The 57,671-nt window shown below is 38.4% G+C and carries 42 protein-coding genes, 1 tRNA gene and 1 pseudogene (1 of these 44 running past the window's edge); 30 read left to right on the top strand and 14 right to left on the bottom strand.

The window, feature by feature from the left end; translation table 11 throughout:
• The 5 genes from IE056_RS10120 to IE056_RS10100 form a co-directional block, all read left to right on the top strand.
• Nucleotides 1–388, top strand: the 3' portion of a protein-coding gene (locus tag IE056_RS10120) for a SusC/RagA family TonB-linked outer membrane protein (RefSeq protein ID WP_189604599.1). 2,672 nt of this gene lie to the left of the window's left edge; 388 of the gene's 3,060 nt are visible here — the last part of the coding sequence; its start codon lies off the left edge, out of view; it ends in the stop codon at nucleotides 386–388.
• Nucleotides 389–400: 12 nt separating this feature from the next.
• Nucleotides 401–1,900 (top strand): SusD/RagB family nutrient-binding outer membrane lipoprotein, encoded by a 1,500-nt coding sequence (locus tag IE056_RS10115; RefSeq protein ID WP_189604598.1) that lies wholly within the window; start codon nucleotides 401–403, stop codon nucleotides 1,898–1,900.
• Between the two features lie 90 nt (nucleotides 1,901–1,990).
• Nucleotides 1,991–3,442, top strand: a complete 1,452-nt coding sequence (locus tag IE056_RS10110) for a sodium:solute symporter (RefSeq protein WP_189604597.1) — start codon at nucleotides 1,991–1,993, stop codon at nucleotides 3,440–3,442.
• A gap of 42 nt (nucleotides 3,443–3,484) precedes the next feature.
• Nucleotides 3,485–4,504, top strand: coding sequence for a dipeptide epimerase (locus tag IE056_RS10105; protein ID WP_189604596.1), 1,020 nt, complete (start codon nucleotides 3,485–3,487; stop codon nucleotides 4,502–4,504).
• Nucleotides 4,505–4,522: 18 nt separating this feature from the next.
• Nucleotides 4,523–5,752, top strand: a complete 1,230-nt coding sequence (locus IE056_RS10100; protein WP_189604595.1) for a C40 family peptidase — start codon at nucleotides 4,523–4,525, stop codon at nucleotides 5,750–5,752.
• Between the two features lie 204 nt (nucleotides 5,753–5,956).
• Here the strand turns inward: IE056_RS10100 and IE056_RS10095 are convergent, their stop codons facing one another.
• From IE056_RS10095 to IE056_RS10075, 5 genes are read right to left on the bottom strand one after another with little or no spacing between them, the layout of a single operon-like run.
• A complete protein-coding gene (locus tag IE056_RS10095) occupies nucleotides 5,957–7,795 on the bottom strand; it encodes an outer membrane protein assembly factor BamB family protein (RefSeq protein WP_189604594.1) in 1,839 nt (612 codons plus the stop codon).
• Nucleotides 7,796–7,813: 18 nt separating this feature from the next.
• Nucleotides 7,814–9,601, bottom strand: a complete 1,788-nt coding sequence (locus tag IE056_RS10090; RefSeq protein ID WP_189604593.1) for an exo-beta-N-acetylmuramidase NamZ domain-containing protein — start codon at nucleotides 9,599–9,601, stop codon at nucleotides 7,814–7,816.
• Nucleotides 9,602–9,616: 15 nt separating this feature from the next.
• The gene (locus IE056_RS10085) at nucleotides 9,617–10,555 is read right to left on the bottom strand and encodes an N-acetylmuramoyl-L-alanine amidase (RefSeq protein WP_189604592.1); all 939 of its coding nucleotides are present in this window, start codon (nucleotides 10,553–10,555) and stop codon (nucleotides 9,617–9,619) included.
• A gap of 12 nt (nucleotides 10,556–10,567) precedes the next feature.
• A complete protein-coding gene (gene nagB / locus IE056_RS10080; protein ID WP_189604591.1) occupies nucleotides 10,568–12,490 on the bottom strand; it encodes a glucosamine-6-phosphate deaminase in 1,923 nt (640 codons plus the stop codon).
• Nucleotides 12,491–12,535: 45 nt separating this feature from the next.
• Nucleotides 12,536–13,798, bottom strand: a complete 1,263-nt coding sequence (locus IE056_RS10075) for an ROK family transcriptional regulator (protein WP_189604590.1) — start codon at nucleotides 13,796–13,798, stop codon at nucleotides 12,536–12,538.
• Between the two features lie 223 nt (nucleotides 13,799–14,021).
• Here IE056_RS10075 and IE056_RS10070 point away from each other — a divergent pair, with 223 nt between their 5' ends.
• The 4 genes from IE056_RS10070 to dusB all read left to right on the top strand — a co-directional run bounded on the left by IE056_RS10070 (nucleotide 14,022) and on the right by dusB (nucleotide 22,063).
• Nucleotides 14,022–15,191, top strand: a complete 1,170-nt coding sequence (locus IE056_RS10070) for an acyltransferase family protein (RefSeq protein ID WP_189604589.1) — start codon at nucleotides 14,022–14,024, stop codon at nucleotides 15,189–15,191.
• A gap of 43 nt (nucleotides 15,192–15,234) precedes the next feature.
• Nucleotides 15,235–18,225, top strand: coding sequence for a serine hydrolase domain-containing protein (locus IE056_RS10065; RefSeq protein ID WP_189604588.1), 2,991 nt, complete (start codon nucleotides 15,235–15,237; stop codon nucleotides 18,223–18,225).
• A gap of 168 nt (nucleotides 18,226–18,393) precedes the next feature.
• Nucleotides 18,394–20,805, top strand: coding sequence for an outer membrane beta-barrel family protein (locus tag IE056_RS10060; RefSeq protein WP_189604587.1), 2,412 nt, complete (start codon nucleotides 18,394–18,396; stop codon nucleotides 20,803–20,805).
• Between the two features lie 265 nt (nucleotides 20,806–21,070).
• Nucleotides 21,071–22,063 (top strand): tRNA dihydrouridine synthase DusB, encoded by a 993-nt coding sequence (gene dusB, locus IE056_RS10055; RefSeq protein WP_189604586.1) that lies wholly within the window; start codon nucleotides 21,071–21,073, stop codon nucleotides 22,061–22,063.
• Here dusB and IE056_RS10050 read toward each other — a convergent pair.
• The gene (locus IE056_RS10050) at nucleotides 22,060–23,256 is read right to left on the bottom strand and encodes an ABC transporter permease (protein WP_189604585.1); all 1,197 of its coding nucleotides are present in this window, start codon (nucleotides 23,254–23,256) and stop codon (nucleotides 22,060–22,062) included. The two genes, dusB and IE056_RS10050, sit on opposite strands and share 4 nt — an antisense overlap.
• Before the next feature lie 3 nt (nucleotides 23,257–23,259).
• Nucleotides 23,260–23,655, bottom strand: coding sequence for a 30S ribosome-binding factor RbfA (gene rbfA / locus IE056_RS10045; RefSeq protein WP_189604584.1), 396 nt, complete (start codon nucleotides 23,653–23,655; stop codon nucleotides 23,260–23,262).
• A 154-nt stretch (nucleotides 23,656–23,809) separates the two neighbouring features.
• On the opposite strand from rbfA, the gene mce reads away from it, so the two are divergent.
• Both mce and IE056_RS10035 read left to right on the top strand, forming a co-directional pair.
• Nucleotides 23,810–24,214 carry a methylmalonyl-CoA epimerase gene (mce, locus tag IE056_RS10040; protein ID WP_189604583.1) on the top strand — a complete coding sequence of 135 codons (405 nt, stop codon included), beginning with the start codon at nucleotides 23,810–23,812 and terminating at the stop codon, nucleotides 24,212–24,214.
• Nucleotides 24,215–24,498: 284 nt separating this feature from the next.
• Nucleotides 24,499–24,572: transfer RNA gene (locus IE056_RS10035), tRNA-Ile, on the top strand.
• Between the two features lie 232 nt (nucleotides 24,573–24,804).
• Here IE056_RS10035 and IE056_RS10030 read toward each other — a convergent pair.
• From IE056_RS10030 to IE056_RS10020, 3 genes are read right to left on the bottom strand one after another with little or no spacing between them, the layout of a single operon-like run.
• Nucleotides 24,805–25,614 (bottom strand): hypothetical protein, encoded by an 810-nt coding sequence (locus IE056_RS10030; RefSeq protein ID WP_189604582.1) that lies wholly within the window; start codon nucleotides 25,612–25,614, stop codon nucleotides 24,805–24,807.
• Nucleotides 25,615–25,616: 2 nt separating this feature from the next.
• Complete coding sequence (locus tag IE056_RS10025; RefSeq protein WP_189604581.1) at nucleotides 25,617–26,750, bottom strand: AAA family ATPase; 1,134 nt, start codon at nucleotides 26,748–26,750, stop codon at nucleotides 25,617–25,619.
• Nucleotides 26,747–27,883 (bottom strand): DUF262 domain-containing protein, encoded by a 1,137-nt coding sequence (locus tag IE056_RS10020; RefSeq protein WP_189604580.1) that lies wholly within the window; start codon nucleotides 27,881–27,883, stop codon nucleotides 26,747–26,749. Before IE056_RS10020 ends, IE056_RS10025 begins: the two co-directional genes overlap by 4 nt.
• Before the next feature lie 473 nt (nucleotides 27,884–28,356).
• Here IE056_RS10020 and IE056_RS10015 point away from each other — a divergent pair, with 473 nt between their 5' ends.
• From IE056_RS10015 to IE056_RS09980, 8 genes are all read left to right on the top strand, one after another.
• Nucleotides 28,357–29,031 (top strand): hypothetical protein, encoded by a 675-nt coding sequence (locus tag IE056_RS10015; protein WP_189604579.1) that lies wholly within the window; start codon nucleotides 28,357–28,359, stop codon nucleotides 29,029–29,031.
• Nucleotides 29,032–29,154: 123 nt separating this feature from the next.
• A complete protein-coding gene (locus tag IE056_RS10010) occupies nucleotides 29,155–29,445 on the top strand; it encodes a helix-turn-helix transcriptional regulator (protein ID WP_189604578.1) in 291 nt (96 codons plus the stop codon).
• A 35-nt stretch (nucleotides 29,446–29,480) separates the two neighbouring features.
• Nucleotides 29,481–30,704 (top strand): primase-helicase family protein, encoded by a 1,224-nt coding sequence (locus IE056_RS10005; protein WP_189604577.1) that lies wholly within the window; start codon nucleotides 29,481–29,483, stop codon nucleotides 30,702–30,704.
• A gap of 253 nt (nucleotides 30,705–30,957) precedes the next feature.
• Nucleotides 30,958–31,848, top strand: a complete 891-nt coding sequence (locus IE056_RS10000; protein WP_189604576.1) for a DUF8464 domain-containing protein — start codon at nucleotides 30,958–30,960, stop codon at nucleotides 31,846–31,848.
• 110 nt (nucleotides 31,849–31,958) lie between these two features.
• Nucleotides 31,959–32,255 carry a mobilization protein MbpA gene (mbpA, locus tag IE056_RS09995; RefSeq protein WP_189604575.1) on the top strand — a complete coding sequence of 99 codons (297 nt, stop codon included), beginning with the start codon at nucleotides 31,959–31,961 and terminating at the stop codon, nucleotides 32,253–32,255.
• The gene (locus IE056_RS09990) at nucleotides 32,252–33,124 is read left to right on the top strand and encodes a relaxase/mobilization nuclease domain-containing protein (RefSeq protein ID WP_189604574.1); all 873 of its coding nucleotides are present in this window, start codon (nucleotides 32,252–32,254) and stop codon (nucleotides 33,122–33,124) included. Before mbpA ends, IE056_RS09990 begins: the two co-directional genes overlap by 4 nt.
• Nucleotides 33,125–33,136: 12 nt before the next feature.
• Nucleotides 33,137–33,586, top strand: coding sequence for a DUF6730 family protein (locus tag IE056_RS09985; RefSeq protein ID WP_189604573.1), 450 nt, complete (start codon nucleotides 33,137–33,139; stop codon nucleotides 33,584–33,586).
• A gap of 381 nt (nucleotides 33,587–33,967) precedes the next feature.
• A complete protein-coding gene (locus IE056_RS09980; protein ID WP_189604572.1) occupies nucleotides 33,968–35,083 on the top strand; it encodes a YbjQ family protein in 1,116 nt (371 codons plus the stop codon).
• 208 nt (nucleotides 35,084–35,291) lie between these two features.
• On the opposite strand, the gene IE056_RS09975 is transcribed toward IE056_RS09980, so the two are convergent.
• From IE056_RS09975 to IE056_RS09965, 3 genes are read right to left on the bottom strand one after another with little or no spacing between them, the layout of a single operon-like run.
• Nucleotides 35,292–36,389 carry a transposase gene (locus IE056_RS09975; protein ID WP_189604571.1) on the bottom strand — a complete coding sequence of 366 codons (1,098 nt, stop codon included), beginning with the start codon at nucleotides 36,387–36,389 and terminating at the stop codon, nucleotides 35,292–35,294.
• Between the two features lies 1 nt (nucleotide 36,390).
• Nucleotides 36,391–37,170 (bottom strand): RNA polymerase sigma factor, encoded by a 780-nt coding sequence (locus tag IE056_RS09970; protein WP_189604570.1) that lies wholly within the window; start codon nucleotides 37,168–37,170, stop codon nucleotides 36,391–36,393.
• Nucleotides 37,160–37,318, bottom strand: a complete 159-nt coding sequence (locus IE056_RS09965; protein WP_189604569.1) for a hypothetical protein — start codon at nucleotides 37,316–37,318, stop codon at nucleotides 37,160–37,162. The genes IE056_RS09970 and IE056_RS09965 overlap by 11 nt, the downstream gene beginning before the upstream one ends.
• A gap of 302 nt (nucleotides 37,319–37,620) precedes the next feature.
• Between IE056_RS09965 and IE056_RS09960 the strand changes: the two genes are divergently transcribed.
• The 11 genes from IE056_RS09960 (at nucleotide 37,621) to IE056_RS09905 (ending at nucleotide 57,203) form a co-directional block, all read left to right on the top strand.
• On the top strand, nucleotides 37,621–37,863 hold the full coding sequence (locus tag IE056_RS09960) for a helix-turn-helix domain-containing protein (RefSeq protein ID WP_189604568.1): 243 nt from the start codon (nucleotides 37,621–37,623) through the stop codon (nucleotides 37,861–37,863).
• 83 nt (nucleotides 37,864–37,946) lie between these two features.
• On the top strand, nucleotides 37,947–38,723 hold the full coding sequence (locus IE056_RS09955) for a hypothetical protein (RefSeq protein WP_189604567.1): 777 nt from the start codon (nucleotides 37,947–37,949) through the stop codon (nucleotides 38,721–38,723).
• 250 nt (nucleotides 38,724–38,973) lie between these two features.
• Entirely contained in the window at nucleotides 38,974–39,990 is a 1,017-nt protein-coding gene (locus tag IE056_RS09950; protein ID WP_229793727.1) for a type IV toxin-antitoxin system AbiEi family antitoxin, read from the top strand.
• Nucleotides 39,971–40,813 carry a nucleotidyl transferase AbiEii/AbiGii toxin family protein gene (locus tag IE056_RS09945; RefSeq protein WP_189604566.1) on the top strand — a complete coding sequence of 281 codons (843 nt, stop codon included), beginning with the start codon at nucleotides 39,971–39,973 and terminating at the stop codon, nucleotides 40,811–40,813. The genes IE056_RS09950 and IE056_RS09945 overlap by 20 nt, the downstream gene beginning before the upstream one ends.
• A 16-nt stretch (nucleotides 40,814–40,829) precedes the next feature.
• Entirely contained in the window at nucleotides 40,830–42,848 is a 2,019-nt protein-coding gene (gene mads2 / locus IE056_RS09940; RefSeq protein WP_189604565.1) for a methylation-associated defense system DNA methyltransferase MAD2, read from the top strand.
• Nucleotides 42,849–44,198 (top strand): methylation-associated defense system restriction endonuclease subunit S MAD5, encoded by a 1,350-nt coding sequence (gene mads5, locus IE056_RS09935; RefSeq protein WP_189604564.1) that lies wholly within the window; start codon nucleotides 42,849–42,851, stop codon nucleotides 44,196–44,198.
• Nucleotides 44,186–48,922: a methylation-associated defense system protein kinase MAD6 gene (gene mads6, locus IE056_RS09930; protein ID WP_229793726.1), complete on the top strand. Its 4,737-nt coding sequence runs from the start codon at nucleotides 44,186–44,188 to the stop codon at nucleotides 48,920–48,922. Before mads5 ends, mads6 begins: the two co-directional genes overlap by 13 nt.
• 2 nt (nucleotides 48,923–48,924) lie before the next feature.
• On the top strand, nucleotides 48,925–50,469 hold the full coding sequence (gene mads7 / locus IE056_RS09920) for a methylation-associated defense system protein MAD7 (protein WP_189604563.1): 1,545 nt from the start codon (nucleotides 48,925–48,927) through the stop codon (nucleotides 50,467–50,469).
• Between the two features lie 22 nt (nucleotides 50,470–50,491).
• Nucleotides 50,492–55,927: a methylation-associated defense system ATP-binding protein MAD8 gene (mads8, locus tag IE056_RS09915; RefSeq protein WP_229793725.1), complete on the top strand. Its 5,436-nt coding sequence runs from the start codon at nucleotides 50,492–50,494 to the stop codon at nucleotides 55,925–55,927.
• Nucleotides 55,924–56,634: a PP2C family protein-serine/threonine phosphatase gene (locus tag IE056_RS09910; RefSeq protein WP_189604561.1), complete on the top strand. Its 711-nt coding sequence runs from the start codon at nucleotides 55,924–55,926 to the stop codon at nucleotides 56,632–56,634. Before mads8 ends, IE056_RS09910 begins: the two co-directional genes overlap by 4 nt.
• A 404-nt stretch (nucleotides 56,635–57,038) precedes the next feature.
• Complete coding sequence (locus IE056_RS09905; protein ID WP_189604560.1) at nucleotides 57,039–57,203, top strand: hypothetical protein; 165 nt, start codon at nucleotides 57,039–57,041, stop codon at nucleotides 57,201–57,203.
• A gap of 34 nt (nucleotides 57,204–57,237) precedes the next feature.
• Here the strand turns inward: IE056_RS09905 and IE056_RS09900 are convergent.
• A pseudogene (locus IE056_RS09900) lies at nucleotides 57,238–57,441 on the bottom strand (transposase domain-containing protein); the annotation flags it as partial.
• Nucleotides 57,442–57,671: the final 230 nt, after the last annotated feature.

Raw genomic sequence — 57,671 nt, 5'->3', positions numbered from 1 at the left:
GGTGGATAGAGGTGAAACGATTGTAATTGAAGGTGTCGATGTTGATGGAAATCCTAATACAACTGAGGTATTAAAAGATCAATCTTACTACCAGAATTACTACTCAAGAAATGCGGAAAATTTTATTGAAGATGCATCTTTTGTGAGGCTAAGATATGTAACACTTAGTTATAATTTGCCTGAAAGTTTTCTGGAAAGTTTATCCATTCTTTCTGCACAGTTAAATATTACCGGAAGAAATTTATTTACCATTACAGATTACAGTGGTGTAGACCCTGAAGTAAATACTTTTGGTGCGGGCATTGCCGGAGCCGGATCCATGGGAATTGATAATTTAGGGACTCCTAACACAAAAGGAGTTGATATAGGATTAAGGTTTAAATTTTAAAAAATTATAAAGATGAAATTATTTAGATATCTACTTTCAGTTTTCATCATAGGTTCTGCGAGCTCTTGTAGTGATGATTATTTTGATGTCAATCAATCTGTAACTGCACCAACTACAACATCTTTAGCGCCTCAATATAGAATACAGGGAGCTATAGAGAATACAGTAGCCACTGCGCAATATCGTGGGGTGCGTGAGGTTTTAGGGGTAGTTCAATATGGTTCTCAGAATACTAGTGCATATTACTCTGAATCATGGAATACTTTTATGACCAATGGGCAATATTTTTTATGGCAGAACGCTTACGTCTATGCGCTTCCAAACACTGCAGATCTAATTTTTTTAGGTGAAAAACATGGAGCACCAAATTATGTTGCCGTTGGGAAGATATTGCGCGCCTATATTTTGGGAATGACTACAGATCAATATGGAGATATAGTTTTGGATGAAACTTATGATAGTGAGTCTTCCATGAATATCACACCTTCATTTCAAAGCCAGGAAGAAGTTTACGAACGGATTTTTGAGCTTTTGGACCAGGCTGTCGTTGAGCTGGATTTAGACAGTCCCATAGGACTTAATGATGAAGGAGGTGACGTTCTGTATGGAGGCGATCATGAGAAATGGAAAAAGTTTGCTTATTCTATAAAAGCAAGATACCTGAACCACTTAAGCAAAAAATCATCGGGGGAACATGCATATGATCCTCAGGCAATAGTGGATGCCGCTGAAAAAGGTTTTAGCTCTAATGAAGACAATGCCTTAATTAGCTATGGTGGAGGAGAAATGGAAAATGACAACCAACCTTTTAGTGAAAACGGTTATGGGTCATCAAGATTTGATTTCTTTTCAGACTTTTTTGTGGAGTTGATGAAAAATTCTCTTGATCTGGAAAATCCCTATGAAGATCCACGTCTGGAAGTTATTGTTCCAGAAGCAGTAAATGGTGGATACCAAGGGGTGGTCACTGGAAGAGGTTTAGACGGAAATTCACCTGATGATTACTCCTTAGGTAATGGTGGTTTCTATACTCAGCCCGATTCACCTACGTACATGATGACCTACAGTGAAGTGAAATTCATTGAAGCAGAAGCTAAACTAAGGAGTGGTGATGCTACAGGAGCTTATGATGCGTATATCACAGGAATACGTGCAGATATGCAGAAACTAAATATGCCCGGAGAAGAGATCGAGGATTACATTACACAAATAGAAACGAACATAGGTGTTTCTGGTTTAGGTCTGTCAGAAATAATGGTTCAAAAATATATCGCTAATATGTTGAATCCAGAGACATGGGTAGATATGAGAAGAATGGATTATAGTTCAGAAATTTATCCTGGTTTACAACGTCCGGAAAATGTAAATCTTGATATTTTCCCCAATGATGATGACTGGCTGGAGGCTATGATGTATGAATATAATGAAGAAGACCGTAATTATGAAAATATGCCAACCAATGATCCATATGTGAGATTAACCACTCCATTATGGTGGAATATGGAAGAATAAAATTTGATCTACAGCATTTAATAAAAGGGTTGTTTAAAGTTTTCAATATTTAATTGATGTGCTTTAAACAACCTTTTCTAATCCCAATTTATGACCCCTCTACTCGTTTTTAGCATCATTGCCGGATATTTTGCACTGCTTCTAGGCATAAGCTATTTCACTTCCCGTAAAGCCGATAATGCCACCTTTTTTACGGCAAACCGTGAATCTCCATGGTTTCTGGTGGCTTTCGGAATGGTGGGTGCTACCTTATCCGGGGTAACTTTTATTTCTGTCCCGGGGGAAGTCGGGAATTCCAACTGGACCTACCTTCAGTTTGTCATGGGAAATATGGTAGGTTATGCTGTGATTGCCCTGGTGCTCATTCCACTGTTTTACAAGCTGAAACTGGTGTCTATTTATGAATACCTCAATAACAGGTTTGGAAGGAGCTCTTATTTAACCGGCTCTTCCTTCTTTTTGATCTCACAAACCATTGGTGCTTCTTTCAGGTTGTTTTTGGCAGCTTTGGTGCTGCAAATCGCATTTTTTGATGCTTTTGGAATTCCGTTTTATGTCACTGTTTTCACCACTATTCTGTTAATTTGGCTGTATACCTTCCGTGGGGGAATAAAAACTATCGTATGGACAGACACGCTGCAAACTACTTTTTTATTGCTGGCAGTGATAATCAGTATGTTTATCGTGGTAGATCATTTAGACCTTACCATTCCGGGTTTGGTAAATACAGTGGCAGAAAGTGATATGTCCAACATTTTTGAATGGGACTGGCGTTCGGATCGTAACTTCTTTAAGACTTTCTTGGCCGGGATTTTCATCACTATTGCCATGAACGGACTCGACCAGAATGTGATGCAGAAAAACCTTACGATTAAGAAAACTTCAGATGCTCAGAAGAATATTTTCTGGTTTTCCATTACTTTCTTCTTTTCGACTGTATTGTTTCTGGCGTTAGGAGTGCTGCTGTACAAATTTGCTTTGGATCAGGGAATTTCAGTTCCCGAAAGTACCGATGATCTGTATCCTATGCTCGCTTTAAATCACTTCGGAACAGTTGCAGGAATCGTCTTCCTGCTGGGGATCGTGGCTGCTGCTTTTTCGAGTGCAGATTCCGCATTGACAGCCCTTACCACCTCTTTTTGTGTGGATATTCTCGATGTGCCGAAAAGAAAAGTAGAAGGGCAAAAGAGAACGAGACTTCTGGTGCATATAGGCTTTACCATCATCATGTTTTGTGTGATTATTATATTTAGCCAGATAAACGACAGTAGTGTGGTAAACGCTGTGTTCAAAGTGGCAGGTTTCACGTATGGTCCGCTTCTGGGATTATTTGCTTTCGGACTTTTATCAAAAAGGCAGGTAAAAGACAAACTGGTGCCGGTGGTATGTATTTTGTCGCCTATCATTTGCGTCCTTCTTGATGTGAATTCCACAGCCTGGTTCAACGGGTATAAATTCGGATTTGAAATCCTGCTTGTCAATGCTGCAATCACCTGCTTCGGATTATTTCTTCTGAAAAGACCAAAAGAGGCAAATAATTAATGAAATATCTGTAACATTTAAGCGGAAGAAAAAACGGAAGCAATGAAACTTAAAACCTACTCTTTTGACCTTGAATTAAAAGACACCTTCAGGATAAGCCATATCTCCCGGGATTTACAGCCTACGTTGATCGTGGAGCTAAGCGATGGGGAATTCACGGGTTACGGAGAGGCGGCTGCAACTTCGTATTATGGGGTAACCGTCGAGGGTATGAGTGAAGATATTAAATCGATTGCTCATATCATTGAGGCCAATATCCATAAAACACCTGAAGAATTATGGGAGATCACTAATCCGTATTTCAAAGGAAAGTCTTTTGCACAATGTGCACTGGATATTGCCATGCACGATCTGCACGGGAAGAGAAACGGACTGCCACTGTACAAATTATGGGGATTGGAATTAAAGAATCTGCCACTTTCTAATTACACGATCGGGATTGATTCCGTAGAAAAGATGGTACAGAAAATGCAGCAATTTCCGTGGCCGCTGTATAAGATCAAGCTGGGTACAGACGAAGATGTGGAGATCGTGAAGGAATTGAGAAAACACAGTGATGCAGTGTTTCGGGTAGATGCCAATTGTGCCTGGACGGCAGAAGAAACGATCGAGAATTCAAAACTTCTCAAAGACCTGAACGTGGAATTCCTGGAACAACCTCTACCAAAGGATGATAAAGAGGGAATGAAAAGAGTATATAATGAATCGGTTTTGCCTGTGATTGCAGATGAAAGCTGTATTACAGAAACCGATGTGAAAAAATGCTCCGGACTTTTTCATGGGGTGAATATCAAATTAACCAAGTGTGGCGGACTTACCCCTGCGCGACGTATGATTGCTGAAGCCCGGCAACTGGGAATGAAAGTAATGGTGGGTTGTATGACCGAATCGACCGTGGGAATCTCGGCAATCGGACATTTGTTACCTTTGCTGGATTATGTTGATATGGACGGCGGAATGCTGATTAAAAATGATATTGCCGACGGAGTGAAGGTGTACGACGAAAAAACACATTTTCCGGAGAGGAATGGAACAGGTGCAAAATTGACCAAATTTAAATAAGATTTTAAAAATAAGAATATGATTTCAATACAAAAACAGGGGTTCCTTGCAGTGTGTCTTTTGATGCTGCTGGGAGCGTGTAAATCTGAAAAAACAGAAGTTTCAGAAGCACCTCACGAAACAGATAAATACATTGCTGAAGTCCGGGAGGAATACGCACCCGATGGGCGGGTGGCGCTATTCGATGTAGAGAGCCGCAAATATGAGAACGGATATGTTCTTCGGGGGGAATCAAACCTTCCGGAGGCCGTTGCAAACCTGAAAGAGAAACTTGAGGTCGAAAACATTACTTACACCGATAGCATCCAATTGTTGCCTTCAGAAGAACTGGAAGGAAAAACTGAGGGAGTGATCAAGATCTCTGTGGCCAATTTACGTTCCAGGCCGTCTCATTCTGCAGAGCTTGTGACCCAGGCTACTTTGGGAATGCCTGTAAAAGTTTTAAAAAAGGATGGAAGCTGGTATTACATCCAGACACCCGATGGTTACCTGGCCTGGGTGGATTACGGAGGAGTTACCCCAATTTCAGAAGAAGACCTTGACACCTGGAGAGCAGCCGAAAAAGTTATTTTCCTGGAGCCTTTCGGATTTTCTTATGTAGAGGCTTCTGCTAATGGAGAGGTGGTTTCAGATCTTGTTGCCGGAAACATTTTAGAGGTGCTAGGAGAGACCAACGGCTTCTATGAGGTGAAATACCCTAATGATAAAAAAGCCTTTGTAGAGAAGTCTGCAGCGCAGCCATACAGGCAATGGGTCGCATCTCTGCAGCCTACAGGAGCATCTTTGATCAAGACCTCCAAATCCCTTAAAGGATTGCCATACCTGTGGGGTGGAACTTCACCGAAAGGAGTGGATTGCAGCGGATATACTAAAACCATCTTTTTCTTAAACGGAATGATTATCCCTCGGGACGCATCTCAGCAAATCCACACCGGAGTTGAGGTAGATTCTACCAGAAATTTTGAAAATCTTATTGCAGGAGACCTCCTTTTCTTCGGAAGAAAAGCCACCGATACTACTTCAGAAAGGGTGATCCATGTAGGAATGTGGATTGGTGATAACAAGTTCATCCATTCCATGGGAGATGTACACATAAGTACAATGGACACGACCGCAGCCGACTTTGACGAGTACAACTACAACCGATATTTACGTACCAAACGAGTCCTGGATCAGGACGATAACAAGATCATCCAGCTGGCGCAAAGTGATCTTTTTATTAACCCTGAAACAACTTCAGAAAAATAAAGGAAAACATCAATTTTTCAGAAGATTTTCCTCTGAAGAATAAGAAAGTAAAGAGACTTTAAAATATTAGTTATAACACAAAACTCCCGATGCTTCGGGAGTTTTGTGTTATTTATAAGTATGGGAAAGCAGGTCAATAAAATTTAGCAATTCAGTTTAAAAACTACTCTTTGTTCTGATTCCGAAGATATTTCAGGAAATTTATTATTCCGCAGAAAGAATCACCACTTTTCCGTCCATAGTGGCTGCCAACACCTTATTAGTTCCTATCAACCGAATAGTATTTACCATGGAATTATCAATTTTATGGGCCCAGTTGATTTTTTCAGTCTTGGGATCAATGCTGTAGACGATCCCATTCCTGGTTCCAAAGAGAATATTTTCGTTTTGTTCGTAGAGCATGGAAGGTACATGATCATATCCATAACCTACATCCATTTTCCAGGAGATTTCCGGAGTCGACTTAGTGGTTTTAAACGCCACAATGCTATCATTCATTGTCTTGGCAAAGATCTCGTTTTGATCTTGAGAGATACCAAGAGATTCCCTTACAACAGCCTCATTAGTCCTCCAAAGAGTTTCTCCGGTGGTTGCATCCAGAGCAGAAAGGTACCTGTCCGGTGCTACGATGTAAATCACTCCATCATGCGCAACAGGAGTGACCATGGCAGGGGAAAACATGCGGTTAGCAGAACCATTGGTCCATTTCCAGGAAAGGCTGCCACTTTCAATTTCCAAGGCATATAAGTGCTTGTCCCAGGCTCCAAAAATAATTTTACTGTCATAGATAAGTGGAGTGCCAACTACGGGGCCTTCAATTCCATCAAATGTCCATAGCGTTTTTCCGTTTTCAGCATTTATTGCCCTGAATTTTCCATCGCTTCCACCAATAAAGACAATTCCTTCCTCTATTACAGGTGACCCTAAAACGGAGGCCTCTGTAGTATTTTTCCAGGCGAGTTCCCCGGTAGCGGAATTAAGGGCATAAATAGATTTGTCACCAGATCCCATTATTATCAGGTTTTCATGAACAGCGGGGGAAGAGAAGATGCCACCATCGGTTTCAAAATGCCATTCTGTCGCCCCGCTTTCTTCAGAAAGAGCTTCGATAGTGCCGGTACTGTTTCCGAAAATTACTAATCCATTGGTATAGGCAGGTGTGGAAATTACATTGGCGTCTGAATGATAATCCAACAGTTTTTTTACCTCAGGAAATGAATCATTGACGGCATAAGAGGGACGTTCAAATTGTTGTTGAGTATCATATTCTTTGTTTCCAAGCTCTATTTCTCTCCATGGTTCTTTGGTGATTGTACCGGGAATTCTTTCTGAAAAAAGTGCCACATCATCATTTATTTCCACAATGTTATATCCTCCAATTTCTTCCCCTGCCCGCAGGTTAGATCTACCCATAGTCCCGGGAATCCCTTCAAAATCCATGGCTTTATTTTGATGTCCATGGCCACAAATGGAAAACTGGGTATTATATTCCTTCAAACGATCGGTGGCTTCATACCAGTTGTCAAGGCTGTTGTCCAGCGGATAATGATTCACAAAAATGATACGTTGATCTTTGGGTGTGGAAGCAAGAACTTCATCCAGCCAGACGATGGCATCCCGTGGAATATGACCGTCAGACATTCTAACGTAGGGTCCCGAAGCACATCCAATAATCTTATAGCCTTCATGTTCAAATGAAAACTTGTCGTAGCCAAATTCACGGATAAAATCCACTCCGCCCGATTCTGACCATCCGGAGTCGTGGTTTCCCGGAAGAACGTAATATGGAATTTGAAGATCTTCAATAATTTCCTTGGCCAGTTGCAGCTCTTCCAGCGTGCCCATTTCGGTAATATCTCCTGTTAAGAGAACGAAATCCAGCTCAGGAAGGTTGTTAATATCAGCTACCGTTCTTTTTAAATCTTCTTCGGAAGTAGAAGATCCTATATGGACATCGGTAACGAAAGCATACTTGAAATTCTGAGCCCTGGATACGTGAAATGAAATCAGGATTAGCAAAAATAAAACAACTGATTTTTTCATGACGGGGTAGGTTATAGGTTAATAAAGCAGGTAATTTGATCTTTTTCTTCTGAATTCTTCCAGGTCTTTGTCCCATTTACTGATAATTTCCTCCGGACTTTTTCCTTCATCCAGCTGCTCCCGAACTTCTGAAGTTCCCAATAATCCGTCGATTCTTCCTGTTCGCCATTCAAAATCCTCAGGATATAATTTCTTCAACGCATGCAGAATGTAAATTCCTGCAGCTGCAGATTTAAAAGAATCACGATCTGTAATGATCATTTCTACCCCGTTAACTTCTTCTCCAAGGAACTTTGGGGGATAAATCTGTATGCCATCCACAATGCTATCAGGAACAAAAGTCACCGGGGTGAATTCAACTCCTTTTAACTGGTAACTGTTCAGTTGTTCGCTTAATTGGGTATTGTCTATCCAGGGGGAACCAATTCGTTCAAAAGGGTATTCCGTTCCCCTGGCTTCAGAATAATCAGTGCCTTCCAGCAAGCAGGTTGCCGGGTATACGATGGCGGTTTGAAGGCTTAGCATGTTCGGGGAAGGCTTGATCCATGGAAGCCCAGTTTCATCATACCACTGCTCCCTGCTGTAATTCTGTAGGGGAATCACCGTCAAATCGGCTGTTGGTAGTTGTTGCTCTTCACGCTCTCCATTAAACATCATGGCCAGTTCCCCAACTGTCATTCCGTGGGTAACAGGAATATTTCCTGTACCTGACTCCGGAGCCAGGGCTTTTCCAACCGGTCCGTCAACATATGTGCCGGCGATGGGGTTTGGCCTGTCCAGTACTATAAAAGGGATTCCTGCTTCAGCCGCTGCTTCCTGTGCGTTGAGCATGGTTTTGATATAGGTGTAAAAACGTGCGCCTATATCCTGAATATCAAAAACAAGCACATCAACTTTTTGAAGCATTTTGGGAGTGGGTTTCCTGAGTTTTCCGTAGAGAGAGATTATTGGTAATCCAGTTTTTGGATCGGTTCCATTGGAGACGTGGGTATCTTCTTCTCCCCGAAGTCCGTGTTCAGGGCCAAAAAGCAGGGACAATTCCACATCGGGATGGTTGTGGAGTAGATCTATAAGGTGTTTCCCGTCCGGAAGTAATCCCGTGTGGTTGGTGACCAGTCCTACGCGTTTCCCTTTTACGAGCTGTTCGTATTCCGGTGAAAACAATTGCTCGGCCCCTATTGTAACACGCGGGTTTTCTATGCTTTCTATCTTTTCTCTTAATTGTGGTAGTAATTTATAAAGATCATCTCCCGGGCAGGATGTTTCTGCCTGGTCTTTATGGCTAGAAATTTTGTCTGCAGGAATCTTGTACTTTTCAGCGAGTACTGTGACCAGTTTTTCAAGCTGATTATACTGATTATCGGAGAATTCTTCTTTGTTGAAATTCCCTTCTACAACGACCAGTGCATGGCCGGTTAAATCGTAATCCGTGTTCGAATCGCCTTCGAAATGGATTTCTCTGCCTTCAGCAATGCTTCCATCTGCTGCGATGTAGTAATGATAAGGTACATCTCCCCATGGTTTTTTCGGAGTTATTCCGTCCCCCAGAACTCCTTCGGAATAAGAGAATTGTTGCAGGGCTTTGAGTTTTGCCTCGGTACTTCTTTCCAGGTTCTGATTGGTACCTGTATGGTGAATGGTAATAAATGTGGGAATATGCCGAACCATCTCTGCTGTTCTTGCCGGTTCTGCGTTCCATTGCTTACGGGATATAATTTCCAGATCTTTTATACTGGTTTGTCCAAAAGAGGTAAGACTTAAAAAATGGACAATCAAAAATGTCAAAGAGGAGAAGGTTGTACGCATGGTGGTAGGGTAGGGTTATAAATATTTCCTGTACAAATTATACAGGATCTTAAGATCTTCTTCGGTTAAAACTGCATTTACATCCTTCTGAATAAAATGTAGTTTAAATGCTTTAATGGCCGATTCCAAATCGCTTACATCATAGCCAATGATCCTTAAAGCTATTTCGGGATTAATGCTAAGGGAAAGGCTGTCGCTTTCACTGGCTGTTTCCGAAATCTCTGTTTCGGCTACCTGGAGTTCCCTGATCTCAGAATTATCCTGATTTTCAGTAGAAATACTGTCACCTACAATTTTTGGTGTTACGGCAATGTCATCATACCAGTGACCAAAGCCTTCTTCTGCCAGCCGCTTCCACGGAAAAGTGACATTTGGATCCACTTTTCGGCTGGGGGCAATATCAGAATGCCCAATGAAATTAGCGGTCGGGATTCCGTGCCGTTCCTTTAAAACCTTTAGAAGATCGATAAGGCTTGCTATTTGTTCTTCAGAAAAAGGTTCAAACCCATTGTTATCAAGTTCTATTCCTATGGAAGAAGAATTAAGGTCGGTGTCATTTCCCCATTTTCCCGAGCCTGCATGCCAGCCTCTGTAGTAATCGTTAAGCATCTGGTAGATCTCGCCGTTGTCGCCAATTACATAATGAGAACTCACGGAAGTCCTTTTTAAGGTGAAAGTCTCCAGCGTATGGTCTACCGAATTTTGTGCGGTATGATGTATAATCACAAAGTTGGGCTTTCTCAGGTTAAAATTGGTAGTGCCCACCCAATGCTCCCCGTATTTCAACGGTACTTCACCTTCAGCTTGTTTGGGAGGAAAAGTCCTTAGTTGCTTCGCATATTCTTTTGCCTGTTTTTTATGTTCCCTATTTGTTCTGGAGTAGGGGTTGGATCCGCAGGACATCGAGAGGAACAACAGGGCAAAAACGGAAACAACTAAGAGGACTTTATTCATTCTATTTTTAAATTATTCAAATTTCCATCTTACAAAAGCTTCCATGGCTTCGTAATTTGCCAATCCTAATTTGTCATAATTAACAGCGGTTTCCCTGTTTCTTTCCTGCGCACGTACCCAGAATTCTCTTTCATCATCTCCCGGAAATACAGGGCGATCCTTTTGGGACTGGTGCTGGAAAATGGCATTTTTCTTTCGTTCTACTTCCTGAGGGGAAAGAGGCACGGCCATTTCGATCTCGTGGGTGGCAAATTCATGCCATGCTCCCCTGTACATCCATAACCAGGTTTCCCGGGCCCATTCTTCGGTTTCCCGAAGTCTTTCCATGGCCGCCAGTACTATTTTAAAGCAAACCAGGTGAGTCCCGTGTGGATCTGCAAAATCTCCTGCAGCAAAAATCTGGTGTGGTTTTATCTTCTGAAGTAATTCCACGGTGAGATTAACATCTTTGTCTGTCACCGGGTTTTTCACTGTTTTTCCGGTTTCATAGAACGGAAGTGCCATAAAGTGAATGTTCTTATCTTGAAGCCCTGCAAACCTTGACCCTGCGATGGCTTCTGTTTTCCGGATAAAGGCTTTTACATTCCTTACTTCGGGTAAATCAATTTGATTTGGCTCTTTCTTCTCTATAAAGAGTCGCATCTCTTCATATGTTTTTTCCAACTTGGAAACATCTTCTCCAATACTCCTGTTGAAATCTATGGCGAATTCCACATACCTAAGCACATCGGTATCCCAGACTGCAGTATTTCCGGAAGTTTGGTAAGCCACGTGTACATCATGCCCCTGGTCAACCAGGCGTATGAAGGTACCTCCCATGGAGATCACGTCATCATCGGGGTGTGGGGAAAATATTAAAGATCTTTTATGAGCCGGTTCTTTTCTTTCCGGCCGTTGAGAATCGTCGGCATTGGGTTTACCTCCCGGCCAGCCGGTAATACTGTGCTGAAGTTTGTTAAAAACATCGATATTAATGTTGTAGGCAGGCCCTTTTTCTGTAGCCAGCTGCGCCATTCCGTTGTTGTTGTAATCTTCATCGGTAAGCTTCAGGATGGGTTTGTTCACAGCTCCCGATAGCCAGATCACCGCCTTTTTTATCAATTTATCATCCCACACGCAGTCTTTTACAAGCCATGGTGTGTCAAAACGGGTAAGTTCTGATGCGGCATCTTCATCTAAAACAAACTCGGTATTTTCAGATAGCTGAAGATAAGTGGCAGGAACTTCACTCGATATTTCCCCTTCCACTGCTTTTTTGATGATGGATGCTTTTTTGGTATTCCAGGCCATCAGGATAATTTCCCTGGCTTTGAAAATGGTACCAATTCCCATCGTAATTGCCTTGGTAGGTACATTTTCTTTTCCTCCAAAATCCCTTGAAGCATCGCGTCTTGTAAGATCGTCCAAGGTCACAAGCCTTGTACCTGAATTTGGTGCAGAACCAGGTTCGTTAAAACCAATGTGTCCTGTTCTACCTATCCCGAGTACCTGAAGGTCAAGTCCGCCAAGCGCGCCTATCTTGTTCTCGTAGGCTATACAATATTCAGCGATATCTTCTTTGTCCAGGGTTCCGTCGGGAATATGAATGTTCTCCTTTGGAATATCTATATGGTCAAAAAGGTTCTCATACATGAAGGTGACATAGCTTTGCCTGGAGGTAGGGTTCATTGGGTAATACTCATCCAGGTTGAAGGTGATCACATTTTTGAAGCTCAAACTTTCCTCTTTGTGCATTCTCACCAGTTCTTCATAAACCTCTACTGGAGTGGCTCCTGTAGCAAGTCCGAGAACGGCATTTTCTCCTTGTGCCTGTCTTCTTTTTATCAATGCAGCAATACGATCGGCTACTTTTTTAGAAGCGATATGCTGGTTTTCATAAACAGTTACCGGAACTTTTTCAAAACGTGTCTCTTCGAGAAGATTTAATCTGGCCATAATTTTAATTCAGATAATTTATTATTGATTTTTCCTGATTGGGATCTAAAGATTGTTAGCTAGTGTAATTTGTTTTTCAAAAATGTTCTCCATCACAGTGGCAACAGATCCCAGGAGTACCGAGTCATCTCCCAGCGTGGACAGGGAAATTTTTGTTTTCTCTCTAAGCTGCGCCATACAATAGGTATTCATGGACTGCTGAATTGGAGTGGTGATGAACTTATCTGCATCGGCAAATTTCCCTTCCAGAATAATAAGTTCGGGATTGAAAAGCTGAATTAGAATGGCAATTCCTTTTCCCAGGTTAATACCCACTTCAGATAATATGTTGATAGCAAACTGGTCTCCTTTATTCGCTGCTGCTATAATGGTCTCGGGCTGAAGTCGTTCAATATCTTTTTCAGAAAATTTACTCAATATAGAACTTTCTCCTGCCTTAATTCCTTCTTTCGCCATTCTTGCGAGGGCCATTCCCGAAGCAACGGTTTCCAGGCATCCGCGTTTTCCGCAGTGACAAAGCAAACCGTCATCCACAAGTGGAATATGCCCGAATTCTCCGGCAAAGCCCGAAGATCCCTGGTGCACTTTTCCTTCTATAATGATTCCTAAACCTATACCCCAGTCCATGGAGATCACCAGTACGTTCTTCCGCTGGTTAGCCAACCCAAAATTAAATTCGGCTAAACATGCACTTTTCGCATCATTTAAAATAAACACAGGTTTGCCAAACTTCTTTTTAAGTACCTGCTCAAGGGATTCAGAATCTTCTTCATTCAGGAAATACGTGAAATTCTTTCCTTCCCTGGAAGAAACCAGCCCCGGCATACTTATTCCAATACCCAAAAGATCACTGGAATCTATATCAGATTCTTTTACTAAACTATTCGTGGTTTCAAATAAATGATCCACGATACTTTTTTCCTCTTCTATTTGAAACGGAATATCTTCATATTCCAAAATTTTATTATTGTGGTTGTCAAAAATGGCCATCTTTATCTTGAATCGTTCAAGCTGGATTCCAACTACATAAAAACGTTTTTCCTGAAGCGTATATAAATCGGGCTTTCTTCCCCCGGCAGATTTACCCCGGCCGTCTTTCTTGATCCAGCCTTCTTCAATAAGCTGGTTTAGTAATCTTATAGACGTGGGTGAACTAATATTAAAATGATCACAGATTTCTGTATTTGTCTGTGCCCCCTGGAAATATAAATTCTGAAGGATTTTGATTTTCTGAAGGTGTTTTTTCCGCTCTACATTACTGGAATTCTCCAGCTGTTCTTGTTCAATTAATAATTCCAGGTTTCTCATATTTTTACAAAAAGTGTTGTTTAATATTTTCGAAAGGTAAAATATAAACTTTTTGAAGATTTAAAAATAGATAAAAAACTCTTCTTAAAAAAGACTTTAGTAAAAATTTTATAAAAGATGGTTTATTTAGTAAAAATTTATATTTTTATGCAGCTGTAAATACTGAAATGTTTCGCGATGTTGGGTGCTGCATAAAAATGCCCAGAATAAAATTTATATTAAAATGAGTGTAATTTCCCCTTCCGGAGACATATCAACAACCGGAAATGAAAAATTAACCCGCCAACGATACCTGGCGCTGGATGTTCTTAGAGGTCTAACTATTGCACTTATGATTTTGGTCAACACGCCCGGAAGTTGGAGCACCATTTATGCACCTTTCAAACATGCAGCATGGCATGGATTTACTATTACCGATCTTGTTTTTCCCACCTTTCTTTTTGTTGTAGGAAACGCCATGAGCTTTAGCATGAGGAAATTCAGGGAAAAAGGAGATGCTGTTTTTTTGAAAAAAGTATTCAAAAGAACATTTTTGATCTTCCTTATAGGATTATTTCTCAGTGCTTTTCCTTTTTTCTATAGATCTGGCGGGGAACTGTTGCTAAAGGATTTTTCATCCATGAGAATCATGGGGGTGCTGCAACGCATTGCGCTGTGTTATTTCTTTGCTTCCATAATCGTGAAATATTTCAGGTTGAAAGGCTCCATTATTGCAGGACTGGTTATTCTGTTCGGGTATTGGGGGATCATGTATTGGTTTGGAGATCCTGCGGCTCCCTACAGTCTGGAAGGGAACGCCGCCTTAAAATTTGATCTCTTGTTTATTTCCCCTGAAAATTTATATAAAGGCTTCGGAATTCCTTTCGATCCCGAAGGTTTGCTAAGTACTTTACCGGCCATTGTAAACGTTATTGCTGGGTATGTCGCCGGTGTTTTTATTCAGCGGTTGGGGAATAACCTGAACACGGTCTGGAAACTCGTAGCCGCCGGAATTATTTTTGTGATACTGGGAGAGGCCTGGGATCTTATTTTTCCAATCAACAAACCGATCTGGACAAGTTCCTATGTGTTGTTGACCATAGGTTGGGACCTTATTTTAATTGGTGCGATGATCTGGATTATTGAAGTGGCTTCTTTTAAAAAGTGGACTTACTTCTTTGAGGTCTTCGGGAAGAATCCGTTGTTCATCTTTGTAATGTCCGGGGTATTTGTGATGTTGATGAACATTATATTAATCGGGGATTCCACGATGAAAGGCTGGATTTATCAAAACCTTTATCTTAGCTGGCTAACAGATTATAATGCCTCCTTGTTATTTGCCATTACTTATGTTTTATTGTTGTGGTTGATGGGATACTGGATGGATAAGAAGAAAATATATATTAAAGTGTAACAGGAATACCACCGGGATCTATTTCCGGAAAAACAATTTGAATATGAAAAAAAGATCGTCCTTACTTTTATTACTGGCTGTGCTATTTGGTGTTTTGCCTTCACAGGCTCAGGAATTTTCTCCGGAAAAACCCCCTTTTCAGAAATACCAGAACAGTGCCTGGGTGGACTCAGTGATGACTACCCTGTCGCCCGATGAACGTATTGCCCAGCTCATCATGGTGGCGGCTTACTCCAATAGGGGAGCAGACCATAAAAAGGAGATTCTGAAACTTATTGAGGAACAAAAAATAGGCGGAGTCATATTCTTTCAGGGAGACCCTGCCACGCAGGTCAGGTTGATGAATGACTATCAGGAAGCTTCCAAAGTGCCGTTACTTGGAGCCATCGATGCCGAATGGGGACTGGGAATGCGCCTGGACAACACGATAAATTATCCTTTTCAAATGGCTTTAGGTGCGATTCAGGATAATGAATTACTATATAAAATGGGAGTGGAGGTCGCAAAGCAAATTAAACGTACCGGCCTTCATTTAAATTTTGCGCCGGTGGTTGATGTGAACAACAATCCAAACAATCCTGTGATCAACTACAGGTCTTTTGGAGAAGACAAATTCAATGTGGCCGATAAATCTATTGCCTACATGCGTGGGATGCAGGATGAGCATTTGTTGACCACAGCCAAGCATTTTCCCGGACACGGGGATACCGATACCGATTCTCACTATAGCCTGCCGCAAATAAACCATCCTTTGGTGCGGCTGGATTCGCTGGAATTATATCCATTCAAAAAAATTATGGAAGCAGGAATCGGCGGAGTCATGGTAGCACATCTGGATATCCCTGCGCTGGATACTACAGGAGTTCCTTCCACGCTGTCAAAGCCAATTATTTCAGGACTGCTAAAAGAAACCCTGGGGTTTGAAGGCCTTATCGTGACCGATGCGATGAACATGAAAGGGGTGACCAATGGAAATCTTCCCGGAGTAGTAGATAAAGACGCAATTCTTGCCGGAAATGATTTACTGGAATTTACAGAAGATGTTCCAAAAGCCATTTCGGAGATCAGGAAAGCGATAAACGCCGGATTAATCAGTCAGAAGGAAGTTGACCAACGGGTTAGAAAAATACTTGCTGTCAAGCAATGGGTGGGATTGAACGAGTATGAGCCTGTTTCACCAAAAGATATTATGGATGATGTCAACAATCCCGAAGCTGTGCTGCTCAACAGGAAACTGGTGGAAGCCTCCCTTACGGTTTTAAAGAATGAGAATAATATGCTTCCCATCAGGGAGCTGCATGAATTGAAAATTGCTTCCGTTTCTTTCGGAGCTAAGAAAAAAACAGCTTTTCAGGAAGCCCTGAGTCTGTATGCTGAGGTAAACCATTTCAGGCTTCCCGTAGATGCTTCCGAAGAACGAGTCCAGGAAGTGAGGGAAAAACTGGCTGGTTATGATCTCGTCATTGGAGGTATCCATGACCAGAGTAAATTCCCCCGGAATTCCCTGAAACTGTCTTCCGAAGCACAAGATTTGATTACGGAATTGTCCGGAAAAAAGAACAGCATTTTTACCTTTTTCAAGAATCCGTATGTACTGAATAAGATCGATGGCATAGAGAATTCCGAAGCTTTGATCGTTACCTATCAGGATACTGAAAATGCGCAGGAACTTGCCGCCCAGCTGATCTTTGGTGGCGTTAGTGCCAACGGAAAACTTCCGGTGAGTGTTGGCGATAAATTCAAATCTGGCGACGGACTCGAAGTGCAGGGCGGGATAAGGTTCAGTTACACGCTGCCCGAAGAAGTGGGAATGGATTCAAAGATGCTCAATCACCACATCGATTCTCTAATGAACCAGGCTATTACTGTGAAAGCCACGCCCGGTGGGCAGATATTGGTGGCAAAAGATCAAAAAGTGATCTTTCATAAAGCCTATGGCGAGCATGTATATCACGACACGATCAAGGTTAAAAAAGATGATTTGTACGACCTGGCCTCGGTGACAAAGATCTCTACTTCCATGGCGGCTTTGATGAAATTGTATGAAGAGGACAAATTCGAACTTGACGGCACGCTTGCAGATCATCTTCCGAAGTTTAAAAGATCCAATAAATCAGATATTCCTTTTACCGATATCCTTACGCACCAGGCAAGGTTTCAGCCATGGATCCCTTTCTGGAAAAATACCCTTAGAAAAAACGGGAGCTACCGCTGGTGGACCATCAAAAAAGACTCTTCGGCCAGGTATCCTATAAAGATCACAGAAAATATGTACCTGCACCGCAATTATCCCAACAAGATCGTAAAGGCCATTCGCAAGTCGCCTTTACGGGAAGAGAAGGAGTACGTGTATTCCGATTTTTTTTTCATCCTGGCGCCACGGGTAGTGGAAAGCAGAACGGAGGAAGATTTTCCAACATTTTTAGAAAATAGTTTCTACGGACCACTCGGTGCTACGACCATGGGTTTTAATCCGGAGTATCCAAAAAATAAAATAGTTCCTACAGAGCATGATTATGCATTTCGGCATGAGCCTATCCATGGAACCGTACATGATGAAGGTGCTATTATGCTGGGCGGAGTTTCGGGACATGCAGGGCTTTTTGCCAATGCAAATGATCTTGCCAAACTCCTGCAGATGTATCTGAACATGGGAGAATATGGCGGAAAAAGATATCTCAAGGAAGAAACTTTAAAGAAATTCACAAAACGTCAGTTTCCGGATTCCGATAATTACCGTGCACTGGGATTCGATAAACGCCGGCCAAACAGCAAGGGTGTGGTGAATAACACAGCTCCCGATGCCAGCCAGGCCAGCTTTGGCCATACAGGCTTCACCGGAATAATGGTGTGGATGGATCCCGAAGTAGATCTGTTGTACATTTTTCTATCAAACCGGGTTTCCCCAACCCGTGAAAACCACCGGCTATACCAGCTCGATACCCGTACGGAGATCCAGCAGGTTTTATATGATGCTATGAAAAAGAATGTTCAAAAAACTGATAAAGAAGAAATCGAGGTAAAAGAAGGCTAAGAAAAGCTCCTGTATGGATCCTCTTATGTGAGGATCATTATGTTACCTATCCTTTTTCCTCCCGCAAAAATACGGAGAGGCAGGGCTTCTTTTATATTTTGCCGTTTTGGTAGAAATGTTATATTTGTTTGATTTTGTACCTATTATCAAGCCAACAACCATTTTTACATGACCAATTATTGCCAGCCCCTTCTGTTTACCCTACTCTTTTTATCTTCTGCAGCAGCCATCTCCCAACATAAAGTTCAGGGGAAAGTCCTTGACAAAGCCAGTAATCCTGTGCCTTATGCAAATATAATCCTTCTAAATGCAGATGATTCCACTTCGGTGGTAAAAGGGGCCGTTTCTGAAGAATCTGGTACATTTCATTTCGAAAATATAGCCGCGAATGAGTATCTGGTAAAAGTTTCTTTTGTGGGTTTTGAAGAAATGCTTCGGAAGATTAACGTTTCCAAAGACGAAAATCTGGGGGAATTTATTTTATCTGAAAGTGTTTCTAATCTTGATGAAGTCGCCATCAATGTTAAAAATCCGACAGTCCGGAGAGAAATAGACCGACTCGTTTTTAATGTGGCCAATACCAGCCTTTCCAGCGGAAACACCTGGGATATTCTTCGGCGTACTCCGGGAGTACTGGTGGCAAACGGAAATCTACAGGTGCGCAACCAGGGCGTGCAGGTATACATCAATGACCGGAAAGTCCATTTAACCGCTTCGGAATTGAGGGATCTGCTGGAGAGTTATTCCGCAGAAAATATTCAGTCTATAGAAGTAATTACAAATCCGCCGGCACGTTATGATGCCGAAGGTGGTTCTATTCTAAATATCGTTACTTCAAAAGGGATCACCATTGGGTATAAAGGTAGCGTGAATGCTGCTTTGACACAGGCAATTTTTCCGAAGTACACTTTCGGGACCAGCCATTATTATAAAGCTGACAAACTGAATGTGTTTGCGAATTACAGTTTTAATCCGCGGAAAGAATTTAAAGAAGATGAAAGTTATATAAATTTCATGGACGACCGGGATGTGCTTTCCCGCTGGGAAACAGATTTTGACCGTACTACCAGGTCCAATGCGCATAATGCCAATGTAATTCTGGATTATTACATAGATGACAGGAATACTCTTAGCTTTTCTTCAAATGGACTTTATTCCCCGAACAAAACCTTTGATAATAATGTTTTCACTGATATTTCCAGCATGGCAAACAGCGCTTTTGCCAATTTTCAAACCGTAAGCGGATTAGAAGAAGATCAGTCCAATTTAGGGATGGATCTTGAATACAAACATCAACTGAAAACAGAAGGTGCAGAAATTTCAGCAAAAGGACATTATACAAGGTATGATCAGGATAGATTTCAGGAGGTATCTACAGATTATGAGGATAGCAGCGGAGCACTTATCCAGGAAAATGACTTCTTCACCGAAGCCAAACAACAAATCAATATTTACACAGCTCAGCTGGATTATGTAACTCCACTTGCGGGTACAACTTTTGAAGCCGGGGTGAAAACATCTGTGATTGATTCGGAAAGCGGCATCGACTTTTTTGATGTGGAAAATGGATCAACAGATTATAACGAAACTTTGTCTGATAATTTTCTTTACGACGAGAACATCTTTGCAGGATATGTAAGTGCGGCAAAAGACTGGGAAAGCTGGAGTGTTAAAGCTGGTTTACGCGGGGAATATACCGAGCGGGAAGGGGAATCCCGATCTATGGACCAGGTGCATAACCGGGAATATTTCGAGCTGTTTCCTACTTTTTACCTCATGCATAATCTTTCTGCGAATCACAGCCTTTCTTTCGATTACAGCCGAAGGATACAACGGCCACGTTACGAAAGCCTCAATCCTTTCAGATATTTTCTCAACGAAAATAATTTCAACTCCGGAAATCCGAATTTAAGGGCAGCCATCAGTGATAATTTCAACCTGAATTACACCCTGAAAAGCGCTTATTTTTTTGATCTTTATTACCGGGACAATGGGCCTTCCACACAGGTGCTCAGTTTTCAGGACAATGATAACCGCACAATTCGAAATGTAAGTGTAAATCTCCTGGAGAGTGTTTCTTACGGACTGGATGTTAGTCATGGCAGATCGTTAACAGATTTCTGGTATACCTATGGATATTTTTCTCTTTTCCACGAGGAACAAACCTTTATGGCTTTAGAAAGCGGAAACGTGCCCGTGGATATTGCAATAGATGGTTTTCTGGGAAGCTGGTATAACAGCTTTACCCTCTCCAAAGACGGGACTTTTACGGGAGAACTTAGTCTTACCTACGTTTCAGATTACATTACAGGTTCCTATAATTTTGATCCCATGACCACACTTTCCATTGGCTTCAGAAAATCACTCTGGAACAACAGGGCGGAATTGACACTAAATCTTGAAGATATTCTTGACGAAACCAACACCTGGCTTCGATCCAGCTATCTCAATCAGGATAACGGATTCTTCGCGCAGCCGGAATCCAGATATGTACGTGTAGGATTTAAATATAACTTCGGAAACTTCAGGCTTAGCGACAATCAGCGTAACGTACAGGCAGAAGAGAGGGATAGGCTTTAATCCCCCCTCACCCCCAAAGGGAGAATTTCTTTGTGGCACGTGAAAAGTAATAACGCATGCGTTTCGAACAAAATATTCATTAGAAGTTGCATTTGCACCCCTCCTTTCAAAGAAGGGGTGGCCGCAGGCCGGGGTGGTTCTCTAAAGGATTTTCAATTTTTTATTCCCCAATTACCATGATGTTTTTAAGTATTCCACTCCTTTAGAGAGGGGTTAGGGGTGAGAATTTTTTTGTATTTTTGCAACCCTTTAAAAAACAAACGTTTTGGCAAAAATAGGAAACATAGATGTAGGAGACTTCCCGTTGCTGTTGGCACCCATGGAAGATGTGAGCGATCCGCCGTTTCGCGCTTTGTGTAAAGAGCAGGGAGCAGATGTGGTTTATACCGAATTTATCTCTTCGGAAGGCCTTATTCGCGATGCTGCCAAAAGTGTGATGAAACTCGATATTTACGAGAAAGAGCGACCTGTAGGGATTCAGATTTTTGGTGCAAACCTGGAATCTATGCTGCAATCGGTGGAGATCGTGGAGAAATCGGGGCCCGATATTATTGATATCAATTTCGGTTGTCCGGTGAAAAAAGTAGTTTCCAAAGGCGCCGGAGCGGGAATTCTAAAGGATATTCCGTTGATGGTTTCGTTGACCGAAGCCATGGTAAAACACACCAACTTACCTATTACTGTGAAGACCCGGCTGGGCTGGGATTCAGATTCCATCAAAATAGTCGAGGTAGCCGAAAGGCTTCAGGATGTTGGCGCCAGCGCCATTTCCATTCACGGGCGTACCCGCGTACAAATGTATAAGGGAGAGGCTAACTGGGCTCCAATTGCCGAAGTAAAGAACAATCCGCGGATGCATATTCCGGTGTTCGGAAACGGAGACGTAGATACTCCCGAAAAAGCGATGGAAATGCGTGATAAATTCGGATTGGACGGGGCAATGATTGGCCGTGCCAGTATCGGTTATCCGTGGTTTTTCAGGGAAGTGAAGCATTATTTCGAAACGGGTGAACATCTTGCTCAACCAACGATGGAAGAACGCCTGGATGCCGCCCGCAGGCATTTACAAATGGCCATAGACTGGAAAGGGGAAAAGCTGGGGGTTTTTGAAACCCGAAGGCATTATACCAATTACTTTAAAGGCATACCGCACTTCAAAGATTACAGACAAAAAATGGTTACCAGCGACGATGCTGCCGATGTTTTTGCAGCCTTTGATGAGGTAGAAAAAGAATTTGCGGGATACGAATTTGTTTAAGCCAGTGCTTTTTTACTTCGGCTTGCCGCAATATAGGAAGCGATAATTCCCAGGGTCGAGATCGTAAGCATTACCACGATGATATTTTCCCAGGTGATCGCCACGGGATATGCAAGGCTTGGGGTGATCATTACAAGATCAAATTTCAGCTGCAGGAAAACGAGCAGGATGGAGCAGATCAATCCTATCGCTCCGCCCAGCAGGGTCATAAAAACTCCCTGTCCAAAAAAAATGTTTTTGATCTGATTAGGTGAGGCGCCAAGGCTGTAAAGCGTTTTGATGTTTTCCCGTTTATCCAGAATCACCATAATAATGGAACCTACCACGTTAAAAAGCGCTATAATAAGCACCAGCGTAAAGATGAGGTACACCGCAAGGTTTTCGGTGTTCAGCATTTTGTACAGCGCATCATTCAGTTGTGCCCTGTTTTTGATTTGGACCCCGTCATCTAGAACAGCAGTAATAGCCTGTTTTACCTTATCTGAATTGGCAGTTGGTAAGAGTTTGATCTCAATTCCGGTGATCTGGTCCTCGTCTAGGGAAAGCAGATTTCTGGCAAATCCTATGGAAGAAAACACGAATTTATCATCCAGTTCTTCATTCACGTTAAAGATCCCCGATACCACGGTATATTCAGAATTAAAAGCATCGGTAGGGTTCAGCACCTGACCCGTTCCCGGTTTGGGAACCAGGATTTCCAGGAGGTTGTTATAATCAAAAGCCCCTACCGAAAGATCGCGGGAAATGGTATTTCCAATGACCACCTGTTGTTCGGAATCGGCAAACCAGGTACCATACACAATAGCGCTGTCCAGCTGATTTACATTTCGGTAATTCTCATCGACCCCTTTAATAAAAGCTGTTTTATTCTTGTTTTTGAAATCAAGAAATACTCGTTCTTCTACTACTTCTGAAAATTCCGCAATTCCTTCAATTTCTGAAAAAGCCGCTCTTTCTTCAGCAGTAAAACTGAAATTCTTTCCCGTTTCCGGAAGAACTTTAAGATCGGGATCAAATTTATTGGAATAGGAAAGGCTGAATTCTTTAAGGCCGGCAAAGCCCGAAAGCACAATAAATAAAGAAAAAGACCCCGCAAACACGCCAATGGCAGCAATAATGGTAATGATATTTATCGCATTGCTGCTGCTTTTGGAAAATAAATATCGCCTGGCGATGTAAAAGGGGAAATTCAAGCCTTAGGATTTTTTCCTGCGGGAAAGAAGGTCCCGGTCTTCGATGGGGTTTTCTTCGCCTTTAAGAGATTTGTCGATCTTTTCAATGTATTCCAGGGAATCATCTATATAGAAAAGAAGCTCGGGCATCCTGCGTAATTGATTTCGGGTGCGTCGTGCGAGCTCGTGCCGTATCTGCGGCTTTAAAATATTCAGTTCCTTTAAAATATCGGCTGCATTTTTCGAAGGAAAAATACTTAAATAAGCTTTTGCCTGGCCAAGATCACTGGTGACCTTTACCTTGGAAACCGAAATTAATATTCCCGTCACTCCTGCATCTCTCAAATGAGCCTGAAGGATCTCTGCCAGATCCTCCTGTAAGACTCCTCCAATTTTTTTCTGTCTGTTCGTTTCTTCCATGGTACAAAAATAGTACAATTAAATTTGAATATGTTTAAATTCGTCTTAGGATAGGTTTTGGCAGTTTGTAATGAGATTAGCCTTATAAAAATAGCCAAAATCTGAAAATCAAATTCTAAATTTCAAAAGAAAACAGATAACCGAAAACCAATAAATGAAAAAAATAGAACACATAGGAATAGCCGTTAAAGACCTTGAAACGGCAAATAAAACTTATGAAGCTTTGCTGAACACTTCCTGTTATAAAACGGAAGCTGTGGAAAGTGAAGGGGTGGAAACTGCCTTTTTCAGGACCGGGGAAAGCAAAATTGAATTACTGGCGGCTACCAGGGAAGAAAGTCCCATTGCAAAATTCATTGCAAAAAAAGGCGAAGGCATCCATCATATCGCCTTTGCTGTAGATGATATTCAAGTAGAGATCAACAGGTTAAAAGGAGAAGGTTTTGTAGTGCTGAATGAAGAACCTAAAAAAGGAGCCGACAATAAACTGGTGGCTTTCCTGCACCCCAAATCCTCTAATGGGGTTTTAGTAGAATTGTGCCAGGAGATTCCGGCATAAGAAATGGCTGAAAAATCCATAGAAAATTCATTCTGAACCTGTTTCAGAATCTTATTCATCGAATGTTCGATATTTAGTAGCACCTGAAATTTTTGAAGCTTGAAGATAAGAGGCATCAACCAGGCTTTTGCAGCTTATCAAAACTTCTGATTATAAACAGGAAACATAAACCTATCGAAAATAAACTGAATAAACTGTCTGGTGATAAATAAAAATAAAAAGAAATTGTTTGCTGCGTAAAATAGATTTATCTAAATTTGCGCCCTCATAACACCACATGAGCCGGTCCTATAGCTCAGCTGGTTAGAGCACCTGACTCATAATCAGGTGGTCCCTGGTTCGAGTCCAGGTGGGACCACGCTAGTAAAGACAAGGCCTCCGAGAAATCGGAGGCCTTGTTGTTTTTAGACGGGTACAACATAGGTACAACAAAAGTGACTTGTTTTAACCTCAACTTTTTAGGAGTTAACCTCGTTAGACTTGAGTAAGAATAATTAACAGTAGATATAACTGAGTCCTATGACGTTAATTTGCTGAAAACAGACTTCAATAAAACTTCTCTTATTAACGAGAAGCAATAAGGTTGAAGATTATTTTATACAATCCTTGATGCTTTTGCTCTCGTTCGCATTTTCTGGGTTAAGTTGACCGAAAAGGTTAGCTTCCCCCAAATGAATTTTTCCGTCAGAGCTAAATACTTCATAATGCGCCTTATTGTCTTTATGATAATAATCAAAATACCAGAATTGGCCAGTTATTTTGCACTGGTATATTCTTTGCTTTCTCCACCGATATGGAGTAGGTTTAAATTTAGTTTGATCGTGTAGTGTGAATTGGTCATTGTCAAACTTTCTTAGCCAAGTAATAAAATCACAGTCACTAAAGGCGTACGGGAGTTTGTGTAAAACAGGGTAAACGGGATCTTGTAAAGAGTCTTTTATAATGTTAAGTTCATGATTTTGTTCTGATAGATGGTTCGCAAGAGTAAAAACTATGGTGTTCTCGTCTTTTTGTTGCAGAATATCTAAGGCTTTTATTAAAATTGGAGGAGCTATACCATTAATATTGTTGGAATTCCAGAGATAAAAGATGTATTCCGGATTTTTTATTTTTCTAGTTGAAACATCTAAGCTGTAGGAGCTGACAATTTTTCGTAGTATTTTTTGTATATCATCTTTTTGTTCTTGTTCTTCTACAAATGCATTAACAAGACCCAAGAACTCTTTCACGTTTTCTGAATCATAGAAGAATGTAAAGGATCTACCTTTTAATTGTTGCTTAACGTGTAAAACTTCTTTAATTAAAAGAATAAATGAATTATAGTCATATAGAAAATAACCATCTAAATAATCGTCTGGAATTTCAGCAGTGGGAAAAAACAAGAAAATATTAAAATGCATGCTTAAAATCCTAACAAGTAGCTGAGATCCTCATCGGCTTGGTCAAAAAAATCTTTTGGTTGTTTGCCAAGTTTACCGTTTTCCCTAATTTCTATCATATCAGAATGGGTAGAATGTTCCTCTTCATTTCTAGTAAAATGGTGAAATTTTATCTTTTCCTTATTTATGCCTTTTCCTTCTCGCTCAAATCTTTTGGAAGCAACTAGAATACCATTGATTATATGATCGCTATGAGTTTCTAAAAGTATTTGAAGGCCGTTTTGTGCTGCTATGGAAATGAGTTGTGCTAACTTTGATTGACTCCTTGGGTGGAGATGGGCTTCTGGATTTTCTATGATAATTAGACTGTTTTTTTCACCGGCCAGTAGAGAAACAATTATCGGTAGTGCATAGCTTAATCCGAATCCAACATTTTCTGCTAAGAATTCGTCAGTTGAGGAAATATCATTAGGCTTATTGAAACTGTACTTCAGTGAATACGATCTTTCATTACTAATCGGGCTTATGTTGACATTGGGACTTATTTCTCTTTCCCAAGCCGTTGTCTGATTTAAAAGATCCTTTAGATTTTCAGAAGGATGAATTAAATCGTCGAATTTTACCTCTAATCTTTTCCCCCAGTAACTAAGGAAATGAGGAGTTAATTCTCCTTGTCCTTTTGCAATTGACATTTGCCGTTTAGTTTCCACTAGTAGTGTGTCGTTAGGATAAGAACTTTTAGGTGCTAACCGAGCAGCACTTAAGTACTGAAAATTATTGCTGAAAAGGTGCAAATCCTGATAATTACCATCAGGTTTATTTGCAATGGGTATGAATGTTTTACTCAGGTCATTAGTCTCAGGTTTAAAAGACCAGGTGTAGTTGCTTTTGCCGCTCACTAGAGAAAAGGAAATAAATTCCTCTTTGGCATACTGATACATTGCATCTGAAATGCTACCAATTTCACAGTGTGGTTTATTCAACTCTAGGCCTTGATCTAGTACATTTTTCTCGAAAGACTGTCTTAATAACAATAAAGATTGAAAAACAGATGACTTACCTACTCCGTTAATTCCTGTAAAGACATTTAAATTAGATAAATCCAAAACAGTTTTTGAATGGGATTTAAAGTTTTCTATACGGATTTGTTCTATCATTCTAGAGTTTCATTAATTATTCTTTGAATTTCTTTAAATCTTATATTGACATTTTCTTTTTGTCCCGTGCCAGAAGATATTGCTTTATAAAATCGATCAGAATTATTCAATTCAATGAATTTTGTCCTAAAAATTCCAGCTTTACTCCTTAGTTTTTCCCTTTGTTCTATCGATAATTTTGCAAAAGAAACACTGATAGCCTCAAATATAGCTTTATTTAAAGGTTTACGACGATCGTTTTCATGAAAGCGTTTTCTAAAGGCATCCTCTTTAAATATCTCCCAAGCTAAATTCATCGATTTTTTAAAAGAGTTTTTTAAATTTTTTATTCCCTCACTATCCAATTTATCAATTTCGGCCATTCCTTTGGTCATGAAGCTATCTAGGTCGGGTTGATATTTTTCGCTCGGGATCAGATAAAATGAAACGAATCTTGTAGTAAAATCTCTATCTTCCATTCTCATGGCTTTAATCTTATTACAAGTAGCTTTTTTAAATTCCGAAAGATTCGCTAGACTTGCCACTGTATCGGCAGGTTTTCCCTGATTTAAGGCATGCCTAATTTCCTGTGGAGTTAAAATCAAACCTTGAGTGTTTATCCTTTTGAAAATATTGAATTTAACCTCCTTTGGAGTACCTCGTTCAATAACATATATAGTAAGAGGAGTAGTTTTTATTCTACGATGTATATCTCTTGGCAGCTCATCGTAGGCTAGTCCTTCGAATTGGTGTAAGAATTCGAGGTTTGTTAGCGTTATAGATTTTTTAATAACGAATTCCTTTATTACTGAACAACGCTGCAGACCATCAATTACTTCCCAATAATTTTCATTTTTTTCATCAAAATAAAAAGCAGGTAGAGGAAGCTTAAGAAAAATAGATTCCATAAGCCGGCTCATTTGAGTAATTGTCCAAAGCCCTTCTTTTCTTTGAAAAGCCGTTTGAAAATTCAATTCATTATGCTCAATGCGATCGATCAATGCACCAAGTGTAAAAGGATGGTTCCTTATTTTGATTAAGTTAGGATCAAAAGGAACCTCAATTGATACGTTTTCTTCATTAGTGATTTCTATATCATCCTTAGTCTTAATTGCATGATCATTCCACAGCTGTTCCATTTTTATTTTCTTCACTTAATTATCTGCAAATTTAAAATTCTATTTTATAATTAATGTTCTAATAGTAGTATAAACCAATTTTAAAAGATTACTAGAACCCGTACTCAGTGTCTGATTTGATTTAGTACCATTATCGTTGATAGTACAAAAGATGGAAATATTACAGTTTTTAAATTCAAGAACAAAACCATTTCTTTCGTTAAAATGTTTCATCTGAAAAATTATGATAAGAATTTTCAGTTTTAAATATCGTTTTGTGTCACTTGGCCAGATGAAGGGAGCATTTTTTCTAAAATATTGACAAGGTATTGCTAATATTTTTGATTTTCACCGTCATTCAGGTTATTATCTACTTTCCGAATTAGAAGTAGGTGTTGTGAAAAAGTGAATATCCCTACGTTTTATCAAGAACGATTTAGGCATAATTTTCTTCACTTTTCCAATACTTTTCTTTTAGTTATATTTAAAAGGCTGAAACAGACTCTGAAATGGAAAAATTTATTCTAAATGCCGGAAAAGTATTGGCCAGATGGAGGTCGGGAATAAATTATTTTTTAGAGGAGAAGGTGCAGAATAGTTCTACCAACCTTATTCTCTTTATCCTTTCCATTTTTACTGTATTTCTTGTAAGCTTTAGCTTCATTTTCGGCCCAGGGTCTATCACTGAAAACTTTCCCGTTTTCCTGTTTTTATTAATTGTAATGATTTTGGTTCTGGTTTGGGTGGCAGTATTCTATGAATCGGAAAAGCATTTAGAAACCGAGCGTCACGATTTTCGGTTAATACCACTTAAGAACTTACAAGTAAGGTATGAACTCCTCAACCTGGACAAAGAATCAAAAGAGCAACTCATCAGGTTGATAAAAGGATTGCGGGTAAGGAAAAAGATCAATTTCACGATAGGCAACAAAAGTGGTGACTCCGCAAACCATCGTGTTCTTTTCGTCCTGTTCGATGAACTGGTAGTAGGAGGTGTCCAGGATCTTACCGGGGAGCGGAAACGCAACTTTTTCAATTTACTCATGGATTCTTTCTTAATGAACAATGAACCGCTAAAAGAAAACACCTTAAAAACCAGTTTTTCCGCCTGGAAAAGCGATCAGGAAAAGATTAATTCCCGCAATCAGCGAAAGCTGGTCCGGCAGATGCTCGGAATAGAATAATTATAGCGTAATCTTCTTTTTATTTCAATTATCCTATTGATTTATAGGTATTTGCTTTCCTAAGTTTGTCTTGCGCAAAATGTAAAAGGCCTTTTACTCATTTCTAATTTTTATACTATAGTTATGAATGAGCAAGAACAAGTGGTGGGTTTATTAGAAGATATTAAAGTACTTCTTTCCCACACCAAGAAAGTAATGAATGTGGAAGATCTGGCACAATATACCGGACTCTCCAAAAGCAAGATTTATAAGCTCACCCATTTGAAGCTTATCCCTACCGGCAATAATCCGAATATTCGTCAGAAGTTTTTTGACAAGGATAAGATTGACGCCTGGTTGTTAGGGGAGCCCAACCTTTCTGATGAATTCCTTGAGCATCAATTCAACCAAAGTTTATTCAATAACCGGAAGTAAGTTTTTCACTTACACTAATCCTAAAGAATCTTAAGATGAAAAAGTCACCTTATATCCGTGTGGGTACCAGCTATTATAAAATAGTAGCAATGCCCAGTATTGCCGGGAATTTTAATGAAGCTTTGGTTCCCTGGAATATCGAGACACTGCGGCAGGACCATGGCAAAAGTTTTATTGGAAGAATTAACAAATTTGACGGCTTTACCTGTATTCCCAGTCATAAGGATTTCAGGCAGGTACATCATGGGTTTTACAATACCTATTCTCCTTTGCCTCATACCCCGCAGGAAGGAAAGATCGAAATTTCCCTACGTTTCCTGAATCATATCTTCGGTAGCCAGGTTGAGCTGGGGCTTGATTATTTACAGTTATTATATTCAAGACCGCTCCAGATGTTACCCATACTCTGCTTAGTCTCCAGGGAAAGGGTTACGGGTAAGACAACCTTCCTCAAATGGCTTAAAGCTATTTTTGATAATAACCTTACTTACCTCACCAATGATAATTTCAGTAGCCAGTTTAATGCGGATTGGGCCAACAAACTTCTTATATGTATTGATGAAGTGCTGTTCAATAAGGAAGAGCTTACCGAACGGATCAAATATTTAAGTACTACCGATTTCAATAAATTGGAGGCTAAAGGCAAAGACAAGCGCGAGGTGGAATTCTTCAGCAAATTTATTCTCTGTAGCAACAATGAAGATAGCTTTATTAAAATCGATAGTGAGGAAACACGATTTTGGGTCTTAAAAATCCCTTCCCTGGAAAAAGAAGAAACACATTTTTTAGAGGATCTGAGAGAAGAGATTCCGGCATTTCTTTACTACCTGGAAAAGCGTCAGCTATCTTCTAAACATAGTACAAGGATGTGGTTTACCCCGGAAGAGGTACGCACCGATGCTTTGGCAAATCTGATGCAAAATAACCAAAACCGTGTGGAAAAGGAATTGGCGAGTGTGATTTTAAGTCTTATGGAAACTTATGAAGTGGACGAAGTAGATATTTGTCCCATGGATGCTTTGCATGTATTAAATCGGACCCGGATTAGAACCGACCTCACCCAGCTGCGGCAGATCTTGAAAAGGGACTGGAAACTAAGCAACCAGGACAACTCCCTGAGCTATCAGAAAATGACCATTTGGCTGGAAGGTGGACTGGGAATGATCCCTGCAAAGGGACGATATTATACCATTAAAAAAGACTTTTTACTGCAGCGCTTCGGGGAAAACCAGAAGATTCGGGAAATGATGCATAATTGATACGTCTTGGGAAGGTAGGGTTTTAAAGGTTTTTCCACCACAAAATCATCATTCCCGGTCATCCCGGAAGGATCATACTACAAAACAGCTTTAGGTTATTTCTTTTTTTTTGATGAATGATGAGAAAATATAAATAAGACGAGTGATACTCTAGGTTTTCAACCGCATCATTTTCTTCATCGGTTTTTCATCAGAGAATAATGATGAAGTTGAGAATAGCAATAAATAATAAAATTTACTAAGGAAAAGAGAAATGAGAAGAGAAGATTGTATATCCAAGAGCTGTGAAAGAGCCCGTAATGTTTGCATCGTAAAAACGCTTGCAAAATTAGGGCACTTTCCCAGCAGAACAACGGAAAAAGAAGCTTGGTTTCTGAGTCCCCTTCGGTCAGAAACCCAAGCCTCTTTCAACGTTTCTTTGATTAAGAACTTATGGTACGACTTCGGAATTGGAAAAGGAGGTTCTATCATAGACCTGATCATGGAATTGAAATCCTGTTCTCTAAAGGAGGCATTGGAAGTTCTACAGGCGGATACAATTATTTCAATTTTTAATGCGCCGATTCAAAAGTTAGGTTCTAAAAAGGCAATTGAAATTATAAAGGTGGAGAACTTGAAACATTTGGCGTTAAAAGGCTATTTACACTCCAGGAACATACCTGTTGAAATTGCCAGAAAGTATTGTAAAGAAGTTTGGTACAGGTTGAAAGACCGGGAGTTTTTTGCCATAGGATTGGAAAACAATCTTGGAGGATGGGAGCTTCGGAATAAATACTGCAAATATTCCTCTTCCCCGAAATCTTACAGCTTTATGGAGCATTCTTCAGATCGACTGTTGGTTACAGAAGGCATCTTTGATTTTCTTACCCTGGCAGTTCTGGAAGAGGACCTGGTAAGAGCCTCAGATGTCATTGTGCTTAACTCCCTTGCCTTCCTTCAAAAGATCAAAACGATTCTAGAGAAGTACCAGGAAATAGTTCTGTTCCTGGATAATGATCCTGCAGGTGAAAGAGCTACTAAAGAGGTTTTAGGACTTTATGAATATGCTATTGACCACAGTGGTTCTTATAAACCACATAAAGACCTGAATGAGAAATTGAATGCTATTCGAAGGAATATCATCGTTCAACGAACATATAAATAAAAAGTAACCACATGATGGATTTATTTTGAGTTGGAAAGCAAAGCAAGATGTGTCATTGTCATGACATTCTTGCTTTGCGCCCGGAGGTTGCAAAGGCTAAAAAGGAAAAAATGAAAAGGGAGTACATCCAGATCCGCTGCTCAATCTACGAGAAAAAGCTACTCAAAAGAAGGGCGGCCAGGGCAGGGATTTCCCTTTCAGAATACCTTCGTTCCACTGCTTTTGAACGAACTATTGTAGAACGAATCACCCCGGAGCAGTTGGAATATTACCGGATGCTGGTACAGTACAAGAACAATTTTGCGAGGATCAGCAGCATGTTCAAAAAGCGAGATCCGAAACTAGCTAAAACTGTGGAGGATCTTGCGGAGGAAATCAGGAACCACTTAAAAAACTTTAAAAAATGATTGGGAAAGGACATTCGATATCCAGGACAAAAGCATCTATAGCCTATGGCTGGAACCAGGAGAAGGAGGCGGAAGTAGTACTCAAGGAGTACCTGGCTGGAGACACTCCCCAGGATATTGCCGAAGAGTTCAAGATCATCCAGTCCCAAAACCAAAGGTGCACGAACAACACCCTGAGCTTTGTGGTCAGCCCTACCATAGCTGATGGAAAGAACATGAGCAGGAAAGAGCTGGGAGAAATTGCTCAAAAATTTTTACAGGAAATGAAGTTGACAAACCATCAGGCCATAGGTTTTGTACATCGGGATAAAGAGCACGTACACATTCATATCTATGTCAACAGGATCAGTCTTACCGGAGAAACCTATAAAGATAATTTTATTGGAAAGCGCAGCCAGGTTGCCGCAGATAACGTGGCAAAGGAATTAGGGCTTACAAGGGTAAGGGAGGTACAACAGGAAAAACTACAGGAGTTAAGTGGGATCCGGCAGGAGATGAAGAGAATCAATGACAAGGTGCTGGGTTCAAGGCCAAAGTCGCTGGATGACTATATCAGGTTAATGAAAGATCACAAGGTGAAAGTGATTCCTACTATTAACAAATCGAACCAGCTGCAGGGGTTTCGGTTGGAGTACAAAGGAGCAAACCTCAAAGCAAGCGAGGTGCACCGGGATATGAGTGGCAATAAACTAATTGCTGAAATCGCACAGAACAGGAGTTTTACCAGGTTAAAGGAAGCACCCAAAAGTATACTGATTTTGGACAAAACAGTAGGGTTAAGTGCCAACCTGACGACTAAAATAGCCAAAGAACTTATCAAGGGGATTCTGAAAAGGGCACTGGACACAGGAATAGGCATGGGATATTAAAACTTTTAAGCGATGAAAAAACTAGACGAGATCATGGAATTGATGGCCGATGAAATGCATGACTTTAAAATTGCTGTCCTGCAGCTTCAAGTACTTTCCAAACAACTATTTGAGCTAAGCATTCCCATCAGCACCGAAGCTCTGGAAAAGGACCTGAATGCATTCCTGAAAAAGCAGGAATTGGAAAGCCGGGAAAGGGATGAAATCTTAAAGTCTATTGATCAAAAACTAAAGAATGCCAGGATAATACCGGACTATCTCCTGATCCTTTTCGCAGCACTGGGAGTACTTGCATTGGGGTTCATAGGCTACTTTGGTAATTCCGCCAATGCCCTCCAGGAAGAAAGCTTTGAAGTCTATCGTATGGTCATGGAATTAGAAAATCAAGTCCAACAGGATTTCTTTGCGGCACATCCCGAAATCAAAGAGGAGTATTGCCAGTGGCTGGAAGATCAAAAGTAGCATTTGTCATGACAAATTCCCTTCTCGCAACATATCCGCTTTTTACAGTAAATCTTCCGGGAATCCTCGAAAACAGGTAAATATTACTGTAAATCATATTTAGGGTGCGCCCTATGCTGTTTTTATTTAACGCTTAACTTCCCGTACGCTATAAAAACAGCACAGGATCCGGCGCAGGTAAGTTTTGGTAGATATGGGGCATTAGAAATTTGCCTTAGGATGAAAGTTATGATTACAATTTCATCAATAGATAAGTGCTCAATCTATTTTTTTAGAAAAATCCCAATGGAGTATCTTTTGAGGAAATCCGTAATCTTATTCGAAACTAATTAATACATTTAAATCCATCGACGATGATACAGAACAGGTAACAATCTTCATATGAACAACAAAAAAGATGTACTGGTAATAACAACCGCCACTCCTTCTGAGGGAAAGATAAAAAAACATTTGATGCCAGTCACAGCTCATGTAGTGGCAGCTACAAATCTCTTCAGTGACTTTTTCGCGGGAATGTCTGATATTTTCGGTGGAAGATCCGGAACCTATAAAAAGCAGCTTTCCGCTATTTATTCTGAGGCTATAGAAAGCATTAAACAGGAAGCAAAAAGAATAGGAGGAAATGGCGTAGTGGGTTTAAAAATAGATATTGATGAAATTTCAGGTCAGGGTAAATCGATGTTTATGATTACGGCGATAGGTACAGCTGTTATAATTGAAGGAGAAGGAGGCATGAAATCCGAGAAAAGTAGGGAAGTTCATTCCAATGGCAGGGTATCCAATGAAGCTATTACTCGTCTGAGATACCTAAAGGTATTACTTGCCAAAGCCGAAAAAGATCAGCTTGATTATACCACTGAAACCTGGGAATTTATCTTACAGAATAGGGTAAAAGAAATGTATCCTAATATCATAAAGAAGCTCCGGGTCCTTTTGGCCAATCCTTCAGGATATCCTCAACAGAAAGTTGATGCCTTTTCTTCCAATACAAAGAATTTTCTGCAAATTTTAGATATTGACGATCAGATTGCATTGATTTATGGCACTTTACTCGAAAACGAAACAGATGATTCATTAAGTAGCTTTTTGGCCAATTACATTAAAGTTGAGGAATTATTTCGCTATAACGAAATACTGCAACTATTAGGTTCTAACAAGCTAAGAGTACAGAAACGGGGACTTCTTATCAGTACCTTTGACAGCTCTTACTATTCGATTGAAGAGGAGAAAAAGCTACAGGAAATTTCTATTAGAATTAAGGAGGTGTTTAAAATGCGAGGTTCAAAAACTACTAAAAAGCAACTTCTTACCTCGAAAGAGAAGGAAGTATGGGAGTGCGAGTGTGGAAAAGTTAATGATATGGATTATACTTATTGTACGAAATGCCAACACGACCTTTTTGGGTTTGATGATCGAGAATTAAAACCTGCTGCTGCTATAAAAATTATTGGCAATAAGATTTCTCTTATCAGAGAAGCTCTGGAAGAGGTGAACTGAAACTAATGATTTCCTAGCGCAAGAAAAAAACATATGTTTCTTTTCTACCTTTATGAAGGTGGTTGTCTCTGAATCCTTATTAATTTATCAATAATTTCGGCTTTTAAAAAATAAGTGAGCCCACGCCGTTGTATATGCTATGCGCATTTAGTGAGTGTGTTTTTTAACCTCACCTCGCGGGTGTACAAACACCCTCGTGATCATTTCTTTAACCTGTTATAAGTTCAAGGCCCGCTTTTTCGGCCTTGTATTTTATTTTGGTCATCAGCTCAAAATAGCTCCAGTTTCTCAGTACAAATTCCTCCTCTTTAGCAATCCCGATCTTATCTTCCTGATTTAGTAAGACGAGCGTCCCCGCCTGGTATTTCACACAAAAGTCAATTAACTTCCTGCTGTACAGGTGCAGACGGCTGTTTACATAATTTTTTTCGAGCTCGTGGAATCGTTGTACTGCTTTTGTTTTTCTTTTGCGCCCTTTGCCCGATTTGCAATAGCTGGCTCCTTCCTGTGCCCTTTTCCGGGCGGCCTGTATGGCAAGCCTTCTATATAAAAACTCTTCCCGGGTGCCAATATTAAGTTTAGCTTTGCCAATTTTCACTACAATGGGATATTCCAGAGAAAGGGAGGCTTCCGCAATCACCTCCGGTTTTAGAAGGTGTTTTTCTTTTTCAATTTCAAATACCGCCAGTAAAAAGGTCTTGCCTTCTTTTAGTTGAATATGGGAGGCACAAAGCTTCGTTTCTCCTGTGATGACCCGCTCCAGCAGCCTTCGTTTATCCGAATAATCCTTACCCAAATAAGTCTTTAATGGAATGGAAAAGAACCGAAAGCAAAACGCTTTCTTATCTTCATCATATGCTAATCCCTTCACGCCTTCCATATCAAAAGGAAAGGCGATATCCCTCCTTGAATTCGTTAAGGAGCGTTCCCCCCTCCAGTATTCCGGCTTTTTTTTGTTGAAGGTCCTCATCAGATTGTGGTTCAGGTTGCCCAAAATGTTGGTAGGGATTTCCCCTTTAAACCGATCAGAGATTACTCTGTAGGTGGAATTGATCCGGGAACGGTTCAGGATGCCCTCCTCATCTTTCTTTTCATCCATCAGCTTATACTTGATCCCTTCTGATAGGTAAAAGAATTCCTGAATCATCTCCTGTACATAGAGATGGGTGACAATAAGATTAGCTGCCTTAAAAGACCGGTTCTGCCACTGGTAAAGCGTATCCAGGGCTTCCTGCCGCTCTTCTTTGGTAGGCAGGTCCACCAGTAGCTGGATCTTTCGGGTGAGTTTAAGGGTGGACTGTTCCATTTTAAGCTGATTGTTGCTGTTCGTGTTTCTCCTGTAATAATTTATACCCAGCCATAAAAGCAGTGTGCACCTCCTTTTGCGAGAGGTTAAGCTCCTGAGCTATGGAAGCAAAGGAATACTTTTTTTCACACCGTAGCTGTAGTACTTTTGCCTGTTCTTTAGTCATCTCCCCCTGGACCTTTACCGTCCTCACAGGTTGTGGTTTGGTGTCCAGACTGTTTCCCTGGTGGACAATAACTTTTATATCTTCAATAGCCCTCTTTACCTCCTTACTGGTGTCGGTGATGCTGGTGCCCATTACTTCAGCAATGGCTTTGTACTGAAAGCCATACTTTAAACATAGTTCAATCAACTTTCTTCTTTTGCCCATCAGTAATGGCAAAACCTTTTTGATCCGGTCAAAGGCTTGTTGTGCTGCTTCATGGTCCAGAAGATGCTCATCTTCCTTTGTGGGGTCATGGCCATGCATATATTCCTGATAGTTTTCATAGTATTCCAGCCTGTTGATTTCCCTGTTAAACTTATTCCTAGGCCGGGTATAGTAGGAAATGCATTCCCTTTTCATTACAAATCGCAGGAAGTGAACAATATGTTCCGGTCTCTCTATCCTGTCGCGATGCACCCATAATTTTAAGAAGGTATCCTGCACCAGGGTTTCCACCACAAAGTCGTCTTTGATCAATCTCCTGCCCAGCCAGTAAAGTAGCCTATTGTACTTTGCATGGATCCTCACCAATACTGCAGGATCTCCTTTTTTTAGAAGCTCATAATTACGTAACATAACAGGAAGTATTGAAAACTCGTGGAGAAAGAATCAAGTCTTCATTAAGAGGAATATGGGTTTTTGCTGCTGTTCCCGAGAGAAAAGATGTCAGCATGTCAAAAACTTTAAGCCCCACCCATGGAAGGCGCGCGTGCTTATTTTTCATAACTTTGCAGTGGTTAAAAATGAAACGTATGTTTTGTTTTTTCGCTAAGGCCTTCCTGAATCAGACGCCAATCTTGAGGGAAGGCTTTTTTATGTTTTGTCTATTCTTATAAGATGTTTTTTAATTATTCATACAACCGGGGTTTTTTTCCAGTACCTATTCTTGAAATTTAAAGCGAATGCTTTAATGTTTTAATCAAAGAAGGTTCGCAATTACGTTAACGTCAGGTAAATATAATAAAATTTTCATTTCAACACATATATGTGTTGGAGTTATTTATAAAGAATAGCAACTTTTATGAAATGAATCAGGATGATTTAGATAAGTTGCTTATTCAAATAGGTGATAGAATAAAGTCTCTACGGAAAAAAGAAAAAATTTCCCAACTAGACCTGGGAAACATTGTTGGTATATCAGCAAATCAAATTGGTAGAATTGAAAGAGCGGAAGGTAATCCTACAATTAAAACCCTCCATCAAATTGCTACACATTATAAAGTAGAAATTAGCTACTTTATTGATGATAAAGAGGAGAATAACAACTAAAATTTCTTCTCTTTACGGTTTTCCATAATCTCTTTTAATTTAATATTTTATATTTAACAAAACCTGCTTATATCCTGGATTCGATGATAAATTATGGACTTAAATATAAGGTTTCAGAAATATCAAAAATTTTAAAAGTCGAAAAAAAACTTGTAAAAGATTGGATATATCACTTTGCTGAATATTTAAGTTCTAATGCTAATCCAGAAAAAGGCAAGGAACGTCAATTCACTACTGAAGATATTTGTACTCTAGGTTACATTTCTTTTTATTGGGAAGAGGAACCAGATTTAGAAAACATAAAATGGGGGCTCAATGGAGGCTGTCAATTTGAAAGTCCATTTGCTGAATTAGCAACCGAAGCAATGCCTGTTTTTTTAGAATTTTCAGAGGAAATACTATCAAAAAATGTATGGATGATTGGAGGAATGGTTGGGGATCAAGATATTTTGTCACTAGCAAACTCCTATAAGGAAGCCGGAGATATTTTAGTGAACATAGGAATAAATGATGAAACGAATAAAGAAATAATCTATCCTGCTATTTATAACTACCGCCATTCTATTGAGTTATATTTAAAGGCGATTCTCTCCGAATACAAGAAGACTCATAAGTTAAAAACACTCTATTTAAATTTTAAAAATTTGATTAAAGAAAATTATCAAGAAGAAATACCGATCTGGTTTGAAAATGTAATACTCGCATTTGATGAATTTGATCCGGAAGGAACATATCTTCGATATGGAAACAGTTTATATAATGATGAATTATATATAAATCTCCCTCATCTCAAATTACAAATCGACTGGTTTAGTAAATCAATTAATAGAATAGAAAAAAATAAACAAATGAGTTGCTAGCATAATTGGTAATCACAATTTCTGGGCTTTGCAAAGGAATTAATTAATTACCATGAAAAACCAAACTGTTAAGTCTACAACGCTTACAATGCTATACTTGCGGCAATGCAACTTCGATTAATTTAAGAAAGTATAGTAGGAGTTTTCTAGTTAAAGGAAGTAGTCATAAAAAAATTAATAGATATCATGTTTAATTGTAGTACATGTTCATTATATTTGATTGTTCATTGTCACTGAACAGGCAAAATAAATGAACACTAAAAAAATGTATCGTAACCACGATTTTATTTACGAAGCTACTTCTAAGTTGGAAAAACTTATAGATATTCCTATTCAAGTAGATAGCAATAGAGATAATTACGACGCTCTATTGACAATAAGAGATATGCAGTTTATTGTCGAAATAAAAGCAGCTGTTAGAACATCTAATCAAGGTTTTATATTATCCCAATTGGAGGAGATGAAATATAGTAGCAACAGACCTATAATTTTAATTGCTGATTATATTTCCAAAAAATCAACCCAAGCTTTCAAAGAACGTGGAATAAATTACATAGATGTTGCAGGCAATGCTTTTATTAGGCATAAAGATTTAGCCATACTGGTGGAAGGTCAAAAGAACACCAAAAAAGATAAAACAAATCAATCACGTGCCTTCCAGGAGACCGGTTTAAAAATTCTGTTTCACTTATTAGATAAGCCAGAACACCTTCAAGATTCTTATAGACGGATAGCTGAACAAGCAGAAGTCTCTATAGGCTCTGTAAGCCATGTCATGACGGAACTTGAAGAACTAAATTATCTCCTAAAAACAAATGAAAAAAGAATTCTTAAAAATACAGGTGAATTACTGGAGCGTTGGGTGATAGAATATAATGCAGTGCTCAGACCACGAATAATTCGAAAAAAAATGCGCTTTATAGATCCAGATCAAATAAAAAATTGGGAATTTATGAACTTAAATTCCAGAAATGGCACAATTCTCTGGGGAGGTGAGCCCGGGGGGGCCATTCTTACAGAAAACTTGAGACCTGAAAACTTTACTATTTTTAGTGATTTGGAGTTAGCCCAAATAGCCAACAAATTACGCTTAGTTCCTAGTGAAAATGGAACAGTGGAAATTTTACAAAAATTCTGGAAAAATGACACAGATAATAAAACAGTGGCTCCTGCATTACTAATATATGCAGACTTAATGAATAGCGGCTTTGGAAGAAACACTGAAATCGCAAAACAAATACGCAAAAATGAGCTACAACATATCTAGTGAAAAATTTACACATCCATTGTTAAAACCAATTCTACAAGAACTTACAGATTATTTTAAGGAAGCTGAAATTTCCTTTTTTGTAATAGGTGCTACAGCACGTGATATCTTTATGGAATTACATAATGAAAAATCCGGGCGCTTAACCTACGATCTCGACCTCGCAATCACTGTAAATAATTGGGAACAGTGGTTAAAAGTGGAACAAGAAATTTTAAAGCTAGACAATTTCACCAAAGATAGAGATCAAAAACAGCGCTTTTTATACAAAGAGAAATTTCAGGTGGATATCGTCCCTTTTGGGGAAATAATGAAGCAAGACAGTAAAATATTCTGGCCACCGGACGAAAACTTCGCTATGTCAGTACTAGGTTTTGATGCCGCAAAACATGCTTCTTTAAAAGTAAATGTGGATCAGGAATTAGAAATAAGAATTGCTTCTCTAAGCGGAATATTTCTTTTAAAAATAGTTGCCTGGAACGATCGCAATCATAAAAGTAATAAAGATGCAGATGACATGGGTTTTATCTTGGAGAATTATTTGGGAATACATGAAGAGCGAGCTGCGTTAAATTATTACGATGAAATTTATACAGATGATTTTACCACATTAAAAGGCGGCGCTACCTTATTAGGTAAAGATATTTTGGAAATATTGCGGGAGCATCCTAACGAACTAGAAACAATACAAAAGATTTTGACTGCTAGCTTAGAGATGAAGGAGGATAGTAAACTCATTAATCAAATTATAGAAACACATAAGTCGCTTTCATTTGACGAAGTAGAAAAAAGCTTAAAAAACATAACAAACCAATTGAATTAAGGGAATTATTTAAAATATGTCAACAGCAATTAAAAGTAAAGAAGAAATAGTCTTAGAGGATAATGAGCTTGTTTGTATACTCACAGGAGAAGTGAAGAAAATTAGAGCACAGGAAACTAATCTACAGTCAGTTATTTTAATGCTGAATGAGGAGTATGGATTCGACCTGGATGAAATGGAACGCAACTTCACGATTGAATATACCGATCTAGATACAGGTAGTAATAAAAAACAAAAAATTGATCTGGTTATTTTTGAAAAAGACAAACCCCACGAGCAGGATTTTATCATTCGAATGTGTGTTATTCAAGGCGATAACATAAAACCAAATGATAAAAAGAAAGGGGTTGCCGCTACATTGGAAAATGCAATGGGAGCTGTAGAAAATTGTGAATTTGGGCTATGGGCAAATGGTTCTAGTTATAACTTTCTTCAGAAAGAACTGGATGATATCGGTTTTGATTACATTTTCAGTGATCTTTCCGACTTTCCAGGGGAAGGTGAAACACTGGAAGATCTTGATCGGGCAGATCGTTCCCATACCCGTACACCTGCGAATGATTCACTAATTAAGGTTTTTAAACGCTCTCACGATTACATCTATGCTAATGAAGGACGAAAGAAGGATGCCTTCTGGCAATTATTAAACTTGATCTTTTGCAAACTCTACGATGAGAAACGGCGGTTCATGAACTCGCCAAATGGTGAAAGTTACCGTCGAAAGTTTTGGGTAGGAGTTAAGGAGCAGAATACCGAAGAAGGTAGGGAAGCCGTTGCAAAAAGGATTAAAAGTCTTTTTACTGAACTTAAAGCTAATGATATCTTTTCTGAAGTTTTTCAAGGAAATGAAAGTATTGATTTGACGAATAAAGGACTTGCTTTTATTGCTGGAGAATTAGCAAAATATTCTTTTCTAGATGCGTCCGTAGATGTAAAAGGTTTAGCTTACGAAACTATTGTAAGCAACACTTTAAAACAGGAAGCAGGACAATTCTTTACCCCACGTAACATCATTAAGTGCATGGTAGAAATGCTCGACCCCAAAGAGCATCACCGCGTCCTCGACCCTGCCTGTGGTAGCGGTGGTTTCCTAGTAATGGTACTTGATCATGTACGTCAAAAGATAACCAAAGAAATTTATCCAGAATTAGAGGGACCTTTTTTAGAAAACAAATACAATTCTGCCGAAGTAAATGAACGGGTACGATTATATGCAGAGCGAAGCATTTTTGGTTTTGATTTTGACCCGGACCTGAAAAAAGCGGCCCGAATGAATATGGTAATGGGTGGTGACGGTCACGCAAACATTTTTCACGTCAACTCTTTAGCTTATCCTCAATGGGAACATCCAAAGGAGATAGATAAAATTAATGAAGCCATTGATAACAGTTTGATCGAAATAAAAGACATACCAAATCCAACATATCATGATGCCCGCGGCAAATTTGATATGATTTTTACCAATCCACCTTTTGGCGCCAAGGTAAAGGTAGAAAGTGAAATCGCATCCCGCTATCATTTAAGCCAATACAGTACAGCACCCGAAGTATTATTTATAGAAGCCTGTTATGACTATTTAAAAGAAGGGGGGAAAATGGCTATTGTTTTGCCTGACGGAATCTTAGGCAATCCCCATATGCTCTCTGTACGAGAATGGATTTTAGACCGCTTTAAAATATTAGCTTCCATAGATCTTGCCGTAGAAGCTTTTTTACCGCAAGTTGGCGTACAAGCTTCCTTATTGTTTTTACAAAAGAAAACTGAAGAACAACGACAATTGGCTCAAGAAAAAAAAGAGGATTATGAGGTATTTATGGCGATTGCTGAAAAATTAGGGAAAGACAGACGTGGCAATCCTATTTATTTACGTGATGATGATGGGGCTGAAATACTCTTCAACACAGAAACTAGATATCTTACCAAGAGAGGTAACGGCGAAAAGGAGTTAAAAGTAAGGAGGGAAAAATTAAAAAGGCTAGATGACGATCTGCCAAAAATCACCGCTGCTTATAATGCATTTTTAAACCGGCTGTAAATGAAAACGCTCAAAGTAAAAAATAATTGGTTTAACGACTCTGGTCAACGATTGGATGCTTCCTATTATTTAAGTGATGGTCCCTTAACTAATATTAAACTTCAAAATTCACCTTATCCTTTATCCCATTTATCCAATGAGACAAAAGATATCTTTAAAGGTAATATTTTCAGACGTGTTTATGTAGATTATCCTCATACTGGTTTTCCTTTTATGACTTCTTCAGATATGCTAAAATCAAAATTACATAATGGTAAATTCGTTTCGAAAAAATATACAGATGTAGCAAATCTAATGGTCGATGAAAACTGGATTCTAACTTCCAGATCTGGAACTTTGGGAAACACTATATACACCAATAAGGAATTTAAAAATTTCTTGGTTACGGATGATCTTATTCGAATCGTTCCGAATAATAAAAAGGTTAAAAGTGGATTTCTATATGCATATTTAACTTCAAAGTACGGCAAGGGTTTGCTTACTCAATCAAGTTATGGCGGCGTAGTTAAGCATATAGAGCCACACCATATTGAAAAGTTACTCATTCCTATTTTTCCGATTGATTTCCAGAAAAAAATAGATCAATTAATATCTGACAGTTCAAATCTTCGGGTCCAAGCTACTGATGTATTACGAAAATCACATTTAATGCTGTCCGAAGGCCTTAAATATAAGCGAGGTAACAATACTCGAACAACTAGTTTAAAGACCATATTAAGCTCTCATCAAAGTCGTTTGGAAGCGAGCTACTACAAATCAGAGGGTAATCAAATTCATAATTTTGTTCGAGCTAAAAACCACAAAAAGTTAATTGATATTTCAGAAGAAATATATAGACCTGGCATTTTTAAAAGACATTATGTAGAGAAAGGCGTGGAATTTTTTGGTGGCGCAGAAATTATGAAAGCTATTCCACAAAGCGAAAAAAAATTATCTATTGCTAAAACAAAGCACTTAGAATCACTTAAAATTGAAGAAGATCAAATATTGGTTACTTGCGGGGGAACCATAGGACAAACAGTTTTAGTAAATCGCTTTTTAGCGGGTAAAACAGCTTCTCAACATATTCTCAGAGTAAAAGCAAAAGGAATAAAAACAGGTTATTTATTTGCATTTATGTCATCAGACTTTGGTCTTAAGATTATGCAAAGTTTTACTTATGGTTCTGTAATACCTCAAATAGAACCACATCATTTAGAGTTATTGCCTGTTCCAATTCTAGAGGAAATCGAAATGGATAAAATTCATGAAAAGATAATGGCTTACAAAGAAAATGTCTCTTTATCAATTGAAAAAGAGTTAGAAGCTATAAACTTAGTAGAAAAAGAAATAGAACAATGGCAAAAATAATTAAACCTCCATATTTTGATTCGGTTGTAAATGCTGGAGAGAAGCGATTGTTAGATTTTTTACAAGTCAAGCTTCCCGGTACCTATTTCTTGATTCCTAATGTAGAAATTGCTTCTACAAATCCGCGTAACAATAGGACGCAATTTTGGGAGTATGATCTTATTATAGTTGCTCCACACGCCATATATAATATTGAAAACAAAGATTGGAAAGGTCGTATAGAAGGTGCAGATGATTACTGGTATATAAATGATCGGCAAAAGCCTAATCCACTTAAAACAGGTCGTCAAAAAACTGCCATTTTAGCATCCAAGTTAAAAGAAGCCAATAGAGATTGGGGGAAAGCTTGGATTCAAAATATGCTTACGCTCTCCTATCCTAATTCTTTTGAACCAATATTGTGGCAAGAGGCAGCAAAATTATCCTTTACCCTATCAGATAAGCTGATAAATTATATTCAAGATCCAGAAAAAATAGGTAAATGGGAAGCAGCGATAAGTGATGTTCAAAATGATATAGTTCAATTTTTAATTGGAGAACAAAACAGAAAATCACCCACAGAAAAAAAAGAAATCCAGGGTTACGAAATTATTGAAATTTTAAAACAAGAATCAGATAATTATGTCGAGTATCTAGTTAAACCCAAAAATGTTACCTCAAATATTCAAAAACGGGTCAAAGAATATGCATTAGATGTAGCTGGATTTTCACCCGAGGAGCGGCGCACCCGAGAAGAAAATATTAAAAATCAATATAACGCCCTTCAAAAAATTCGTTCGCACCCTTTCGTCCTTCCCGTAGAGTTTAAAGTCGATGAAGAAAACCACTTATTCTACGAAATTACAGACTTAATGGAAGATGATTCGCTGCGCAGCGCGGTGAGGAGCAAGACCTTCACCTTTGATGAGCGGGTCGCTATAATAAAAAATGTGATGAGTGCGCTCAAAGCAGCCCATAAAGAAAACATCTTTCATCGTGACATAAATCCAGAGAATATCTTTTTGAGTAACGGTTATGCTTATTTAGGAAATTTTGGTAAATCCTATTTCACAGATCACAATGATAATGGTTATACGGTAATGCCAACGATCAATGAGTCTAGCGCAACGCCATATCACCCCTTAGAATTAATTGCGAAAGATGCTTCCAGAGCATCAGACATTTATTCACTAGGAATTTTAATCGCTTGGTTATTCTCCGGAAAAGAACCCATTAAAGGACCATTTGAACTTGACAAATTAGGAGGGAAATTACCGGATGACAGACTGCCTTCTGCTGTGAATAGTGCTTTACCTAAATGGATTGATGAAATTTGCTCGAAAACAATACTTACAGATAGCGACAAACGGATTGACACTATTGAAGAGTTAGAGAGACTAATTAATGAGGCGGTCAAAAAAGAAAATTCCAGTAAGGAACAAACCAAATCCAAAAATTCTTCTTCAACCACAGAACAAATAGACACATATGACTTGAATGAAGGAGATCGAGTTGATGATTACATAATTATTAAAAAGCTTGGTCAAGGCGGATATTCGAGAGTATTTAAGGCTAAACACGATTTACAAGGGAAAGACTATGCACTTAAGCTCTTTCACGAAAGCGTAAGCATTAAATCGGTAATTGATGAATATAATGCTCTTTATGAACTGGATCATCCCCATATCATCAAATTTATTTGGAATGGACAAACGCGCTATGGGCAATTCTACACCACTACGGAATTTCTGGACGGAGATAATATAAGCACCTACACCAAGACAGATGCGAATTTACCTTTAACCACCTTATATAAGCTTGCTGAAGACATTCTCTCAGCTTTAATATATCTCCAAAATCGGGACAAACCTATTTTGCATCGCGATGTCAAACCACAAAATATTATGTGGGATAAGAGTGGCCGCTTTGTTCTAATTGATTTCAACGTCGCTTCTCTTACACAGGATGATAAGGCATATGTAGGTACTAACCCTTATCTAGCACCAGATTTAATTGATGGGCAACGTGTAAACTGGGATTTATCTGCAGATACATTTGCTTTAGGTATTACACTTTATGAATTAGTTACTAAAAAATACCCTTGGCCACAAGGTCGTATACCGAAAATTAGTATTCCCCCGGAAAATCCAAAATTGGGAAATCCACGAATCTCTGAAGATTTTGCTCAGTTCCTACTTCAGGCTATAGGGACAAAGTCTGAGACACGATTTTTTTCGGCTCAGGAAATGTTAGATCGCTTACGAGAAATTGGAATTGATAATTTACTTGCAGAAAATAAGGAAGACACTTCTTCTGTAACTATAGATCAAAAAGAGTATCGTACCGAAGTTTACATTTTACAAGGTAGTACGAGAATAAGGCTACTGAATGAAATGGCTAAGTATGGAGAACTTCGTAAAACCATTCATTCTTCACTCAATAAGTTCAAAGAAAAAATTGAAGGTTATAAATCTTCAATTTCCCTTCAGGACAAGCTAAAAGTGATGATTAAGACTGATAACGAAGTTTTGATCAATGAGACGTTTTGGGAAGGTGGAGCAAGGAACTTCAATGAAGGAAACATCAACAAAGTTTTCCAGGCTCTGCGCGACTCGTTTGATGAGAATACCAACAAATTAAGAGAGCATAAAATTGATGTTGAGGGTATTGACATTGTGGATTACATTAATTCCCTTTATAGTCAATCTAAATCTGGAAACTGGGGAACCCGTGTAAATGATCGTGGCTCTCAGTTTGATGAAGCTACCTATTCTCCTTCTAAACTTGACAGAAAACTTATTCCTGATATTCTAGATGGACGTTTTAAACTTATAATTATTACCGGTAACGCTGGTGATGGTAAGACTGCTTTTATCAGGAAAATAGAAAATGCGAAAAGTGTAAAAAACCTAAAACGTTTTGGGCATAAAAACGGAGCAGAATTCTTGATCAATAATGTTCATTTTGAAAGTAATTATGATGGTTCTCAAGATGAAGAAGGAAAAATTAATAATCAAGTACTAGAAAACTTTTTCGAACCTTTTGAAGAGTTGGAAAATTTTAACGAAGCACGTGAAGGTAGAATTATCGCAATTAATGAAGGGCGATTAGTCGAGTTTTTAAAAACCTCCAATAAGTATCACTCTTTACATGATATAATCGACCAATATTTCTATAAAGAAGGGCATTTTGTTTTACCACAAGGTTTGATGATCATAAATCTTAATTTGAGATCTGTAACTGCCAGAGATGATAAAGAACCCAGCTTATTCCGACAGCAAATTAAAGTGCTTACAGATAAAAGACTATGGAAAAAATGTGAGGGCTGTTCGCTAGCCAATAAATGTTTTATTAAATATAATGTGGAATCTCTCAATGACTCGGCTTCAGGTAATGAAGTCATTACAAGGATGGAATGGTTAATACGTACTGTAGGCCTAAAACGGGAGTTGCATATTACCATGCGTGATCTTCGGTCGTTTATTGCTTTCATGATTTCCCGGGATTTTAGCTGTGAAGAAGTAGATGATGTATATATAGAGAACAAAAAAACGCCGGAAAAGTATTGGCAACTTTATTATTTCAATATTACAAGTCCAAATCAGAATGATACCGGCGATAATGATCGCTTGGTAAATCTTTTACGTGACACTGATATTGGAAAGGTAGCCATACCTAACCTAGATCGAGATTTATTCTTTGGGCAACATTTGAATAGAAACTATCTCGAATTTTCAGATCGTGAGTTTGATTTATTGGAGATTTTCAATGCTAATAAAATATGGGTGCCGGCACATGAACAAACAGAGGAAATTTTACAGAAAATAAAAAGCATCCAAAATACATTTATACGTCATCAATACTTTGAAGGTCGCTTAAGTAATTACAAGAAAAGACTTCCTTATCAATCTTTGCTGAGCTTCTATAAAGCACTAATGATTGAGAAAAAAGATGCACTTCCAAAAGTCATAGTAAAGTATACTACAAAAGATGAGGATTCCAATTTTTCAGAATTCAAGTTTGAAGATGAAGACTTGATAAATTATACTACTTTTTCTTCTGCCTTTTTCTCGCAGCTTAAGATAATAGTACATAACGAAGGAAAAGGCGTAAATCGTCTAGATCTTATCAATAAAGAACTGGATTATTCAGAAGGAATAAATCTGAATAATTATAAAGGTTCTAGCTGGACAGACTTCAAAAGATCTAAAAATACAGCAGCAATTAAAACTCTATTACCTGGCCTGTTTAATTTATTTACAAAGAATTCCTTACTTGAATTGAAGATGTCATTATCTAGAGCAATTTCAATGAATGAAGGCTGTGAAAATGGATCCATTTGGCAAAAATATTTGGTACTGGGTTCATCTGAAATTAATGATCCGTTCAGTAACTCCTTCAGGTTATTTGACCTTAATGATTTTGAGCTATTTGTCAATCGTACAGATCATCTCGTGAAGTATTTAGAGTATGAACCCGACAGCTTGATTTTTAGACACAAGAAAGTTACACATATTGAATTGGTCATCTCCTTGGATTTATTTGAAATGCTCTATTTCATTCAGCAAGGTTATAGCCCTTCACTGAACGACTTGAGAGGAAAATTTGTGGAGCTTACCATTTTTAAGAACCTGCTTGAGAATCTTACTTATAATAAAGTAGTTCTTACCAAAGACAATATGGAATTTTTTGAAATAAGTAAAAGTGCAGATAATCATATAAATATAGCTTCATTACAACTTTAGTTATGGCAATAAAATTAAATAAGGAAGAAAGTGTTTTAAGAAATGAGCTTATATATGCAGGTGATGCAAAGGCAGTTAATATTGATAATATACTGGTTAATCTGTTTATGCTTTTAAAACACAATGGAATGAGACCCAGGCAGCGAAATCGAATCAAAAGCATAGACCTTGAGACATTCCAAAGAGTTTTTGAAAAGCTTGAAAAGGAAGGATCTGTAAGTGGTTTTTCCGAAAATAGAGAAGCTACAGAATTGTGGCTGAGAAGTAATTTAGCAAATATGGTCTATAGAGGTAATTTGGACAAAGAAAAAATATCTTCCCTTAGACCGATTCATTTGGAAAGCTACCGAGTCCGCAATGGACCACAGACCAGAGATTATAACACAGCTGATCAGGTCTACTTAATGTTGGGAGCAAATCCTACGGTAAAAGAAGACCTTAAACAATTCCTTATGGAAGGTTGGGATGATGTCACCAACAAAATCAATATCTCTGATGGGTTGGATGTTGATAGTCTTGGTCTTCTACATATTATTAAAAATTTCAATCCTGGCTTCCTGGATACAAACAGTTCACTTAATCAGATTAAACCATTATTAGATTCACAGGCCAAATTGTATTGTGATGATGTCAGGAGATTATTGGTTTATAAGCGGAAAATACCCAGAAATGTAATTGTAGATTATTTAAAAACTATTACTTCATTTCATTTATCGGTCTACGTTCAGAAGTTGGTCTATCTACTGCCGGAAATGATCGAAAAAGGCACGATACATTGTACTGATAATTGGAGTGTGGTTATAGATGCGACTGATAATTATGAAAGTAAAATGGCAAAGTTGGCAAGCGAAGATGCGGCTAACTTAACGAACAGTGTCTATGATTATGTGAAAGCAACATTTCAAATAAATGCAGCCTTGAGAAGACTTAAACTTGAAAAATCAGATTCTTCGAATCTTGACAAAGCTTTAAAAATCTTGTCAGAAAAACCAGCGGGCTTCGAGATTTATTTTGAAACGCAATGGGACAATCTTTATAACGCTCTTGAAGAAGAGGACCGGGAGCTCATAAGAGATATGGTTAAATATGAAGATACTTATTTTGACAAGTACATCCAATTAATTCTTAAAGCTCGTGGAGCATATCAGTACAAGTACCATGTCCAACTTATTGACAATCTTTCCCAAAAAAATACAGAACGTGGTTTTATGTCCCAAGGTCGCAGTAAAAAACATCCTCGACGATTTATATTAGGTACTAGACTTTTGGAGAGTCTAGTACAGATTCTTGTTTTAGAAGCAAATGATGATCATTTTAAAACTAAAACTCTTTCCATAGAAGAATTGATTGAAAATTTAAGAGATCGATATGGATTAATTATTAATGGGCTATCAGAAGAAAGATTTAAGGATGCTGATCTAAATACCCACTTAGCATTTAAAGAAAATGTAGATTCATTTAAAATGAAATTACGACAAATAGGCTTCTACAATGATTTAAGTGATGCTTATATTCTACAGAGAATACGTCCACGTTACGAACTTTAAGACTAAAAGAAGAATGCAATTAATGACAATAAACACCTACTATAAAGAGATTATAGGCCTCATCCTTGAACTCCATCACGAAAGTTTACAAAGTGCTGCTGCAGGGCATTGCATGAAAATTACAGGTTTAGGTATTACAGAATTAGAATACTTATATGATCTTTTGAAAGACAGGCATAATCATCTGGATATATACATAATTTCAGAAGAAGAGAATACAAAAGATCGGTATATATCTGCAACTAAACTCATTGAGCTCCGTAATAAACAAGACAAACCACTTTTAATATTAATTCCTTCGAATAGCAGAACAGCAGCTGAAGACTCTTATGGCAACGCAACCTTTAAAGAAATTTCCTTGGATGGAATTGAACGTGAATTAGCTCGTTCCTTAATTACTAAAATTCCTGATGAGATTTCTGAAATTGTAATCCACGACATCATTAACTATTTGGACCCTTCTGATAAAGAATGTATTGATTATTTAATTGCTCTAGAGGAAGCTGGATATAGTGAGGAAGCTGCCGGAAATCAACTTTATATTTTGTCGTTAATACCGGATGAAATCCTTTTAAAGAAAAAAGAAAAGATTAGATCTAGACTCAATTTTAATCGAGAAAATGTCGAGATGATTTCTGCCTTTAATAAGCCTTTGTATGATCGTATTTCAGATTTAAAATTAGAAAATAATTCAATTCAAAAAGAAATTGTCGACTTTCTAAAAACTGAGGGTGACGCTAAAAGTTCTAATGAAATATGTCAAGCAATATACTGGGAATATAAAAACTTAAATTTTAGTCAGTGGCCTATTCCTGATCTGGACTTTTCCCATATTAAATTAATAGTAGATGAAATTAAATCGAATGATTTAAAAGTAGAAGAAGGAACAAATGTACTTTATGCTGAGCAGCAAAAAATCGCAAAATTAAGAGTTCGTTTTCATACAAGTCCAAAGCCAAAAGATATAAAGGATTTAAAATCCTTCAAAATTGTTTTAATGGCCGTTAATGGTAGCAGTGGCGAAGAGATTACGGTACTTAGAAAAATAAAAAATTCAAACTCCAATAAATCTTACCGAGATGCAACAATTGAACTAAATCCTAATATAATTGAAGAAGGTTCCTATTTCATAAAGGTCTTAGCTGAAGATGAGCATGGGAATATCCTGAATGTAGATGATGAATTTAAGGATGCAAAAGTCCAAAAAGCTTGGGAAAAAACTAAAGAAGAAGATGAAAAGGCGACAAAAAAATTATTCCCCTACAAATTAACCTGCGACTCCGAGGATTTTGATTATTTAATAGAAGAGGCTTTGGATCGTGATGAAAACCAGAGGAAGGATAAATTACATAATGTTTTGCAAGCCTATTTTAAATTTAGAATCGGTGCCTTAAAAAATGATGAAGAATTAGGTGCTCCAGAGCTATCAGAAACCTCAAATGTCTGGTTAAATGATGCCAAAGAAAAACATTCTTCCACGTTTCATATAAGTTATTCAGAGAAGCATAATTACCAAATAAACATTTCTACTAAGCTACGTCAAATAGAAAATAAATTTTTACAAAATGCAGATAACATTGGCTATGTCCTAGCTAATTTAAAAGGAAACAAGCTGGCTATTGGTTTCGATAAACTCGAATTTGTAGAAAGCCCTCTAAACGAGATAGCACCAAAATCACTTCTTAGAAAACGAAAAGAAATTTTTGACTCTATTCTCAACTCGAATGAAAATAACAACGGGATATTCGAAACCGCAGATATATTTAATTTCAAAGAGACAGTTAAAAGTTATGTTGAAGCTTACACGAAATGGACGACTAAACTAAGCAAACAACTTGCATCGGACGATATTGATATAGAGGAACAGACTAAGCTGAAGGAATTCTTAGTTGAATTGCAGATGATCGATGTAACCCGAGTAAAGAGTAAGCTTCCTGATGGGAACAAAGTGGATGCACTTCTGGTTTCTCCATTACATCCATTAAGATTAGCCTGGACTTTACAGCTGCTTGAAGTATTTGATGATTGGGAAAGAAGAACAAAGGAATTTTCGGGTTATAAAGATTCTTGGTCAGACCACCTGGAAGATCTTTTCATTGGTAATCTTTCGCCAGAAAATAATCAACAAATCATGCTAGAACCCGGTTCAATGCAGTCATTTAATTACTGCGGGGAATTGTCTTTTGGCTGGGGAATTTACTTAAGCACAATTTCCAATGAATCTAGAAATGGAATGACATCTATTTCTAGGCAATTACAACACTATTTTAGACTATTATTCAACATAACCAAAGACAATTATGTAGAGACAGATCTTAGTCTAAAATTGGTTATTCGCCATGTAAAAAACTATTTAGCCCAGCATCCATATATAAATAAACTTGTAGTTAATCTTTTCAATGCTGGGGATGCCGAAATTTTTTCGAATGCTTTTGTAGAATTAGAGAAGGAAAAGAACTTTGAAAATATTAATTATGAAGTTCGTGTATTCAAAGGTAATGATAAAATTATTGAGCATGGAGAGTCTTTGAAAACCTTAATAAATCCTGAATCCAACATAACACCAGAAGCAGAGGCATTTTCACAGCCTTCAAGAAATAGATTATTTCCTAAACTTCGATTTTCTATTAATAACATAGAAGACTTTTTGAAGGACCCTACAAACTTTACTTCTCATTTAAGCTTTTTAGTAAGTCCCTTTCCAGTTACAACAGAATTAGTTAAACCTGTTACAGAGAACCGTAATTTTTTCCTTAATGGTTTGATAACAGATTCCACGGTAATCGTAAAGGAAAATGGCTCACAAATCAGTTGGAATAGATTTATAAAGGGCAACAAACTGCCTGTTAAATATAATAGCACGGGGGCAAATGGAATTAAACTTTTTGAAAATATACAGAGCTTTATTAGTAGCGCATTGGTTTCAAAATATACTGAATCAATTCCTTCTACTCAACTACGACTGAATGATAAAGATAAGGTCCTGTTGACTCATTTACACGATTACTCGGATTGGGTAGTCACTTTTGACAAAAATCTAGGTCCACAAATTTTCGATCAACCCTCCAAAAATGGTGAAATACCATTCTTACTTGACTACGTGCCAGGGGAAGAGATCTTAGGTATATCCTCTTATCTAACTACTAGGCCAACCTCTGAGATTTTGGGTCTTCTAGGCCCCCATTTTGAAGAATTTAATTTAGATATCCATAATGAAAAGGATGAGCTCAAAATAAAGATTTTACTAGAAGATCTAAGAGCAGTAAGTAGTTCATTGGTACTTCAATTAAATTCTACCAAGAACAAAGCGTTTGAAGTAATTGGATCTGCTTTTACCAAGCGTGTTCTTGAGAAAAAAGGAATGCTAGAGGAAGCTTTTTTAATCCCTATAGACCTACACCAGAATTTATTTGAAAATCTCCCTTCTGGTAATAGATCAAGAGCAGACAACCTTCTAATATCAATGGATCCTTCAAGAAAAGAAATTTTTATTTCGGTAATTGAGATCAAATGCAGAAAAGCGTTAGGGGAAACTGAAAAAGATGTTTTAAGATTGAAAATGCTAGATCAAATAGAAAATACTATTGAAGCAATTAGAACTCATTACGATCCTGGGTTTAACAGCTCATTCGACCGTCTAGATAGAGAAATTAAAAATAAAGAACTAAAATCCCTACTAACCTTTTATCTGGAGAGAGCTAATAGATATGATTATTTATCTAATAAGGCTTATAACCAATATTTAGAATTTCTACAAAATTTAGATGCTGGTTTTACGATTAGGTTTAAACGTTTAGGATTAATATTTGATTTTGCTGCTGTTGATCGCCACAAGAAGATTGTAATAGACCATGATTCTGTGTTTTTTACTTTTGGAGGAAAGTTAATTGATGAAATATTAGATCCTGATTCTGATTTAAATACTAAAAGACTGGAAGAAAATCATTTTGATAAAGATCTCAGTGAGGCTTTTGGGAATAAAAGAGAACTACAACCTTTTATTCAAAAGTTCAAATCCATTTTGGAGCCTGATATAATAGGTGAAGACAATTCTACAACCGAAACACGAACTAATAAAGAAGATCTTAAAGGAAAAAATACAGTTAAACCTATTATGCCCTTTTATCCAGAACATGAAGAAAAAATCAGTGAAGCTGCTGATGATAAAGAAGAAATTTTCCCAAAAGAAAGGTTTAATGATGTTGATCAATTAAAAAATGGGACTGCAGAAATAGAACATGTTGTACCAGAATATGATATACTTATTGGTAAAACCTCAGAAAGCTCCCAGTTCGGAATATTGGGCGAAAGCATTGTACAGAAGAAAATAGCAATCGATTTAAGCGAAACAAATACGATCAGTTTGTTTGGTGTGCAAGGAGGAGGTAAAAGTTATACTATTGGTACCATATCTGAAATGGTACTAAAACAATTTAGTAATATAAACAAACTTCCTGCCCCACTAGCTGGGGTGATTTTCCACTATAGTGAAAGTATGGATTATGAGCCTGAATTCACTTCGATGATATATAAAAATGACAAAGAAGTAGAACTGCAAAAATTAAAAGAGAGATATGGCGCAGAACCTGATTCTATTGAAGATGTCATTATTCTCACACCAAAAGATAAAATAGAAGAAAGGCAGTTAGAATATCCATCAATAAAGGTGAAACCTATAGCTTTTAATTCAAAAGAACTAAATGTTCAAGATTGGATGTTCATCCTGGGTGCTATAGGAAATGACTCGACGTATATTCGACAATTAAAGGCTATAATGAAAGAGCATAGGTCAAATATAACGATCGAGGGATTGGAACGGAGCGTAGAGGAATCCGAGCTTCTTAGTACTTCCCAGAAGGCTCTAGCGAGACAGAAGTTAAGTTTTGCCAAAGAATACATCGATGATAGTTTTATGATGAGAGATGTACTTAAACCAAGTCGACTTTTAATAGTGGATCTAAGAGATGAATTTATTGTTAAGGATGAAGCTTTGGGTCTATTTGTTATTATGCTAAATATATTTTCGGCAGTCAAAAAAATTGGAAATGAGCATTTCAATAAATTTATTGTTTTTGATGAGGCACATAAATATATGGACAATAAAGATCTCACTGGGAATATCGTAACAGCTATACGGGAGATGCGCCACAAAGGTGTAAGTATTATGATTGCAAGCCAGGATCCACCGAGTCTGCCAAACGAAATCATAGAATTGAGCTCCATCGTTTTGTTACACAAATTTAATAGTCCTCAATGGCTCAAACATATTCAAAAATCGATAACGCAGTTATCCACATTAACTCCTGCAGATATGAGCGCCTTAACTCCTGGAGAAGGTTTTTTATGGGCAACCAAAGCAAGTGAAAAAAGTATTTCTTCGAAACCCGTCAAAATATCAACCAGACCCCGGGTAACTAAACATGGAGGTAACACACTTCAAGCCACAGGTAATAGATGAAATCAATAATTATATCACATAAAGGAAAGAGGAAGATCAATCAGGATCTTACCCTAGTAAGGTACATTAATGCGGATACTGTTCTTTATTTAATAGCAGATGGAATGGGAGGTTATGATTCTGGTGATATAGCAGCTTCAATTGCTATTGATAGCGTCTCAACTTTTTTATCCAATTCAACGGAGTTAAATGAAATAGCTATCCAAAAAGCAATTAACAAGGCTAATCTGGCCGTACGTCAGTATCAGGAAAAACATAATTCAAAACTTGGTTCCACATTAGGTGGTATAATAGTATCTCGAAAAATTGCTAAGGCTTTCTGGGTGGGAGATGTAAAGATTCTGCAATATTGTGACGGAAAACTTTCATTTGAGAGCAAATCACATAACCTGCAAAATGAGATTTCCGACACTCAAGATTTCAATAATAATTCTAAATTTTCAAAATATGAACATATAGTCACTCGATCGATCCAGGGAGAGGTGAAGAAATCTAAACCTTCGTATAAAGAATTTTCCTTAAAAAAAGAAGACATATTGTTTCTATGTTCTGATGGTGTACACAATATTATTGATGCACAAACCCTTCAGTATATGATCAAAGAGGAAGATTCTGAAATGTCCTTATCTGATTTACTGAACGAAAGAATTGCGAAAGAAGCAACCGACAATGCCAGTCTGATAATGATTAATCATTTCGATATTTAGTGGTCTCAACAATATTTCTCATTATTTATATCAGTTTAGTTTTAAAGGACTCAGTATGGGCTTACTATGCAGGTTTTAAATTGGTAAAAACTAGTAGAGCCCTTCATTCAACTTCAATTAATGGGCTCATAATGGGCTCAAATCAAAAGCTCAACTGCCTCATCCAAAACAGAACTATCGAGCTCCTTCAAATAAGCTTTGGATATTCAGGTGATGCTGACCCCTCGTTCAGGCCATATTGACCCCTCTAGAGATTTTGTGATCGGAAATTAAATCTGCACAGTTTTCGGTAAATAAGAATACACAGAAAATGGCAACAAGAATACACAACTAAAAGACCTTTTGGGGCATGCCCCAAAAGGTCAAAAAGCTAATATTGCTAGTTCACCAAAACCAGCAATTTTATGAATGTGTATTTAGCCAAATTTATGACTTATGCACAATCCGTTGAAAACGGACACCCATTCCGCTGGTGGAAAGCGGACAGTGATTCCGGAATAAAACGGACACCCATTCCGGGGCAAAACGGACGTATGCGGCCCACCAACCACATCCCTAACTTAGCATAATTTCATTTACCGGTTCCCCTCGGATAAACTTGACCTAAACTTGCTGTAATTTCTTGTAGTTCTGAGGGTAGAGATTCCGGATGTCTTTATGGTTGATGGACATTATATTCTCCAGGGTATATTTAAGCCACTCATATGGATTCACCTCGTGCTTTTTGCAGATGGCAAAGAAGGAATAGATTCCTGCAGCTCTTTCTGTTGCTGAATGAGAACCCGCAAACAGGTAATTCTTTCGACCCTTATTATGTATAGCTATCCATAAGTCTGGAGAATCGATGAGAAAATTTAGAAAATAAGTGCAAAAAAATTTTAATTAACTTAACCGAAATTTTAGAAGAAAAGTGTCCGTTTTGAAACGGAACGTGTTTTGGCCCCTATAAAACAAGAGAATTATTCTAGATTTCAAAAATTAATTAAGCGGTTTGTTTTTTCACTAAAATCAGGTGTTGGTCCTGAACCCATTTTTCC

The sequence above is a fragment of the Salinimicrobium marinum genome (assembly GCF_014651535.1).
In the GTDB taxonomy this organism is placed as follows: domain Bacteria; phylum Bacteroidota; class Bacteroidia; order Flavobacteriales; family Flavobacteriaceae; genus Salinimicrobium; species Salinimicrobium marinum.
The sequence above is the reverse complement of the archived record's forward strand: the minus strand, read 5'-3'. Positions and strand labels throughout refer to the sequence as shown.

Bases quoted from the DNA above. Each gene is read 5' to 3' on its own strand.
- mce (WP_189604583.1), top strand. From the start codon at position 23,810: ATGAAAAAAATAGAACACATAGGAATAGCCGTTAAAGACCTTGAAACG.
- mbpA (WP_189604575.1), top strand. From the start codon at position 31,959: ATGAAAAGGGAGTACATCCAGATCCGCTGCTCAATCTACGAGAAAAAG.
- IE056_RS09910 (WP_189604561.1), top strand. From the start codon at position 55,924: ATGAAATCAATAATTATATCACATAAAGGAAAGAGGAAGATCAATCAG.
- IE056_RS09980 (WP_189604572.1), top strand. From the start codon at position 33,968: ATGAACAACAAAAAAGATGTACTGGTAATAACAACCGCCACTCCTTCT.
- IE056_RS09945 (WP_189604566.1), top strand. From the start codon at position 39,971: ATGAGCTACAACATATCTAGTGAAAAATTTACACATCCATTGTTAAAA.
- IE056_RS10065 (WP_189604588.1), top strand. From the start codon at position 15,235: ATGAAAAAAAGATCGTCCTTACTTTTATTACTGGCTGTGCTATTTGGT.
- mads6 (WP_229793726.1), top strand. From the start codon at position 44,186: ATGGCAAAAATAATTAAACCTCCATATTTTGATTCGGTTGTAAATGCT.
- IE056_RS10090 (WP_189604593.1), bottom strand. From the start codon at position 9,601: ATGCGTACAACCTTCTCCTCTTTGACATTTTTGATTGTCCATTTTTTA.
- IE056_RS10095 (WP_189604594.1), bottom strand. From the start codon at position 7,795: ATGAAAAAATCAGTTGTTTTATTTTTGCTAATCCTGATTTCATTTCAC.
- IE056_RS10010 (WP_189604578.1), top strand. From the start codon at position 29,155: ATGAATGAGCAAGAACAAGTGGTGGGTTTATTAGAAGATATTAAAGTA.
- IE056_RS10025 (WP_189604581.1), bottom strand. From the start codon at position 26,750: ATGATAGAACAAATCCGTATAGAAAACTTTAAATCCCATTCAAAAACT.
- mads7 (WP_189604563.1), top strand. From the start codon at position 48,925: ATGGCAATAAAATTAAATAAGGAAGAAAGTGTTTTAAGAAATGAGCTT.
- IE056_RS09985 (WP_189604573.1), top strand. From the start codon at position 33,137: ATGAAAAAACTAGACGAGATCATGGAATTGATGGCCGATGAAATGCAT.
- mads8 (WP_229793725.1), top strand. From the start codon at position 50,492: ATGACAATAAACACCTACTATAAAGAGATTATAGGCCTCATCCTTGAA.
- IE056_RS09960 (WP_189604568.1), top strand. From the start codon at position 37,621: ATGAATCAGGATGATTTAGATAAGTTGCTTATTCAAATAGGTGATAGA.
- mads5 (WP_189604564.1), top strand. From the start codon at position 42,849: ATGAAAACGCTCAAAGTAAAAAATAATTGGTTTAACGACTCTGGTCAA.
- IE056_RS09975 (WP_189604571.1), bottom strand. From the start codon at position 36,389: ATGGAACAGTCCACCCTTAAACTCACCCGAAAGATCCAGCTACTGGTG.
- IE056_RS10005 (WP_189604577.1), top strand. From the start codon at position 29,481: ATGAAAAAGTCACCTTATATCCGTGTGGGTACCAGCTATTATAAAATA.
- IE056_RS09970 (WP_189604570.1), bottom strand. From the start codon at position 37,170: ATGTTACGTAATTATGAGCTTCTAAAAAAAGGAGATCCTGCAGTATTG.
- IE056_RS10085 (WP_189604592.1), bottom strand. From the start codon at position 10,555: ATGAATAAAGTCCTCTTAGTTGTTTCCGTTTTTGCCCTGTTGTTCCTC.
- IE056_RS10070 (WP_189604589.1), top strand. From the start codon at position 14,022: ATGAGTGTAATTTCCCCTTCCGGAGACATATCAACAACCGGAAATGAA.
- nagB (WP_189604591.1), bottom strand. From the start codon at position 12,490: ATGGCCAGATTAAATCTTCTCGAAGAGACACGTTTTGAAAAAGTTCCG.
- IE056_RS10110 (WP_189604597.1), top strand. From the start codon at position 1,991: ATGACCCCTCTACTCGTTTTTAGCATCATTGCCGGATATTTTGCACTG.
- rbfA (WP_189604584.1), bottom strand. From the start codon at position 23,655: ATGGAAGAAACGAACAGACAGAAAAAAATTGGAGGAGTCTTACAGGAG.
- IE056_RS10115 (WP_189604598.1), top strand. From the start codon at position 401: ATGAAATTATTTAGATATCTACTTTCAGTTTTCATCATAGGTTCTGCG.
- IE056_RS09950 (WP_229793727.1), top strand. From the start codon at position 38,974: ATGAACACTAAAAAAATGTATCGTAACCACGATTTTATTTACGAAGCT.
- IE056_RS10100 (WP_189604595.1), top strand. From the start codon at position 4,523: ATGATTTCAATACAAAAACAGGGGTTCCTTGCAGTGTGTCTTTTGATG.
- IE056_RS09965 (WP_189604569.1), bottom strand. From the start codon at position 37,318: ATGAAAAATAAGCACGCGCGCCTTCCATGGGTGGGGCTTAAAGTTTTT.
- IE056_RS09955 (WP_189604567.1), top strand. From the start codon at position 37,947: ATGATAAATTATGGACTTAAATATAAGGTTTCAGAAATATCAAAAATT.
- IE056_RS10075 (WP_189604590.1), bottom strand. From the start codon at position 13,798: ATGAGAAACCTGGAATTATTAATTGAACAAGAACAGCTGGAGAATTCC.
- IE056_RS10060 (WP_189604587.1), top strand. From the start codon at position 18,394: ATGACCAATTATTGCCAGCCCCTTCTGTTTACCCTACTCTTTTTATCT.
- IE056_RS10015 (WP_189604579.1), top strand. From the start codon at position 28,357: ATGGAAAAATTTATTCTAAATGCCGGAAAAGTATTGGCCAGATGGAGG.
- mads2 (WP_189604565.1), top strand. From the start codon at position 40,830: ATGTCAACAGCAATTAAAAGTAAAGAAGAAATAGTCTTAGAGGATAAT.
- IE056_RS10030 (WP_189604582.1), bottom strand. From the start codon at position 25,614: ATGCATTTTAATATTTTCTTGTTTTTTCCCACTGCTGAAATTCCAGAC.
- IE056_RS10000 (WP_189604576.1), top strand. From the start codon at position 30,958: ATGAGAAGAGAAGATTGTATATCCAAGAGCTGTGAAAGAGCCCGTAAT.
- IE056_RS10105 (WP_189604596.1), top strand. From the start codon at position 3,485: ATGAAACTTAAAACCTACTCTTTTGACCTTGAATTAAAAGACACCTTC.
- IE056_RS09990 (WP_189604574.1), top strand. From the start codon at position 32,252: ATGATTGGGAAAGGACATTCGATATCCAGGACAAAAGCATCTATAGCC.
- IE056_RS09905 (WP_189604560.1), top strand. From the start codon at position 57,039: ATGAATGTGTATTTAGCCAAATTTATGACTTATGCACAATCCGTTGAA.